Consider the following 56,185-nt stretch of genomic DNA (forward strand, 5'->3'; position numbering starts at 1 on the left):
ACGCCAATGGCCACGTTACTTGATGGAAAACGGGTCTGGGCAGAAAAGAATCTGAACCAGATTTAATCTGACAGACACCTGTATAAATAACCGGTAACTGTCAGATCAGGTCTGAGCTAGTACATTTTAGTTAAGGGAGCGACTACATGCCCTATTTTCGGAACGCCGATTTATGTCGGCCTCTCATTCGCTCTGACCTGACAGGAGGGGACTTACAGACAACACCCCACGCCGGTGCGTTACCCTTAACCTGGACGCTGGAACCCATAGTTAATCATTCTTTGCAGGCGACGTTAGCCGGGGTGAATAACGTCGCGGCAAATTTTTATAATCAACCCTTTTTTTCATCTGATGAACTGTCATGCCTGCCCGAAACTGAAAGTTCAATGACAGAAAGACAGGTATGGCGTGACAGGGATAATTATCGTCTCTTATATGCGCAACAGCAGATCCTTGCCAGGCTCTCGCTGGAAAACCAGCGGTTGGCAACGCGACTCATCGAAAATAATCATTTCCAGCCAGAACTGACATGTGGGCTGGCATTTCTCGCTGCCTGGCGACACTGCCAGCCCGAACTTCTGGAGCAATCAACGAAACAATATTTACTGGCGTACACTTCTGATAACGTAAAAAAAATGACGTTGAAAATAGGGAATGTATGGTTATGCCTTTTGTCAGAGAAAATGGCAGATAAAACGACCTCAGCATTGCTAAAGCAAGTAGTAGAAATTGGTGAGCGTATCCGGAATGTAGTGAAGTTTGCTCATTTTCAGGGTGTTAAGGAAGATCCAAAGCTTGTACTGGAATATCGCTGTTATTATTCCGAATATCAAAAAAAGCGGTTTCAGCTTGAGGCTGAAACGATACCGCCTCCGCAACATTGCCTTTCATGGGATATGAAAGGGAAAATAAAATACGATGCAAAATCCATTGAAAGAATCGGAAATTTTCTTTTAGCAGCATATTCCTGTCCATTTACCAGATTAGAATTAAAGTAGGGAGTTAATAATATGCAGGTGCGCAGTGTTTCCGTTGGTGAAATGCAACCCAGTATCGAACAACAACCGTCCGCTGATCTTATGGATAGTTTACCATTAACGGGTATGACAAACAGTTCTGAAAATTTTTGCGATCTTAGCGTATTAATATCGCGTGCGGCGAGTAAAGGGGATATGGCCTTCCGTTCTGAATTTGGAAAGCAGGCTTCTGAGAAATTACTAGGCGATCTGGTAGATGTGTATAAAGCAACATTACCCGTATACGAGCAGGCACTGGCGGGCTGTCAGTTAACCGGAGAGGCTACTGCAATTTATCTTGTCGGAACGTATCTGACTAAAAATAATATGCCCGGAAGTGTGTTGGACGAATTTACTACATTAAAAGAAGCATGGCTTAGTGTTGTTAAAAAAGGAATCGATAAAAAGGTGAATTTCACCACGAAAACATACACGCCAGGAAAACATAATAAAATTATTGATGAGTATAAAAAGACACTGAACGATATAGGGGAGTTCTTAATAAAATTAGACAAAACCCAGCATATATTGTCTGAGGTAAGCAATCAAATTAAGGATGAAGTTTATGAATTATATAGAGATAAATTTAAATCACAGGGGATTAACCAAATCCCGGATGATTTTTTGCATAATAAACCGTTAAATGCTGCTAATCAGATGCGCGATATTGTCAAGAGTGGAGCGTCTAATCGCGGCTACGAATTTATGCAAACTCTGGTACATTCGAACCAAACTAAACTCGATTACCCGGTATACACCCGAAAAGCCCAGCAGAAGACTGCTACACCTGAGCAACCAGCTACACCGATTCCCCATTCATCAGGTCCAGGCACAAAAGATAATGACAATGTAGTTGTTAAGGTTAACGGTCAGCCTGTCTCAAAACTTCCCGGTAATATTGAAATCACTGTGAGTCCGCATATAGAAAATCACGTTATAGTTCCAGAACTGCAAAAGCTGTTAAGCGATTGTCTGCGAAGTATTCAGGGACAAAACAGGCCAGTCGGGGGGGCGGGTTATTTCTCAGCGGCTAATGTCGCAACAACCACGCCGTCCGGGCAATATTTTTCAGAGAGTGCCACTAATAATCAACCTGAGCCGTTTAACGGCAAGAGCTCTACCGGGATCGAGATGAAGTCGGTGTCTACTCAAACGATAGACAGCACAATAAATGGGCCAGAAGCCAGCCAGTTTGAAACCAGTCAGTTAAACACGCTAGCTAACCAGATAAAGGATCGCGGGTTTGATCACACAAGAAGGAGCTCGGTTAGCAGTTCGCTGAGCGGGACAGGATCCAGTCATAGTGCTGCTCCTGATGTGAATGAAATGGCCGCACTGTTTGCTAAGCATTCTGTCATAATCGATTTTGAATCGATTGTCAGACAATTTAACCAGAACATGCACACTTATACCCGGGGAAATTATACACCTGAAGAATCCTCGAACGTCTTGATAAAAGGCATTATTAGCCATCTCTACCCGGTTTCGGATAGTATCCTCCCGTCTGATACCCTGTCTGATATCCATCAGTTCAGCGAAATACGGAGGCAGCTCTGTGATATGTATGAAGAACTGGAAAACGCTGGTGAGGAGCAAAGATACGTCAGAGAGGTGGTGTTAGATATACTGGATGCGTTAAAAAACCAGCCTTGCTATGAGAATGGAATTACAAGATTTGCGCAATTGTTAACTCCCAGTAAACATCTTGACGGAGATATTATACAGCGATTGCAGGCATTGATTTCAGGTAAAGAGAATATCCCACAGCAAAATAATATAATTGCACAGCAAAAGAACACCACGCCCCAGCCGGTAATAAAATCAGACAATGATGAGCTTTCAGATGAACTTATTCGCAGCATAGCTAACCGGATGATTCGGGCTGATGGTGCTTATAATTCGGATGTCGGTGATATTTTTGTATATATACTGCCCAAGTCCAGAGTATGGCCAAAAAATATAAATATCGGCATAGTGGATGAATATAATAATATGTCAATTTTCCCACCGGAAACCGCTGGGGATAAAGATAAAAAAACCATTAAGTTACAGCACAGCGGAAATGGACAGAATCCCCATTATAACCTCTATGGACCGATGGATGAAATCATTGCTATCCCTGGTGACGGAAACTGCTTTTTCCATGCTCTTGTCGAAGGGTTAGCATTATATGGTTATAAAATTGATATGCAGACGCTACGTAACAGCGCGGCAGATGAATTTATTGAGCATCCAGAGGAATATAAAAATTGGCTAGACATAAAGAAACTCACAGAAAAACTGAATACGCACGATACCGTTGAATACGGTGCCGCAGGCAAGGTTTCGCCGCAACCCATTTTTGCGAAAAAACAGCCAGCTAATGAGTTGGCAACTTTGTCTGCATTGCATGCTAAAAGGGGAGTAGAAAAGGAAGAGAAAGAAAAAGTTACTGAAAATAACATGCAGACTATCGCTCAGCCAAATATTTCGCCGTCTAACGGGCAGGCTGAAAATAGCATGAAAACAGTTGTAGACGAATTCGTCAAAAGTAATGTCAGACTCAATTTTATTCCTGCAGCAGAATCCTGGCGTCAGGCCCACGATCTTTATGGCAAAAAAAATAAAGAAACTGCCTATGCTGATCTATTAACAACCCTTGTTAAAACCTTTAACGCGCCAACTTTTTATAATCCTTCTGTACGCCAGACCCTCAAAGAATTATATATAGCTGCGGATAGTCACAGTACGGGCCAACGGAGGGCGGAAGAAAAGGTTCTAAATTTGCTAAGTGAGTTTCATGCTCATCAAAAATACAAAGAAGTAGTTGAACGTTTTGCTGTACGGGTTATTGCGGCAAATAATTTGCCGGAAGATAAAGCTCAAGCCTTTAAGAATCTACTACCCGCCTATGCCACTGAAGGCATGACAAAAACGAAAGCGGCCACCGATCACGTGATTCTGTCTCAGCAAGGGCTGAGAATATCCAGGCATGCACTGCTGGAAAAGGCATTAAGCGATGGCAAATAGCAGCAGAGGAAAATCATAAACATGACATGTAATAGTCGACACGACTTGCAAAACTGTCTTATTGCAGCGATTGGTAAAGTAAAGTCAATACCAACCGTTAAAATAAATGCAGGAAGCGACTTGGTGTATGACCTTAATATGGACTCTCTTGAGATGCAGGAGATGATTATTATACTGGAAGAAGATTATGCAATAGTCATTCAGGAAAATGATCTGTCAGGTGTACGTACAATTCACCATTTGGTCGAACGCTGGCACCAGCGTCATGGTATTTTGTCATCTTTAGCTGCCAGGTAGTTTTAACGCCCCTCTGTCAGGAAAGCAGAGGGACCTCGTTTAGACGCATATTATTAGTTCATCATATACCTGGGAAGCCAGCTTGTTCATGCTGAGCACGCCAGCTTGTTCATGCCTGAGCACTGAGCCTCATCACAGCTTGTGTTATAGGGAGCAGGCGGTATTTATGATGGTTAAATGCCGGGATCGTAGAAAGGTTATGGACAATTTTTATTAAGAAATTTATAGCAGTCCATCATCCTGCCGATGAGAAGTGATTTTTATTGACGTGTTATTCTCTCAACTTACGCCTCTTTGCACTCATCATTATTATCAGCAGACTGGCAGTAGCGTTCGAGGGTTTCTTTAAGCTGATTGAGAGAATGGATACTGTTGATATGGCAGGCCTCATAAATATCGTGCTGGTTTAAAATTTCTTCCAGTGCATTTTTGCCAAGCGTAGTGGAGAGGGCAGATATATCGCAGCTCCAGATAACGTTAAAATGCTCAAGGGTGATGAGTGATGTCTGAATAAATCTGATTTCAACGTTTAATCCCGCTTCGGCAAAAAGGCGCTGTAAACGAGCAGTAGCAGCTCGATGCTGAGCGGGCAGTGTGAGAATAAGTTTATCGCTTTCCGGTGAAATAGTATGTAATTCACCCAGCCATTTTTCCAGTAAGCAACAAATTACCTCATCCTCAGAAAAGAAGTCCTTCAGTTGTTGCTCCAGATAACGGGTTGCTTGCGAGATAATCGTTTCCGCTAACATTTCACTCGCACTGAGATAACACATAAGGTCCTGGATACTGCACATTATCCCCTGTTCGAAGCCGCTAAGGTAGGCGCGAGAATAAATGGCATCGCTTTCATGATTGGCCTTACGCACAATATCACGAGCGCAGGCTTTAGCCTGTTCGTTCAATGAATGGTAACGTTTAGCCGTTGCAACAACCTCATGTGGGATCCGTGGAGATGGTGTTTTAACGCCGGGTATTAACGTGATTTTTTTATACATACAGCATCGCCTGTTGAACTGCAGCAAAAGCCAGTGGAAATGCCCGTTCATCGGCCTGTGTTTCGCAGTTAAAATGATTAGGGAAAATGAAACGCAGCCGAAGGAGGTAATCTGCTGCGAGTATCTGGCTGGCGGCGCTAAACAGTATCTGCGCGCCATATTCAAGTATCTGCTCCTGACTTGTTGCCTCTAATGTCATGCGGGAGGGTAAACAGAGCGGACTGGAAAAAAAGGAACGTTGACGCGGACTGAGGCGCTGTATAAAAACAGGCGACTGCATAAGGCTGGCCGCAGTGCATTTTAAACCCAGCAGCCAGGCTACTTCATGTAACTGATGCCAGTTCTTAAGCAATAGCCAGCCGGCAGAAGAAATACTCTCTGTTCGCGGGGCGAATACAGTGGAGCAGTAATGATTAATCAGCAAATAATTAATTACATTGTCAGGCAATCGATCGCGACAGTTTGCTGTTGATGTTAGCCGCAGTAGCCATGATGAATCGTAATAACTGGCCGGATTATAGAGTATGTTCATCACTATTAAAGTATTATTCACATCTGTCTTCTGTTGCTTTTTTGTATGAAAAAATGCTGTCAGTTTATCCTCTGATTAGAAATAAACTGACAGGCTGTTATAGTTAACTTAAGTCCATAATAAACTAAAGCGATTATGTTATTTACTTTCTGTAGAGGTTTTTTTATTAAAGAAACGCACCGAATAATGTTTTTTCTTTATCTGAATTAGCAGCAATCCTACCAGTAGCACCAGAATACCACCAAGCAGACAGCCGATTACGCCATATACATCCGATAAGAAGCCATTGTCCGAACGCGTGATTCTGACGGGCTCACTTTGTTCAAACATGATGACAGAAATATCTTCATAACTGATGTCAGGAACACTGTTTTTAATGAGTCTTTTTATTTTTGATGTATATTCATCTTCATTTAATTTTCCGCGAAAAATAATAAAAACGGAAGCGGAGTTAATATTATTTTCCTTTTCCAAAGGATAGCTAAGATGAACCCGGGCCGAACTTACTTGCTCAAGTTGTCTGAGCGTTTGTCCTAAGCGTTGCTCTATTGCTGAAATTAATCGCGCTTTTTCCCCCAGCGGGGTGGTGATCATCGCATCTGCAGGAAACTGTTGCGCAATTTCAATATTATCGGCTGAGGGGAGATTATAGCTAATCAATAGTTCTGTTGCTTCACTAAGAAACTCCGGATTTACCTGTACAGAGAAACTCTTTTTATCTGATTTTTTTATAGCATCAATATTATGTTTTTCCAGCATGGCGATGATTTCATTCGCCTGACGCTCAGATAGCTGACTAATAAGTTCATTATTACAACCTGACAGTAAAAAAACCATCATCACCAGTAATAAGACGGAGCCAAGTTTTCTGATCATGTTTTTATTAATGTTTCAATAGCAGAGACGCCTTTGCGTACCAGGGTACTGCACAGGTTGGTCTCCAGTGTATAAACAGCCAGTTTTTTTTGCCACTCTACCAGTTGTGCAGGATCAGACGCCACGCCAGGGTCGTTGAGCGCAGCATAAATTTGATCGCGCATCTGCTGACTTTCAACGGCTTTGCTGGCAATAGCATTACCGAGACGTTCGTCCAGCGAAACCAGAGGAGATTCAGTAGAAAGCTCTCGCAAGCTGCCTGAACGGTTAACTGCATTAACCGCCTGAATAAGCGGTATTGTACCATTACTCATATTACCCCCCGATTAAACGTATTATTTGAAATTAGCAACAATTGACTGATCAATATCACGGAACGCTTTTACTACGTTGGATTGCGCATTGCGATACATCGTATAAGAAGCAAGTGCAGCCTGATAGTTGGCCAGTAATTCAGGTTTAGTGGGGTTCTCTTGTAATTCTTGAAGTGCCCTTGCCATTTTCTCATTCAATGTCTCCACTCCCTTGTTAAAAGAACCTGAGAGTTGTTCCAGATAGCGGTCATCACCTATATCCGCTGGTGATAAAATTTCATCACGACTGAGATTCATAGTGTATTCCTTTGATTAGCGTTTATGGTTATATCTGAATATAACCAGTGATTTCCGGGGGTAAGAATATATCCATTCTGCCCAGTTTTGAGCGATTGATCGCGCAGAGGATCTTCATTCAATACCATGATGAATTTAATGTATTCATCTCCATATTGTTGATAAAATTCATTTATCTGACGCCGAAATGCCAGCATATGACTGTCATCAATGTCGCCGCGAATAATGTAATTAATGTACTGGCCGCCATTGTCACGCTGGCTAATTAAGCCAGACGATGTAATGATCTCTTCAGCTTTTGTTTGTAATTCTTTATCTGATTTTCTACGGATATTTATGCTGTTAGCCCAGCCAGCTTCTTGATGCAATATTGTATTAAGAATATTATTGCTGGATTGATTATCAGGCCAGCGCTCACGGCTGATCGTAATCGTTATATTCGCATCATCAGTTAGCTGGACGTTAAAAAATGGCACGCTTTTTTGCCGTAATGCAGACTTAATATTCTCAACTATCTTATCTGTGTAAACAATCTCCACCTTTTCATCAAGCAGGTGCTGTTTACGTAGCGCATTATATACCCAGCTTTTCTTCTGAGCGTTATCAACGATAATGTAATAACGGTTATTTGACATTTTAACAATCGTAGGTGCCACTTCCTTCAGTACTTCATACAGTGATGTTGTACGATCACGGTGACTGACGGAATAACCAATAGATGCACCTATTATTGCCAGTACAACTATTGCTGCTATAGCAACTAACATCCAGCGCTTGCACCCCGAAAGCAGCGATGAACGTTTAGTTTCGTTTCCTTCCATATTCTGTTGTTCGGCAGCAATATTATTGGATGCGTAATTAAGTACCCTGTCGCTCCAGGTGGTTGAGACGTTTTTAATCGCCAGCGTCATACAACCAATAGTAACCGGCTCATTAAAGGCAACGGGAATGTCTTCACTTTCACATGCACCGCTATTTTCTGTTGTTATCGTTGCCAGCCGTTGTGCAAGGATCGAGCTGTTATTCTCACTTAATGGATTTTCTTCGATAAATTCCAGAGCGTCGCCACCAGTCCGGGTTGAGCTGTTAGAAAAACGCAAGATAAAACGTTCTTCCATATTGCGTGGTGCGGGAATAAAAATACTGTTGTCTGCATGCAAATACGCATCAGTAAAGTTATTTTTCTGTGACTGTGTAGGAAATTTATCCGTATCAGCAAAACAGATATAGAGCAACTCTGCTTCCGGTAACGTCAGATCAACTCCATACATAGGCCCGGAGAGAATCCTTAAGGTGTATCTTTCAGCAGCAATATACATATAAGGTAAAAATAAAAGTTATCTGTCTGATATGAATGAACCGCAATGGTAAATAAGGTGTATCTGAGAAAATATAAAATTTCATTTATTTAGTAACGCAAAGGAAATAAACATTTATTTATAGGTCTGTAAGTTAACCTGTCTTTATGATGGAGCATATTAGGTGAAGGATTAATGAAATGATTCCGGTTGGCAAAATGATTAGCAAGAAAGTGGGGAAGTCAATCCCTACGGCTATTTTATTGCTTATGGTTTTTATGCAATATGGATGTGTTAACCATCATAATGTTGAGAATAAGGAAGCATCCTATACGCTTGCAGAATATCAGGACATGCGTGGTTTAAAAAGAAGAATGGTACTTTGTGCTACGCAATATATGTTGATGCAGCAGCAAAGTGAAATGACATTAGGTTACAGGATTTATGATCAACGCATTCGTTATGAAACGACTGATAATGGGTTAAGTGATTATATGCTCGCTTGTTCCGGCATCATCACTTTTCTACCGCAGAATGATAGCGGAGTAATTGAAATAGCAGGCAGATAAGTTCATTCAGGAGTAGCGATATGTCTGAAGAAAACAATGAATGGACAGCGTGCGATAATGAGGTTGTGTCTTTAACACCTGACACATGTTGCTTGCTGGATTACCAGGGAAAGCGGGAATATCCGCCAGATACTCATATCATCGTAATGAACATCTGGCATTGTGCACAAACAGAACAGTCGATAGATATACTTTATACCACGCACAATAGTCATTTTTGTTTGCCATCAGCAGGCCGGTATCGCATACAAACTATTTATTCTTTAAGCGAAATGCTGGCATTTTTCGATGAAAGTCGCAGCCAGTTGCCTGATCTACCCGCAAAAGCAGGAAATTACTATAATTTACTTTTAGCAGAACAGGGCACAAGATGTTGGTTTACGTTAATGTACCTCTCTCATCGCTCTAATAGCGATTTTGTCAGATTTTGCGAATTTCTCCGAAAAAACGAGGCTTACTGGCTGGTGCGCTATTTATTACCGCATCGTTGCTCTCCTGAGAAAATCATTAAATTAAGTAAAGAATATGGTTTTTCTTATTCTTATTTTCGCCGCGTAGTACACCAGTTTTTTGGCATGACAGCCAAGCAGAAATTGCTGTCATGGCGTATATCTCAAACTGTGTTAGATATTATCGACGGAAAAGGAAAAATCACTGACATTGCGTTACAAAATGGTTTTTCATCTTCATCCCATGCTTCTACAACCATAAAAAAACAGCTGGGGTTAAAACCGCTGGCTATAAGAAACATCAGAAATTCTATTCGATGATAACATGAGATTAGATAATGAATGATAATGCTGATGATTTTTTTGATTATAACGTTTTCAGTTTTTACGATGATGTTTTTATTGAGAAATATGCGTTGCTTTCAGCTATGTGGACAAAATTAGCGCATATAGGGCAATGTAAAATCCATATTTCACAAGGTGAAGTTTTTTTTAGAGTATTTAGTGATGAAAAAGGGCGTTGCCATGCGATCCGCTCTTATATGGAATCAAACCTACATGTTTTTACATTTGAAAAATAAATCAGTTCTTTTGCTGATTATTATGTTGTTGTCTTCTGGTAAGTTGCAGGCAGAGGCAACCATCACCACATCAGGACAAACGAGTTTACCTGTTGACCGTCCCTCGTCAGCAGTAGAACCTGTCACCAATGGGTTTATCGCCAGGAATAAAAGCGTTGAATATGTATTTAAAGCGCTGTCTGCTGAGATGAAAAAACCTGTTGTTGTCAGCACAAAAGCGAAAAAATACAGCGTAACAGGCAATTTTAATCTGAATCACCCTGCTGAAGTTCTTAGCAGAATAGCTAATGACCTCGGTTTAATATGGTATTACGATGGATCGATTTATTATGTTTATGAAGCAGCTGAAGTAAAAACAGCGATCGTTCACTTTCCTCGCTATAGCTACAATGATTTGATGCTTTTTCTGAAAGAAAATCATCTTTACGATAGCCGTTATCCGGTCAAAATGAATTATCCAGCCAGTACTCTGTACGTGTCTGGACCGCCTAAATATGTTGATATTATCAGTGCTATTGCCAATTTCATGGGTGAAACGCCACATGATGAGCTGAGTAAACAGGTCATTGAAACGATTAAATTACGTCATGCGTTTGTTGATGATCGCGTTTACGACTACCGCGACCGTCAGATAACCGTTAAAGGCATTGCCTCAACCATTAGCGAACTGCTAAATGACAGCACCCTTGCCAGTCGCTCACAGTCGGTTTCAGTTATCAAAGGTGATACGGAAGATAGTAAAAAAAATATTACTGAAACGGGTAGCGTAAGCCACTCAGCATTGGTAAGTACTGGCAGCGCTGATAAAGAGAGTATCAAAATTTTACCTTTTACCACGCGTAACAGTCTGGTGATTAAAGGCACGCGTGCTCAGGTCAATATGATAAAAGATCTGATTGCCAGCCTTGATATACCACGTAAGCAAATCGAACTGTCGTTGTGGATTATTGACATCAATAAATCTGATATCGACGAACTGGGCGTTGACTGGAAAGGGCAGATAGAACTTGGCAGCAATGCGCTGGGCTTGCTGAATACCGGCAGTATTCTTAGCGGACCACAGCAAACCTGGTTTCTGGCCACCATTATGGCGCTGAGTAAGCAGCAAAAAGCAAACGTTGTCTCGCGTCCGGTTCTGTTGGTGCAAGAAAATATGCCTGCGCTGTTTGATAACGCCCGAAGTTTTTATGTCAAGCTGACCGGGGAGCGTGAAGTCGCGTTACAGACCGTAAGTTACGGTACAACTATTAATGTCACTCCGATGATTTCAGATGACAATCGAATTGTCGAAATGAGTCTGAATATTATGGATGGCAGCACATTAAATGATGGCAAAGGTAATGTCGAACAGGTTGATAATTTACCCGTAGTCGGCAATACCACCATAAGTACTGTTGCGCGCGTTAATGAAGGGCAGAGTTTGCTGATTGGGGGTTATACCCGTGATCAGCTTCAGGTCGGTAATAGCAAAATACCTTTCCTGGGAGATATACCTGTGCTTGGCTACCTGTTTAAAGGAAAAAGCAGCGGCGTTCATAAGTCAGTGCGACTTTTTTTGATTCAGCCTCGCGTATTAACTGATAATAATCAGTCAGATACGTCTACAGATGGTTATATCAATGAAGGGTGGGATGCGGTAAAGCATTACGCTGAAACAAATAGCCGCATTAATCGTGATGCGTTAATTAACCGCTAATGGGGACGATATGAAACCGGACATTACTATTCGTCAATCGTTACCGGTTAATAACGATCTTATTGAGAATCTGCAAGCCATGCAGGATAAGGCAGAGGTGAAGATCACTTATTCCACCGCCTCGTCCGTTGCTATGTCGATGGCAGATGATATGGCGGCTCTGCTTAGCGCCTTTTTGCAAAATCGTGTTCCGGGGAAAAAAGATTCCGAGCTTCCTCCATCGGTTAATAAAGCTTGTGAAGCGATCCTGGCGCCTGAGCGACAGTCTGCGATAAGTAAAATTCGTGCTTTTGCTCTTTCAGCGGGAATGAATAGCAGAACTTTCCTGGCATTCCTTAAGCAGCAGTTTCCCGATGCGATGCAGATTGCTCTGCTGCTACAGGCAATGATTCGGCAAAAGAGGCTGAAAAATCATGATGAAGATGAGATGCCTGATGTACCGCTATCATTGCTTGAAGATACGCTCAAACTTCTGCTGCAGGGGCCTGAAAAAAAAGGATTACGTGCAGGACTCAACACGGAAGTACAAACGCGTCAATATTCTTCGTTGCTGCAACAGGACGAGAAAAAGCTGCGTAAAATGTATTATGAATTTATATCCCTGAACCAGACGCCGATTATTATTTATCAGGAAATGTATAACACCTTTGGTGCGGATAAAATTAAATTGGGACTTGAGTATTTTACGTTAGCATTACATTCCGATATTAACAGCCATGATCCTTCCTGTTCGAAGGATGAGTTTGGACGCCTGCTTGAAGCTAATTATCGATTAAGTATTCTCAAATCAGCCAGTGAAACATTCATTAACCGGATGAGATATTGTGAATTTTTGAGCCACTTGGGGAATGGCTACAAGAAAATACTGAGTGAGTTATTTATTAATCTGGTTTATGAGCCAGAAAAGATTGCGCAACATACGCAGGAGTTTATAAAAAAATATCTCAGGTTTCAGATTAATGCTGACAAGGTGGCTTTTATTCAGCTCCTCAAGTCAATTATTTCTCACTTTCCTTCCCAGGTGTTTGCTGATGAATTAACAGAAGGTGAGAGATTAAAAAATGACCTTGATCGGTGTTTGCTGGACATGCTGGATCAATTGATTCGTATTAGTGAAGGCTGGAAAGATTATGATTAAGGATAATATTAAAGAATATTTTTCTGACCAGCTCGAAGCGCTCGCTGATGGCGGAGAAATTATTATTGAACAGGAGGGAATTTGTACACGTGTGGTAAAGATGGCTGATTATACCGTCTCACTGACCAGGCTAGATATTTATCCCTCGCGTCTGGCCAGCCTTTTGTACGCCTTGCAGGATAGTATTCAGGATGATGAGCATTTCATTCTTAACGCTAATGAAATTATGTATGTGCTTTATCTTGAAGAAGTATGCCTGGATAACCTAACCACCAGAATTAAAAGTATATATAAATATTGTGCAGCACACTAATTCAGGAAAAACTATTATGCTACAGCGCATCTCTCAGCGCCCTGAACTTTTTATCGTCGTACTGATGGTAACAATTCTTGCTATGTTGATTATTCCTTTACCAACATGGCTGATTGATTTTCTTCTGGCAGTCAATATTATTTTTTCAGTGCTTATATTTATCGGAACCTTTTATATCCAGAAGATTCTTGATTTTTCATCGCTCCCATCCTTATTATTGATCACTACGCTTTTCCGACTGGCTTTATCAATCAGCACCAGCAGAATGATTCTGATACAAGCGGATGCGGGACATATTATCACCACCTTTGGTAATTTTGTTATTTCTGGCGACATTATTATCGGCTTGATTATTTTTGCAATCATTACGCTTTTTCAGTTCATTGTTATCACTAAAGGTTCTGAGCGGGTAGCGGAAGTTTGCGCACGATTCTCACTGGATGCTATGCCGGGCAAACAGATGAGTATTGATGCCGACCTGAAAGCGGGCTCGCTTGATGCTGAGACAGCGAAAAAAAATCGCTTATCACTTGAAAAAGAGAGTCAGCTATACGGTGCGCTTGATGGGACAATGAAGTTTATTAAAGGAGATGCAATTGCCAGTATTGTCATTATCTTTGTTAACTTTATTGGAGGAATATCAATCGGCATGGGCCGTCATAATATGGACTTTTCCCATGCCACCGAAGTTTATACCATCCTTACTATCGGCGATGCTCTGGTGGCGCAGATACCAGCCTTGTTGATCTCTATTGGTACAGGTTTTGTTGTTACCCGAGTAAGTGAAGACGGAAAAAATTTGGGTGAAAATATTATTGAACAAATTTTTCGTCGTGATTTTGTTTTGCTGGTAACGGCACTGATCTCTTTGCTTATTGGACTATTACCGGGTTTCCCTACCGTTGTTTTTGCCGGGATCTCACTGCTGATTTTTGCGCTATGTTTTTCGCGCAGACTGAAAGCAGACAAAGCAGAAAAGGCGACTGGGGATGAAGACAGTAAGGAATATGGTGGTTTTTATCAGCAAAGTGAAACTGATGAAGCCAGCCTGCATGATGTCATTCCTGAAACCATTCCATTAATGCTGCTGGTTCCACAACAGAGCGAAGCCGGGCCAGCGCTGAAAAATTTATCTTTACGACTAAAAAAAGATTTCTTCATTAATTTTGGTATTCATCTTCCTGAAATTCGTATTCTGACCAAACCAAATATGTCTCCGGATACCGCGTTGCTTCTGATTAACGAAGTCGCTGCTGGCGAGCTTCCTGTTGTATTTGATCACTGTAAAGTCTTGTACTGGAATGAAGCATTGTCCCTCTGTGATATTAATATTAAAGTGCTTAATGAAGGGAATAAATCTTTTCAATGGATTTCTAAACGGGACAGTGAGCAAGTAAACCTGCCAAATGTCATCTTGCGTGACTGGGAGCACGAACTCAGTCTGTCATTCCAGTCAGCAGTTGCCTTTAATATCGCTGAGTTTTTTGGCATCCAGGAAATGAAGCATATCCTGGATAAAATGGAAGCTAATTACCCTGAATTATTAAAAGAAGTTTACCGTCATATGACGGTTCAAAGGATCACGGAAGTATTGCACAGGCTGATTAAAGAAAAAATTTCCGTGCGCAATATGAAGGTGGTTATGGAGGCCCTTGCTTTTTGGGGCGGTAAAGAGCGCGATACCATTATGCTGGTTGAACATGTTCGTGCTGCTATGGCGCGCTATATTTCTGATAAATTCGCGGTGAATAATAAAATATCAGCCTTTGTTTTGTCACCAGAAGTTGAGAAGCGTATTCGTAGAGGAATCCGTAACACCTCAACCGGTAGCTTCATCAACCTTGAACCGGAAGACAGTGAATTTATCCATCAGGCATTCCAGGAAAATCTGGCTTCGAGTTTGTGGTCACTGAAAGATATTGTCTTGCTGACAGCCGTAGATATTCGGCGTTATACCAAACGACTTATCGAAAATGACTTTACAGAACTTGAAGTGCTTTCCTTCGGAGAAATTTCTAATACTGTAAAAGTTAACGTTATACATACCGTATAAACAAGATGGTGAAAATCAATGAACATTGAGCTGGTGCCACTTTTAAAAGAAGCTTTAGACATTCTTGCCTGTGATTCCTCTATCATTGGAAATATAGATCACCACTCAACCATCGAGTTGGGGTTAGAAGGCTTTCCTAATCTGCTCATAACGCAGCTTGATGACGACGTCGTACTATGGAGCAAATTAGTCGATTATCATCAACAAAAGTTACTGGCTGGTGCAGAGCAGCTTATTGAGCCATTAACCAGAATTTATGAATGGACTAAATATGGTCAGATCCAGCTAATAGAGAACGACCATCTCTTTGAACTCAGGGCACCGTTACATGAGCGGGTGCTACAGGATAGCCAGGAATTCGCCGTTGCGCTGGTCGATTTTTTCCGCTTGCTGCAGCTTTTTTATCAGACTTTACAATGATGAATGTACTCAGTTTAACGGACTTTTTCCGAAACAGTGCCAAAATTACTGGCGTGAAAGGATCGATTATTACAGCACCGCTCAGACACTCTTTTATTGGCGAGCAGTGCCATCTTTACCCCTGTTTACAGGGAAGTGAGGTGATTGCCAGCGCAGAAACCATCGCCTTTGATCATCGCGGTGCAGTGCTTTGTCTGCTCGGCGAAACGAGTGGCATTTCAACTTCTGACATTGTTGTCCCACAAGGGAGCACCTTCTCTGTGGCTTTATCACCGGCGTTACTGGGTACGGTCATAAACGCACAGGGAGAGGTGCGGCAATATATTAGTAAAGACAGACCGGTGGAGAAGATGACTGGCTCGCAGTCATGGTCTATCAATCGAACGCCCCCGGATATTGATCAGCGGGCACCGGTGCGAGACATCTTTGTCACCGGTATCCGGGCTATTGATGGACTGCTGAGTTGTGGGATAGGGCAACGCACAGGAATATTCGCAGCGGCTGGCGCAGGTAAAACAACGCTGATGAGTATGATACTGAAGTATTCTCAGGCCGATGTGTATGTCATCGGCCTGGTCGGCGAAAGGGGCCGGGAAGTCACGGAATTTTTGCTAACCGGTATTCCGCAGGAGAAACGTGACAAAACGATTGTGGTGTATTCCACTTCAGACAGTCCGGCTGTTGAACGACGCAATGCTGCGTTGCTGGCGACGACCATTGCGGAATACTTTCGTGATGCTGGTCACCATGTAGTGTTAATGATCGATTCAATGACACGTTATGCCCGCGCGTTGCGTGATGTGGCACTTTCTGCCGGGGAAGTTCCGGCCAGAAGAGGCTTCCCCGCGTCGGTATTCGATGATCTACCGCGCATTCTTGAAAGAAGCGGAAATACCCAACACGGCTGCATTACGGCGTTTTATACCGTGCTGCTGGAAGAGGAAGATGATGTTGATCCAATTGGCGATGAAATACGCTCGATTATCGATGGACATATCTGCCTTTCACGAAAGTTGGCTGACAAGGGGCATTATCCGGCGATTGATGTGTTGCGAAGCGTCAGTCGTCTGGCAACAGCGGTGGCAGATAGCGAAACGCTGCGGGCGGCAGCCAGTGTCAGGGAGGCATTGGCTCGTCTGGAAGAACTACAGCTCATGATTGAACTGGGTGAGTATCAGGCTGGAGAAAACGCTGCTACTGATGTAGTGATTGGTAAAAAAGAGAAGATAATGGCTTTTTTACGCCAGTCAGAACAGTACGGTTCATCTTTGCATGAAACAAAGGATATGCTCCGTGCCATACAATAAAATTCATAATTTATATCATCTTTACCATGACCAGGTGCAGTTAAAGAAAAATGCCTGTGACCAAAAAATAAATCAGCTGAAAAGTGAGATCGCTGAATATAAAGAGCGGCAATCCACTTTGTCCCTGTCAATATCCAGTCAATGGCAAAAGGTAGCCGGTCAGTCCTTATCGCGAGAAGCTATTTTCGTGATGAAAAGAAAAGAGTCTTTATTAATGGCGCGCTATAACCGTATCGAATTGATACTTGAGGAGTTAACTGAAGCGATAAAGTCTGTTGAAGACCAGAGGCAACAACTTAATTATCAGAAAATCAGTTATGCGAAGAAAAAAGAAAAATGGGCACTGCTGAATAAGCGTGTGAGGAAAATCCGGAAGAGTAAGAATATCAACCGGGAAGAACAGCAAGCTAATGAGAACATAATATGCAAAGTGGAATTATTCTCGCAGCGTTCAAAAGCCCAGCCTTAAACGTTAATGATAATACCGGGAATGAAAAATTATCGCTTGATCAGCGAATGAAGCTGGCAGAAAAAGAGCAACACGAAAAGTGGAACCGCACTGATATCGCGATTTCACCCCACTTATTATCGTCGCAGGATGCTCCGCAGCTCCAGCTAACATTACATTCTGGACGCATAAATACAGCCTGCAGTGAGCAGCCCAAAAACAACTGCTTAGCGACTCCAGCGTCTGGTAGCGAAAAAAATATAGCAGCATCCCATCGGCAGGCCCAGAGCTTGCCTTCTCAGCAGCGGCAAATGGCCAAAGACGCAATAGCCAAAAGCGCAGTAACCGGGCAGCGCCTGGCACCAGCGGGATCCCGAGAAAATATCGACAGAATATCACTATCTAGTGTCGGCAAAAGCACAGTTTCCCGCGAAATAAAAGTAGGAGAAGGGCATCCGATGAGCTGTGGGAAACAGACTTTAACTCCTGCTGGTACCGGTAATTACGCTGATATGTCCGATAAAAAGAGAGTTGTCGAAGCGGATCTGCACGAAACTACGCGAACCAAGGCAAAGGAAAAGCAGGAAGAGAAAGCGGTTTATCACGCTATGCGCCCTGCCGCTCCGGAATGGCACAGTACCGATTCAGCGGAAGAAACCCTTTCTGAAATGCAAAAGCCATCAGAAACGGTTAAAGCAATCAGAGACGCTTACCTTCAAATCAGGTCAACTGCCGACCAGGGCACCGAGATTTTATGGCGATTTAATATAAAGAACAGCAACGCCGATCACTCTGCCCGGGTGGTGATTACGCATGGAAATTACGGTAACAATGCGGTTTATGCCATTACGCCTTCTAACAGGCAGGTTCAGCGCATGCTGGAACAGCACAAATCACAGAAAGAGGTTGTTATCACGCCTGCAGATAAGCGGCTATGTCAGGAACGAAGCCGCGATGATTATTTCGATGAAACAGAGGACAGGTAATGCAATCATTGCAGCTGCCAGTTAGAAACGCCAGAAAACAGGCGATTATTCAGTATGGTGGCCTGACTGATACGCCGGTCATTTTTAAGCAGCCAGATCCAACACAGCGTTATATTCGACTGACCGCTACGGTTGATGAACGTGTCGTGACGTTTTATTGCACTAAGATGGCGTTATTTGACGCCAGCCAGCTTTCTGCCGCTATTTTTCCGCGCGATCTTGTCGATGAAGGGCTGTTGGCAGAACTTGCTGTTGGTTATTTTACGTTGCATAACCATGCCGGACCTTTCTTTACTGCGGCACTGAAGCATATTCAGTGCACGGCAATTGTTACGGGGAAAGAAATAGAGGGCGAACTGGTGAGCTTTGCTGAAGGGCTACATCTGGCATGGTTTCATATATCAGCCCTCGCTTTACCCGCTTACCGCAAAACCGCCGCACCAGTGAACTGGCAGGCATTGAGACTAAAGCTGGATTTACAGTTGGGTTACACCATGCTGCCAGCAGATGAATTATCACAATTAAAACCTGGCGACATCGTATTGATGCAAAACAGCCGGGGAGTCGCCCGAATTGGCCAGAATGAAATTTGTACACTCAGATTAGAAGAGGAAGGTATGTATATCGAACAGTCAGAGGATAATACTAACCAAAGCGATGAGCAGAGCGAAGAGCTGTTTTTGACGGCTGGTTTTACTCTGGACGGGGTGCAGGTAAAAGTCGATTTTATGGTGGGCGAAGAGATAATGACGTTGCAGCAATTACAGCAGTTAACCGCTGGCGACGTTTTATCACTGCGAAAAGATCATCAGGGAACGAGACAGGTTTACCTGAAAGTGCAAAATCAACGCGTTGCTGAAGGCGAACTGGTGCTACTGGACGGGCAGCTGGCGGTCGAAATTACGCAAGTACAAGGCGCGCCAGCGAGCGAATAATTTCAAATGTGGCAGATGAATGATATTTCCCTGATAGGAATATTGGGGCTTGCAACGTTATTGCCATTTATTATTGCGGGTGGAACCTGCTTTATTAAATTCTCAATCGTTTTTTCGCTTATTCGGAACGCTATCGGTTTACAACAGGTGCCCTCAACGATGACGCTTAACGGAATAGCGTTATTACTGACGGCTTTTATTATGATGCCGGTTGCGAATAAGGGATATGACTATTATCGCGAGGAAGGTGTCAGGTTTGATAGCGTGGAGTCGGTTGAAAGTTTCATTAACAATGGGCTAGTGGACTATAAAAAATATCTTTATCAGTTCTCAGATAAAGAATTGCTGTCATTTTTCAATAATATTTACAATCAACGCAGTGACAGTAAAAACAATGATCTTATCGAACAGGAAATACAGTCTGTTGAAAACACATCCATTTTCTCTTTACTGGTAAGTTATGCACTCAGTGAAATAAAAAGCGCTTTCATACTGGGTTTTTATATCTATCTGCCTTTTATCGTTATCGACCTGTTGGTTTCTAATATTCTGCTGGCATTGGGAATGATGATGATGAGCCCGGTAACTATTTCCTTACCAATTAAATTGATACTGTTTGTGGCGATTGATGGCTGGACAAAAGTCGCCACTGGCATAGTGATGCAATACTCATCTTTGTGGAATACGGCAGGGTAATAACATGGAAAATATTTTTTACCTCGGGAACAAAGCATTGTATTTGATACTTCAGCTTTCAGCCGTACCGGTTATGGTTGCCACTGTTGTCGGCTTAGTTATAGCGCTTATTCAGGGCGTAACGCATATTCAGGAGCAAACATTACCATTTGGTATTAAATTACTGGCTGTTTGCAGCTGCCTGTTTTTCACTTCTTCCTGGTTTATCTCGACTTTGAAGGGCTTTTCGCTAGAGGTTCTGAATATGGCGTTCAGAACACCCTGACAGGATTTGACCGATGGGTATTTATAGCGAATTTAATCATAGCATTCTGTTGATTATTATTGGTCTGGCCAGAATATTACCTGCTTTCGTGTTTCTCCCGTGGTTTAACAGTCAGTTAATGGGAGGAATGATTGTCAAAAATGTTATCGTCTGCTTGATTGTACTGGGTCTCTACCCGTTGCTTAATCAGCAATTTGTTGATTTAACGTCACAGCCGGTCATTCCTGTCATCCTTAAAGAACTGGTTATTGGATTGCTTTGTGGCTGCTGCCTTGCCTTGCCATTCTGGACCGCTCTGGCTATTGGTGAAATTATTGATAACCAACGAGGCGCAACCATCAGTAGCACGATGAATCCAGGCGTTGGGGTCGAAACCTCAGTAATGGCTAATTTTATGAATATTTTTTACAGCGCCATTTTTATGCTCAGCGGTGGCATGATCGATTTAGTTAAATTTCTGTACCAGAGCTATATTCTGTATCCGCTTAATATTCCCTTAACCACCAATAAAGAGACGCTTATCAAACTGTCATCGCTGATCGGTGAAATGCTGTTAAAAGCGGTTATTCTCGTAGGTCCGGTATTACTGGCTTTATTTTTGGTTGAGACGGCAACCGGTATATTATCAAGGTTTGCGCCACAGCTTAATGCTTTTTCTGTTGCACTGAGTATAAAAAGTTTTATCGCTTTTACGGTATTACTTATCTATCTTACCCAGATTATGGCACCTCAGCTGGCAGGGCAAGATATTCTATTTTTGCTGCCCGATAGAGCCCGACCATAATGCAGCAAAAAACAGAGAAACCCACGACAAAGAAAAAGAAAGATTCTGCCAAAAAAGGGCAGATATTCTTCAGCCGTGAACTGGTTAACTGGATTATCCTTATCGGCGTCTCTGGCTTTGTTTTTTTGACTATAGACCGCACCGATCTGATGTTTAGCTTTGATTTTTTTAATGCAGATGGGTTTTCCATGCCACTAGGCGATTATATTCGGCTAATATGCTTGAGTTTTTTTAAGCTAATTGCTGGCATCATTGGCGTATCATTAGCACTTACGATTTTGCCGACATTGATTCAAACCCGGTTCCATCTGGCAACAGAGGCAATTCGCATCGATTTTAATAAACTTAATCCTGTTGCTGGTTTCAAGAAAATATTCAGCATGCGCACCTTAAAGGAAGCGATAAAAGTTATCTTATATCTGCTTGGATCGTTGTCTGGTGTGGTGATTTTTACTTATATACATAAGGCTGAAATTTTCAATCTTCCAAACTATGAGCTGGAAAAGTATATTGAAAAATGGCGGGAGCTTATCCCAGTCTTGTTTTTTTATATGTTATTACCCGTATTGTTTGTGGTCGCAATTGATGCCCTGGTTGAATTCTTCATGTATATCAAAGAGCTTATGATGAGCCAACATGAAGTCAAACAGGAACACAAGAATATGGAAGGTAATCCTGAAATAAAGCGCAACCGAAGAAGAGTTCATCAGGAATTGCTTTCGGAGCAGACGAAGGCCGATATAAAAAGCTCAAAATTTATTCTGGCAAACCCAACGCATATAGCTATTGGTATCTATTTTAATGATGAAATCTGCCATTTACCCTTTGTTTCTCTTGTTGAGCAAAATGCAAAAGCAGTGGTAGTGATTCGGTATGCTGAAAAGCATGGGGTACCTGTGATAAGAAACATTCCACTGGCACGCCGAATTTTTAAAACAGCAAAACAATACCAGTTTGTTGAGCAAGACAACATTCTGGAAATCATGCAAATCCTTACCTGGCTGGAGCAGGTTGAACAGCAATGGCAACAGCATGATGTTGACGTTGAAGAAACTGAGCAACCAGGAAACCCGGGCAGTGAGACACAAAAAGATAATAAGGATGAGCATGCTTAAATTAAGAATAAAGCATCCGTGGCAGTGCGGGTATGATAAATTTAAGCTGTTGATCTATGTAATGACAATTCTTACAGGAATGTCTGTTATTCCTGCGGCGCAGGCTAAAAAATGGTGTTTTACTGATACAAACGGTATTACTCAGGTTGCTGATAGTCCACGGCATCGTGGATATAAGAATTGCTCTGCGCAACCTGAATTACCGCAGGCCATCAGAATGCAATTACAACACTATCAGCAGGGGAATCGTATCGTTGTTCCCACCACGAGAAGGCCGAACAGCACGCTTTCCCGGTCAGTCAGGCAGCCTAACCACAAGGATCGCTGGGATAGCATTATCCATAGTTATGCGAAGAAATACCGGGTGGATCCCTTACTTGTGAAAGCAGTTATTGCGGTTGAATCTGATTTTAATCCACAGGCAAAATCACCCGTTGGCGCGATTGGTCTGATGCAAATCATGCCTGAAACGGGAAGGTGGCTGGTTAAGATAATGGGCTTGCCAGAAGAATTCTACGATTTGCACGACCCGGAAAAAAATATTAACCTGGGTGTCTATTTTATCGCCTGGCTGACTGAGCGCTATAATAATGACCTGGAGTTAATTCTGGCTGCTTATAACGCCGGGCCAGGAGGCGTTGCCCGTTATCATAATCATGTTCCTCCTTATAAAGAAACTCAGAAATATATCAGGAAAATAATTAAGCACTGGCAACACTATCAGTATAAAAGTTAGTGCTTCACTGAAAAGCAGAAGAGCCACGCAGAGGCAATTTTTGCAAGTTATGTAAAAAAGCTTATCGCATAATAAATTGATACAACATCATGACATTACACTTAAGCAATAACGCATAAAAAGGACGGGCCTATGGCTGTGGTCATCTCTTCTTCTGTTAATCCCTCGCCCCATACATCTTCTGTGCCGGAGGGTGAATTATTTAATCAACAGCAGTGCGAAACGGAATATACAAATAGAATAAAATTATTTAGCCATGACCTGTTCGATTATTTTTCCGATGTGGATGCTCTGCAACGTAGTGAAGCCGGATTGCAAATCGATGCCTCTCCCGCCCAGGATATGTTAGAGGACGCGCTGAATAATATTCAGGATATGAAAGAGGCGAAAGACAGCCTCAGCAGCTGGGAAATTTATGCTGATGTCGTAAAAAAACTGAATACATTGCAAAGTGACTATATGGATATTTACAGTGAAGTTACTGAGAAATACCAGCAGTTTATGAGTGAATTTAACCAACTAAAAACGAAAATGTCTGACTTAATCACGGCCGGCAAAGATGAAGTTACTATATCTAGGGGCTCAATTTCGGAGTTGCTGACTGATTTTAGAGATAAGTGGAAAACGAAGACCATCCTACTTAAGGTTGATAATGAGGAAGTCGCAAAATACTGGAAAGAACAACTTGGTTTAGATTACCAAAGGGAAGATCAGGGTGGGAGCTTTGTTTTTTTTGTTAATACCAGTCCGGTAGAGGACATGCTGGTCGCGTTATGGGAAAGGCCTAATACTACGGACGTTACTATTTCTGTTTCAATGGCCGCATTTAATGAATGGCAAAACACCATTAACAGCGCAAACAGTACGGTAGAAAGTGATACGCAAGTCGTCAGCCAAAAATATTCTCAGGCGAACACTCTCTTTAATAATCTGGCAAAAATCCTGTCGTCAACAATGGATGCGCTCTACCAGGCAGATAAAGAGTTTCTAAGGAATTGATAAGGGAAACGATAATGACCGCGGTTAAGCCAGCAGATTTAAATACACAGGTTACAGCATATCGTGACGGGGTCGGAGTAGTAACGCCGCTTGAACAGCGTTATGCGGAACGTGCAGCCAGTACAGATAGCGGGCCAGATGCTCTCGCTCCGGACACGTTAATAACAGAACTGATGATGCAAATAGTACGGGATGATTTTATGAACAGTATCTTCAACCCGGATGATGAAAATGAAATGTTAAAAGATAGTGAATGGTAAACATAAGCGCCATACCAGAGGAAACCCGGTATGGCGCTTTACTTCAGATGTCAAACCTGTGAACCCGTCTCGTATTTTGATAAAAATATTTACTCCCATCAGGCATTCTATAAACGGTAAATACCCGCCTGACGTGCGAAATCAATAAGCTGAGCATTATTGTCAAAATTCATTTTTTTCATGGCATTATATTTATGTACCGCAATGGTTCCCACTGAACGCTTCAGGCGAGAAGCGATCTCTTTCAGACGCATGCCTTCAGCATAAAGCTTGACGACTTCAAACTCACGCGGCGTCAGAATGGGCGAGAAAGCACGCTGCTCCAGATTTCCTAAAATATGCCGAATAGCAGGGGAGAAGTAACATTTCTTTTTGTCATGTACTGAAGCACATTGTTTGATAATACGTTGCAGTTCGATATTAAGATCGTCGCGTTTACTGATAATACCGGCAAGCGGTTGCTCAAGTAACTGGCTGAGCGTTAACGTATCTTTCATATCGCTAAAAATAAAAATTTTTTTTACTTTTCCTGAGTTGTGAATTTTTTTTATCAGACGAAACCCATCATCATTTCCGCCATGAGAAAAGTTTAAATCAGTTAACAGAACATCTAGCTGACTCACCTCAGCATTGATTTTACGTACGAGTTCCTCACCTGTACCGGCATAAAATACGGTAAAAAATTCATCAAACTTATCGATTTTTTCAATTAAAGCACTGGTGATTATGGGATAAGGATCAGCGACAGCTATACGTATTTTTTTATCTATTATCATTTATTTAATCCCTCAAATTTATATATTTTCATTTTAGCTTCATTGTGCTGACAGTTAAGGCTCACAGATGGTACGGAAAACAGACCTGATGCTCTATAGGTTTTTCTGGATAAATATCTTACTTTTTTGTAATTTTTGAAATTGAAGGCAGCTGTGAAAAAAAACGAGGCAGTGCGGGCTAATCAGCAAAGGAGGCGCTACAAAAATGGAACTGTTGTCTCAGACCCGGCATTACCGTCTAAAATCAGTTATTTTTCAGGAAATTATCTCATGTAACATGCTGTCTGTTTTTGCGTTTCCCTTCGGCCAGCGTAGGGCTCTCTTCTTTTGTAAATGACTGAGTTATCAATGGACCCTGTTAATTTCAGTTCGTAGACAGGTTGCTTTCAGCTTTTTCAGCAGACAGATAAACGAGAATTTTTTATTGCGGCTATGAGTCGTATCGCTTAGTCAGGCTGACGATAATAATTTTTTTGACGATGCGGCAGATCACCTATTTTGATCTTTTTTCTTTAAGGCGATCGACTGTTATGCGCAGCTATTTAGCAAGCTGACATTAATAAGCTAAAGTTTTAAAGGGGTTTAACTAACGACCGCCAAACGGTACCAATGCTTAATGTAATGAAACAAAAAATGAGGCGAGAGTGATGACGGTTAAGACATTGAACGATCTCTTTATCCATGATCTGTCGGATATTTACAGTGCTGAGAAACAAATAACCCGTGCGTTGCCAAAAATGGCGCGAGCGGCTAGCGATGAAAAACTGATCGCCGCCTTTAAGCAGCACCTTGAGGAAACACAAGGGCAAATAGAGCGGCTGGATGAAATTGTCGAAGCGACGCCAGAAGTTAAAATGAAACGCATGAAATGCCATGCGCTGGAAGGACTGGTAGAAGAAGCGCAAGAAATTATCGATTCGGTTGAAAAAGGCGAAATTCGCGATCAGGGACTCATCGGCGCTGCCCAAAAAGTTGAGCATTATGAAATAGCCACCTACGGCACGCTTTATGCGCTGGCGACAAAACTCGGCTATACCAGGGCTGCGGAGCTGCTGGCGGAGACGCTAAGCGAAGAGAAACAAACGGATGAAAAGCTGACTGATGTCGCTGAATCCATCACTGTTACTTCCTGAGAAGGAGAAACCTTATGTCCCCAGAAGAAAACTATCATGACTGGTTGCGTGATGCGCATGCCATGGAACAGCAGGCTGAAAGTATGCTGAATAAAATGGCCGACCGCCTTGAGCACTATCCGGCGCTAAAACAGCGTATTACTCAACATATTGAAGAAACTAAGCAGCAGCAGGCCATGCTGAAGCAGTTACTTGAACGCCACGACATACACAAGTCAGCGCTAAAAGATGCGATGGGAAAAATGTCTGCATTTGGACAGGCAATTGGCGGTATGACCACACCGGACGAAGTCGTCAAAGGCGGTATTAGCGGCTATGTATTCGAAAACTTCGAAATTGCCAGCTATACAAGCCTGATTGCTGCTGCGGAGCAGGTGGGTGATGCTGAAGGCGTTTCCATTCTGACCCAAATCCGCGAGCAGGAGATTGCGATGGCTGAATGGCTTTATACGCATTTGCCAGAAGTCACGCAGCAGTTCTTACAGCGTTCATCGCAGCCGGGTGTAGAAGCGAAGAAATAGGGCATAACGGCCAGGAATGCTTTTAAACCCCATTCCTGGCAAGGCAGTGCGTTTATGGCGAAGCAGGTTGCCAGGTGTTAACCGCTTGCGCGTTGATCGGTTTAGGTAATAGCTTCGCCTGATAAAAAGCATCAGCAATTTTTTGCTGTTCAGCCAGAACCGTCGGTTTAACCGGTTTGATTTGATAACTGCGTTGAGCGTTGGCTTGCTCAACCGTTGAAGTTGGCAGTTTTCCCCATAATGGCGAAAGTATTTTCGCAGCATCAGCAGGATGTGTTTTTAGCCACGCGGCTTGCGATTCCAGCGATTTATAGACAGCATTCAGTACGTCAGGATGCGCTTTAGCATAATCTGTTGAGGCCAGATAATAGCGCTGGTAACTTGCCAGGCCTTTGCCGCTCGTCAGGACGCGTGCATGCTCTTCCACTTTCGCACTGGTTACGTATGGCTCCCAGGTAACCCAGGCGGCAACGCTGCCGTTTTCCAGCGCAGCGCGACCATCAGCAGGCGTCAGCCAGGCGGGGGTAATATCGCTAAATTTCAAACCCGCCTTATTTAGCGCCGCAATCAGTAAATAATGGCTGCCCGCCGCTTTAGTCACGGCAATCTTTTTTCCTTTTAAGTCCTGCAGGCGATTAATCGGCGAATCAGCCGGGACCAGAATCGCCTGCGCATTCGGTGACGGCGTTTCGCGGGCATAATAAGTCAGATTTGCGCCCGCCGCCTGGGCAAAAATCGGCACCGTATCAGCGACATCGGCCGATAAATCAACGTTATTCAAATTAAGTGCTTCGAGTAATGGCAAGCCGCTGGAGAACTCATGCCAACTGACTTTTACGCCCTGACTGGCGAGGGTTTTATCCAGCTCGCCGCGCTGTTTAATCAGGGTCAGCAAGGTCGATGATTTTTGATAACCGATACGTAAAGTTTGTTCTGCGGCGTGAAGCGGAAGCGAAAACAAAGCGGCGGCCAACAGGGCGCCGCTAACAGTTTTAAGGCGTGTCATGATGCATCCTTATGAGTTAAACGATGAAGCCTTTGGCGATAATAGGGGAGCACCTGTCGCCGGCTAAACGCCGTTTTCTCATAAGCTTTGCCACGCAGCGCATATTCGCTGCGTGGCAGGTAGTTAATCAGCCATTAAATGGCCGTACATCGCCATCAGGCGGCGCGTGACACCATTCGTCCAGCCAAATCCATCCTGCAATGGATATTCACCGCCGCCACCAGGACGGGCTCGATCGCCGCTGATGTCATACTTCTCAACCAGCTTGTGGTGCAGTTGATAGAAGTTATTAACCGTATTCAGCCAGTTAACGGCAATTTCACTGGCCAGCGTCTCTTCGCCGTAATTATTCAGGCCGACAACGGCCATCCACTGCATAGGCGCCCAACCGTTTGGTGCATCCCATTGTTCGCCGCTATCTACCATGGAGGTAACCAGCCCGCCATTGCTCAGCAGCAGCTGACGCAGCGCGATAGCTTGCAGATGTGCCTGATGTGGCGTAGCCAGACCGACAAACAGCGGCACCACCGCCGCCGCAGTAAAGGCGCCAAAACGCTCACGACGCCAGTCGTAATCGCGGAAAACACCCGCGGTGCTGTCCCACAAATAACGCGTAATGGCACGCTTACGCGCCTCGGCCTTCTTTTGCCAGGCCAGGGCGGTTAATTCTTCGCCTTTGGCATGCGACAGCGTAGCAATCATCAACTCAAGCTTATAAAGAAACGCATTGAGATCGATGGGAATAAATTGTGTGGTACGAATGCTTGCCAGACGTTTTGGATTACGCAGCCAGCGTGATGAATAATCCCAACCAGAAGCCGCACCCGCGCGCAGGTCACGGTACACCTCGCTGGCGGGGCGTTTTGACTGACGCGCGGTTTCCACATCTTCGATCCATGACTCATCGCGCGGTGTATCGCGATCATCCCAGTAACGGTTCAACAGGGAACCATTCGGCATACGCACCACGTGGCGATAGGCTTGATTTGGCATCAGTTCACCCGCACCATCCATCCAGAACTGATATTCCTTCATCAGCTGTTCCAGATACCGTTTTGCACCCCGTACACCATCTTCTTCAAACAGCTCAACCATTAGCGCAAATACGGGCGGCTGCGAGCGGCTGAGGTAATAGGTGCGGTTGCCGTTGGGAATATGACCATAATTATCGATAAGCCAGGCAAAGTTATCTGCCATATGGCGCAGCAAATCGTCGCGGCCGGATTCCGCCAGGCCGAGCATGGTGAAATAAGAATCCCAGTAATAGGTCTCACCAAAGCGCCCACCCGGCACTACATACGGTTTTGGTAGCGGCAACAGTGATGAATGCGGCATATGTTGCTGCGGCATTTTGGTCAGTACGGGCCATAATTCATCAATGTGCTCGTTCAGCGTTTTGTCAGGATTCGAGACGTAAAAACTCTCGTTCACGCCAGGTAAATAGAAGTGATCGGCGACGAAACGCGACAGATCGAAATCTTTGCTGCGTTTTTGCCGACGATAACGCATCAGCACGTCGAGTGGATCGTATTTTGGCGAACAGTCAGGAAAGGTTTTGCTATCCTCAAAGATGTGCGACATCTGAACCTGTTCAAACAGTTCAAGGTAGCGATCTGCAGGCGTCAGCGCGTCCGGAGCCGGTAAGCCTTCAATATGCTCTGGTTCCGGTTCAGAATCTTGCATGCCATCCAGTTTTAGTTCATGGGGATCGTATAGATACTCAACTTCCGCCCCTGCACGAACCTCTTCGAATGCATTAAGTTGCTGGCGTGTAGTATTAATAGCGGCCTCCTGAACAGTCCGGGTTGCACAAAGACCAAATTATAACCCCCTCCATCTGGCAGACAACAATGCAGATTGCCTATGGACGTGATAAAAATTGCCTATTAATCGCTTATTGCGCAGAATTTATAGCCATATCAACTAAATATGCGGCTTTCCATAAAAAACGCATTTCAGATGAATCCTTTAGGTAACTAAATAAATCGTTTTAGACTGACAAAAAGTGGCTTTTATTAACATTTTGATAAGTTTTGCGGTGCAAAACCTGGTGCATATCGTGGCATACGCAACGGTGATTTCCCTCTGGTGGTTCACGCGTTAAAAATAAGTCGCTGCCCGTCGCTGTAAAGTATGGAACAAGGACAATCACTTACTCCTGACGGAAAACGCAGCCGCCCGCTTATTTGACACAAAAGATTTGTTATCCCTGCCAAAAATCAGCTTCATCTTCCGCTTACGTTAAAGCATTCTTCTTAAGATTGTGATCACATATTTAACATCCTTTCAACGTGTTACGCGTAACCCTGATTGCATCACGCTGGGGCTGTATCTAAGTTGTATACAATCCGAATGCAAACGGCATCCCACGTTTTGTGGGGAGTTTAACGGCACCACAAAGCATACAGAGACGTGTTTGCTGCCCGTTAACCCGGCGCAGCGTCTGCCCGACTGGCTTCAACCCGAGAGGTTACTTATGTCGCAGGGAAATGAAAAAACACTGGCAATTGATCACGCCACGACAGCGAAAAAAACCAACATCCGCTGGATGGTGGTGGCAGCCTTATTCTTTGTCACCCTGATTAACTACGCGGACCGCGCCTCAATCTCCCTTGCCGGGCCTGGCATGGCAAAAGATCTGGGACTGAATGCGGTGGATATGGGGATCATCTTCTCCGCATTTGGCTGGGCGTATGTGCTGTTTCAGCTGCCCGGCGGCTGGTTGCTGGATCGCTACGGCTCAAAATTGATTTACAGCCTGAGTATTTTCTTCTGGTCGCTGTTTACTCTAATGACGGGCCTGGCAGGCTTTGTTACCGGCGGCGCGGCGTTAATTGTGGTGTTCTGCCTGCGCTTTATGGTCGGCGCTTCAGAAGCGCCCTCGTTCCCCGCTAACAGCCGCATCGTTGCAGCGTGGTTCCCGGCAACGGAGCGTGGCACGGCGGCGGCCATTTTTGCGTCGGCGCAATATGGCGCAACGGTATTTTTCGCGCCGCTAATGGGCTGGCTGGCCCATACTTTTGGCTGGCACTCGGTATTTACCGTGCTTGGACTGATCGGTATCGCCTTTCTGCCCGTGTTTCGCAAACTGGTACACGATCCGCTTAAACATCCGCAGGCGAATCAGGCCGAGATCGAACATATCGAAGCGGGCGGTGCGCTGGTGAATATGGATCGCGCGGATAATCAGCGTCCACGTCTTTCATACCTTAAGCAGCTGCTTACCAGCCGTATGATGCTCGGTATCTACCTGGCACAATATTGCCTGAACGCTATCGGCTTCTTCTTTATTACCTGGTTCCCGGTGTACCTGGTGCAGGAAAAGCAGATGACCATTATGAAGGCGGGATTTGTGGCGGCGATCCCGGCGGTATGTGGCTTTCTGGGCGGGATTCTGGGCGGCTTTTGCTCCGACTTACTGATTCGGCGCGGCATGTCGCTGTCGCTGGCGCGTAAGCTACCGATCGTCTGCGGCATGCTGTTATGCAGCGTAATGGTGGCTTGTAACTACACGGATTCTGAAACCGCGGTTATCGCTATTATGGCCGCTTCATTCCTTGGCAAAGGCATCGGTGGCATGGGCTGGACGGTGAACGCCGATACCGCACCGAAAGAGATTGCCGGGCTTTCCGGTAGCGTGCTGAACACCTTTAGTAACGCCTCCAGCATTACCACGCCAATTATTATCGGTTTCATTTTGCAGATAACCGGGTCATTTAACGGTGTGCTGTGGTTCGTGATTGCTCACGCACTGGTGGTGGCGATTTGCTATCTGTTTGTTGTGGGCCGCATTCAGCGCTTCACGCTACGCCATGACGAGCAGACAGGAGGATGAGGAATGGAAACACCACACTTTAAAGCCTCACTCAGCGACATTGCCTATCACAAGATCAAACGAATGATCCTGGGAATGGAGCTCGCGCCCGGCAGTTCGCTGACTGAAATGGGGTTAATTGAAACGCTGGAAATGAGCCGTACGCCTATCCGTGAGGCACTTTACCGGCTACAGCAGGAAAAGTTTGTTGAGCTGACCCCGCGTAAAGGCTGGTTTGTCAGCGAGATCAAACTGCAGGACATTCAGCAGCTATTTGTGATTCGTGAAGCGCTGGAAGGCATTGCGACACATCAGGCGGCGTCCTGTATCCCGGACGAAAAGCTGTATCAGATGGAGCTGGCGCTGGCAGCGCTGGAAGATTCATTGGTTAATGATGAAGCCAACGCCACCGACGCGGGTGATGCCCTGCATGTTTTGATCCTTGAATATGCCGGTAATCCCTACCTCAACAGCATCATGACGCTCTATCTCGATCGGCTGGAGATGTTCCATGTTATCGCCATGAAATTGCCGGGACGCAAGCTGCAATCCTGGCATGAACATCGGGCGATTCTGGCAGCGCTGATGGCGCGCGATGCTGAACAGGCAGGGCAGCGTATGCGTGAACATATCCGCAGCAGCCTCGACAGTATTCTTCTGGGGTTAATGCATAGCCCTAATTTTCCTTCACCTGGCGTCAGGCTCTCTCCGCTGTAAGCGCGCTGAGTGTTGGCGGAAAAACACAGGAGTTGTTATGCGTAAAGTCATTGTTTTTGGCGTTGATGGTTTAACGATGCCGCTGTTAAAGCGCTACGTCGGGCAGGGCGCATTACCTAACATTGCGCGGATGTTTCAACAAGGCGCAGCGGCAGAACTGCTGCCGTTTATCTCAGCATGGGGCGACGTAAACTGGGTGACTTTTCTCGCCGGTCAAAGCCCTGGCACCTCATGGCGTGGGCAATCTCTGCCACCCGATAATCAGGCTACCCATAATCTGTTGGCTGCCATGCAGCAGGCCGGAAAAAAGGCCGCGCTGGTGCATTTTCCTGAATCGATCAAAGCCGATGGCGATCACTTTAGCTTCGCGCCCTATTGGGGACGCGGCAAACCCTGGCCGGGTGAAATCTTCAAACCAATGGGCCACACCACGCGGTTACCTGCTCAGGGTGAAGCCAGGCCGCAATCGCTGGGTTGGCCACCCAGGGGATCGCTGGCCTACCACAATAAAGGGGCCTGGCAGGCGCTGGTGAAAACCGCCGAAGGTTATCAGCTCACGCTAAATGGCGGGCACGGCGACAGCCGCACGCTGCTGCTGCGTATTGAAGCCGGTCAGGCGCAGCTGCGTTTAGGCAGCGAAACCGTGACATTACCGCGACAGGCCTGGTCGCCATGGCTATCCCTGGCCGCGCTGGATATTGCGGGCAGCGTGCGTTTTTATCTGGGCCGCTGCGACGCAGAAAACGAGGATGTTGAGTTGCTGCAAAGTCAGGTAACGCGCGCCTATGCCCTGTCGGAGCACCCGCATCTGGCACGTCAGCTGCTGGAGAAAGGGCCGTTTTTCAGCAAATGGGTAGCAAAGGCTGCGGCAAACGGGGATTACCTGTCGGCAACCTGGCAAGAGGGCGACGAGCAGTCGCAATGGCTGGTGGACAGCGCATTGACGCTGACTCAGCGTGAAAATTACGCCTTATGGGCGACGGTCCATCGGCTGGTGGATGAATCACATCATAATTGCCTCGGCCAGTGCGATCCTGATTCGCCATTTTACCAGGCGCAGGACGCAGAACAGCATGACGCGGTGATGCGCAAATGCTATCAGATCCTTGATACCAGCATTGGACGACTGATGAATGAGATGGATGATGAAACGGTGCTGATGCTGGCCTCCGATCACGGGGCTGTCCCGAACCGCTATATGTGTGACATCTATCGCTATCTGGAAAAGCAGCAGCTGGCAGTGCTGGATGAACAAGGCTTACCTGACATGGCGCGCACGCCGTTGTACTTAAAGGATGAGCGCGGCGGGCTGGAAATTTTCGTCAACCTGAAAGGACGTGAAGCCAGCGGCGTGGTTGAGGTAGCGGATATTGATGATGTTTGCGCACGCGCATTGCAGGCGCTGGCGAACTGGCAAGTAAACGATCAGGGGCAAGTGCGGAACGCGGTAAGTATCGCGCTGCGCAAAGAGGATGCAGCAGGGATCGGTTTTTGGGGCGAGTGCGCGGGCGACATCATTTTCGCCTACAACACCGGTTTTGTCTGGGGCGTCAGTCAGAGCGGGGAGGATATTTGTCCGGTGTCCGAGCCTGGCGCTAATCACGGTCCGCAAAAACCCACAGCAGAAACCGCAATGGGATCTAACTACGGCGTGCTGCTGGCTTTTGGCCGCGGTATCCGCCAGGGCTATTATCACGATCGCCAGCAACGCGGCCCCTATCGTATGGTCGATCCGGCCGCCACCATCGCACATTTACTGGGGATTTCGGGCAGCGATCTTGATGGTCGCGTTATGCGTGAAATGCTGGATGCATCCTGCTAACAGGAAAAAAGCATGAAAATTACCGAAGTTAATACCCATTTATTGTCAGCAAAGCTGAGTACACCGTTTTCTTATTCACGCGCCCGCTACGATACCCGCACGGCGATGCTGGTTGAGATCGTCACCGACGAAGGCATTATCGGCTGGGGCGAATGTTATGGTCCGGCGCGCCTGACGCGAGCGGTGGTAGAAGAGCTCGGTGCGATGCTGACTGGCAACGATCCGTTACGCAGTGAGTTTCTCTGGCAGGAATTGTACGCACGGCTGCGCGATCATGGTCAGAAAGGGTTGCTGGTTCAGGGCCTGAGTGGCATTGATATTGCATTATGGGATATTCGCGGCAAATATTTTAATGTTCCGGCTTATCAACTGCTGGGCGGAGCAATGCGTACGGAAGTACAGGCTTATGCCACGGGATTGTATCGTCGTGACAGCGGCGATCCGCTGAGTTACCTGTGCGAAGAAGCGGCGGAATATGTAGAGCAGGGCTTCAGGGCGATGAAGCTCAAAGTCGGCTTTGGCGTGGCGCAGGATGTGGCGGTGACACGCGCGATTCGCGAAACCATCGGGCCGGAAGTGGCGCTGATGATTGATGCTAACCATGCCTATGATACGGTTGCCGCGATTCAGCTGGGCCGTAAAGTTGAAGAACTGGACATTGGCTGGTTCGAAGAGCCGGTGCCACCAGAAGATTTGGCTGGTTATCGTGCGGTAAAAGCGGCGCTGAGCATTCCCGTTGCGGGCGGGGAGTGCGAGTTCACCCGCCTGGGATTTCGTGATGTGCTGGCAACGCATGCGATGGATATTATCCAGCCAGATATTTGTGCAGCCGGCGGTTTATCAGAATGCAAAAAGATCTCGGATATGGCGCTGGCATTTGGCGTACGTACCAATCCACACGTCTGGGGCAGCGGCATTGGTATCGCCGCATCGCTACAATGGATGGCGATGGTGCCAACGCATACGCCCACCTCGCTTTCGCCAACGCAGCCGTTGCTGGAGTTTGATCAGACCGAGCATCCGATTCGCCAGGCGATCCTGCAGGCTCCGATTACTCATCAGCAAGGCTGGGTACAGATCCCAGAAGGGCCGGGACTGGGGATAGAAATTAACCGCGATGCACTGAATTTTTATCGGGCTTAAAGGCGATGTGCGCTGTCTTCGCAGCGCACATCTACCCCCGTTTAATGTAAATATTTTTCAAACCACGCCAGCGTCCGGCGCCAGGCTAATTCCGCAGCCGCTTTGTCGTAGCGCGGCGTTGAATCATTATGAAAACCGTGGTTCACGCCCGGATAAATATACGCTTCATAGATCTTATTATTCTGCTTCAGTGCCGCTTCATACGTCGGCCAACCGGCATTAATATTTTTATCCAGCCCGGCATAATGCAGCAGCAGGGGCGCCTTAATCGAGGGAACGTCCCCGGCGCTGGGCTGGCGTCCGTAAAAAGGTACGGCGCAGGTTAAATCCGGGAAGGCAACCGCTGCGGCATTCGCTACCCCGCCACCGTAGCAAAATCCGGTGATGCCGACTTTTCCGCTTCCTGCTTTATGGTGCATTAAGAAATCAACTGCAGCGAAAAAGTCATTCATCAGCCTGATGGGATCAACGCGCGCCTGCATCTCCCGGCCTTCATCGTCATTGCCGGGATACCCTCCCATTGAACTCAATCCATCTGGGGCCAGCGCGATATAACCCGCTTTCGCCACCCGGCGCGCCACGTCTTCTATATATGGATTCAGACCACGGTTCTCATGCACTACGACCACCGCAGGTATGTTGCCTCTGGCAACAGTCGGTTTCACCAGATAGCCGCGCACCTCGCCATGGCCCTGCGGCGAAGGGTAGTGAATATATTCCGCTTTGATAGCGGGATCCGTGAATTCAACCTGCGTAGCCAGGGCGTAATTTGGGCTCATCATACCGAGCAGCGTAGCGCCGGTCATGCCACCTATCGCCAGCTTGCTCGCCATAGAAATGAATTCGCGTTTACTGATGTTGCCGTGGGCGTAGTAATCGTAGAGTTCAAGCAGTTCCTGCGGAAAATCTTTTGCTGTCAGACGTGCCATAAAGACTCCTTAACCCGCGTTGATGGAAATTAAGTGAACCAGTAATACGCTGTCAGATTTACTCGTTTGTATGAATTTCTGGCTCTGGCTAACAAATTTGATGCGACATGGGCAGTTCAGGCATTGACCCAGGTCCCAACCATCTTGTTAACCGATTCACGCATTGGGAGCAATTATTGTAGTTCGAGCCCCGAAAAATCAGACGGCTACTGGCTGGAGAGTACGAAGTTCGCTATAAAATTCAGCAGTCAACCATGGTAGTTTGTCAGTGAAACCAGTTGCTGTCCTGTCATGCATTCTATCAGTAGCAGGGTGTCTGACCCCGGTTATTTACTGATATTTGGACAAATTACTCCTGTCTTGACGTATAAACTCCTGGTTTCGGCCGCCCGGCAAATTTTTTCTCCCATCAGCATCCTGAAACTGATGTTATTTTTCAGCACCAGCACCAGCACCAGCACCAGCACCAGCACCAGCACCAGCACCAGCACAAGGACATAGTTGCTGACGTAGATAATCCGGATTAACAGGAGGCAGTGCTGCTTAAACAAAGCACAGCGTGCCAGGTGAGGCAGCCAGAGGCGTAGCGCGATAACGTAACGGTACGTGAAAATAACGTGATCGTCCGGATAAATTATTCACCGGCTATTTTTCTGGCGAGGAAGTCTCTGAGACCTAATAAATTTCTTTACAAACAAAACTGTTAATTGGTGCGCAAAATGGCACTCAATTTATTAACAATATTTGCCAGCGCAGGCGTTATGAACTAAGGAGGTTCGCACATATTTATAAAGCCAGTAAATTAACCTTAAGGCTGAAAAAATAGCTTAAATGTCAGGTTGAAATAAAAATGGGCCTAACGCATTAAAAAATAAGATTATTGTATGAGTGATGAGCTCTTTAAAGTGCTTATGAAGGTAAGGTTTTAATCATAAAAGCATGTAAAAACAGCGCATTGATGCGGATTTCACTGCCGGGCTTCGCTTAGCGGAGAGTGGTTTTTATTACCACAAAATATAACATGCGTGTCACATAAAGGCGTTGAAGTTAACGTTTAAATCGTCTTTTTAAATAGATTTTTCCTGTTAAAAACAATGACCGAAATCAAAAAAGACTGTTATAGTTTTTACTCACCCGATTGTTTCTGTTTCCCTGCTGCGAAATGTTTTAAATTCGCGGCGGAAATTTAATTAAGCGCAACGTAAATATTAACGTTGTACTTAATTTGTTAACTATAAGTAAATATATGGTGTTCTATGTGGCAAAGAGGTAAGCAATGTTTGGATTAGATGCCTTTCATCTGGCCAGGATACAGTTCGCATTTACTGTTTCCTTTCATATTATCTTTCCCGCCATCACCATCGGCCTGGCCAGCTTCCTGGCGGTGCTCGAAGGTATGTGGCTGAAATCCCGTAATCAGACCTATCGCGATCTCTATCATTTCTGGTCCAAAGTCTTTGCCGTGAATTTCGGCATGGGCGTGGTATCCGGTTTGGTGATGGCGTATCAGTTCGGAACTAACTGGAGTGGTTTCTCGCAGTTTGCAGGCAGTATTACCGGTCCATTATTAACCTATGAGGTATTAACGGCATTCTTCCTTGAAGCGGGCTTCCTCGGGGTGATGTTGTTTGGCTGGAACCGCGTCGGTTCGGGCCTGCACTTTTTTGCTACTTGCATGGTTGCGCTGGGAACCATTATTTCCACGTTCTGGATTCTGGCCTCAAACAGCTGGATGCACACGCCACAGGGCTACATCATTCAGAACGGTATTGTCGTGCCGCAGGACTGGCTAAAAATTATTTTTAACCCGTCTTTCCCATACCGACTGCTACATATGTCAACCGCCGCATTCCTTGCCAGCGCCTTCTTTGTCGGCTCTTCGGCAGCCTGGCATTTGCTGAAAGGCAATGACAATCCGGCGATTCGTAAAATGTTCTCAATGGCGCTGTGGATGGCGCTGATTGTCTCGCCGATTCAGGCGATGATTGGCGATGCGCACGGTTTGAACACGCTTGAGCATCAACCAGCAAAAATTGCTGCGATTGAAGGCCACTGGGAAAACCCTCCGGGCGAAGCGACACAGCTGATCCTGTTTGGTATTCCTGATATGAAAGAAGAACGCACTAAATACGCGCTGGAAGTTCCCTATCTCGGTAGCCTGATTTTGACGCACAGCCTGGATAAACAGGTTCCGGCGCTGAAGTCGTTCCCAAAAGAGGATCGTCCAAACTCCACGGTCATTTTCTGGTCGTTCCGCGTGATGGTGGCGCTGGGCATGTTGATGATTACGCTTGGCGTGGTCAGCCTGTGGCTGCGTTTTAAAGGCCGCCTGTATGAATCTCGTCCGTTCCTGTGGTTTGCGCTGTTGATGGGGCCGGCGGGCCTGTTGGCGATTCTGGCGGGTTGGTTTACCACGGAAATTGGCCGTCAACCCTGGGTAGTTTACGGCGTGCAGCGCACCATTGATGCGGTCTCCGCGCATGGCGATCTGCATATGAGCATCAGCCTGCTGGCGTTTATCGTGGTGTACTGCTCGGTGTTTGGCGTTGGTTATCACTATATGATGCGCTTGATCAAGCAGGGTCCGGTTACCGGCGAAGGTCATGTTGTTGAGCACGGTGGTCCTGGCCAGAAGAAAACGCCAGCGCGTCCATTGTCAGCGGCAACGCATAAGGAAGGAGACCGCTAAGATGATCGATTTCTCTATTATCTGGTTCACGATTATCGTCTTTGCCACCCTGATGTATATCGTAATGGATGGATTCGACCTGGGTATTGGCATTCTGTTCCCGTTCAACAAAGATCCGGTTGAGCGCGACATGATGGTTAACACCGTTGCACCCGTCTGGGATGGTAACGAAACCTGGCTGGTGCTGGGCGGTGCGGGCCTGTATGGTGCGTTTCCGTTGGCGTATTCAGTGATTGCTGATGCGCTGTCGATCCCCTTGACGGCGATGTTAATCGGTCTGATTTTCCGTGGCGTCGCGTTTGAGTTTCGCTTCAAGGCAACAGAAGAGCACCGTCCGTTCTGGGATAAATCTTTTCTCGCCGGTTCGCTGCTGGCAACGTTCAGTCAGGGTGTCGCAGTGGGTGCCATGCTGAACGGCATTCCGGTTGAAGGTCGTGCTTTTGCGGGCTCGGCGCTGGACTGGCTGGCACCGTTCCCGCTGTTCTGCGGCGTGGGTCTGGTGGTAGCCTATGCGCTGCTGGGCTGTACCTGGCTGATTATGAAAACCGAGAACGAACTGCATCGTAAGATGTCTGCGCTGGCAACGCCGTTGCTGATTGCGCTTTTAGCGATCGTGGGCATCATCAGTTTGTGGACACCATTCTCACACGCCGACATTGCTCATCGCTGGTTCAGCCGGCCAAACCTGTTCTGGTTCCTGCCGGTTCCGGTACTGGTGCTGGTATGTTCATGGGGTATTGTGCGTGCCATCAGGCGTGAAGCGCACTACTCACCGTTCCTGTTAACGCTGGCGCTGGTATTCCTCGGCTTTTCTGGCCTGGGCATCAGCATCTGGCCAAACATTATTCCGCCATCGATCTCCATTTGGGCGGCTGCCGCGCCACCGCAAAGTCAGGCATTTATGCTGGTAGGTAGCCTGCTGATCATTCCGATGATCCTCGGTTACACCTTCTGGAGTTATTACGTGTTCCGCGGAAAAATCAAAGCAGACGAAGGATACCATTGATATGCAAACCGAGGTCAGCAGCATGAAAACCCATAATGAAACGAAAGCGCCATGGTGGAAACGCATCATGTGGCTGGTGATCATCTACGGCGCAAGCGTGCTGGCACTTGGTGTGGTGGCATCACTCTTTCGTATGATGATGACGGCGGCCGGTATGCGGAGTCATTAAACAAAGTGTTCTGCTGAAAGGCTGGCTGTGCCAGCCTTTTAATTAGTACCCTAAGCAATTAATGCGGTTTTCCCCTCCATTTCCCTACAGTTTCTTTACCCTTCCTTACGTTCGTTATAAGTTTTTGTTATGCTTTTGTGACGAATTTCTCAATTCAACTCATTTCGACATAAACTACCATGCTTAGCCTGACTCTTAAGAAACAGTACATCAACGATTTGGTGGACTGGATAGAGGCGAATCTGACCGACGAGCTCAACATCGATCTGATTACCCTGAAATCCGGCTACTCCAAATGGCATATGCAGCGCATGTTCAAAGAGATGACCGGACAAACACTGGCGGCGTATACCCGCAAACGGCGTCTGACAATGTCAGCCATGGCGCTGCGTCTCACGCGCATGCCGCTGATCGATATTGCGGTGCGTTTTGGATTTGATAATCAGCAGAACTTCACCCGCGTTTTTAAAAGCCATTTCGCGGTAACGCCTGGCGTGTTTCGTCGTATTCCCGAGCTGCCGGTGAAATATTTTCACGGCCGCATCCCGGCGTGCTCACCGCTTGAACGCGCAGAGCTGATCGAACGCAAGGACGATCTGCAGATGTGTGGAGAAGTAGCGGAGTGGGAGTGTAAGTTTGGTGATTACGTTCACGACAGCGAGCATCGTGTCGCCGATCAGGCCCGGCAATTTGTTCGCTTTGCCGGGCAACATGTCGAACGCGGATGGCTGGGTTTTCACTACAGCCCCGGTAACTCTTCCGCCGAACAGCAGCATGTTAGCCTGTTCCAGGCGCTGGAAAGTCAATACGCGGAAAAGCTGAGTTCGCAGCAGTTAAACTGGACCGCAACGCGCGGCTTGTACGCCATGATTCACTGGAGCGGCACACCGGAACAGCTGACGCGTTTTATCGCGGATATTTATTATCTGCACCTGCCGGCGCTCGGCGTGGCCCGTCGTTCGGGGAAAGATCTGCTGCGTTTAGATTTCAAAGCCTCAACACCTGACTGGTTAGTCGGCGTTTTCTCCGTCCCGGTAACCAAAGACTGACCGCACTATTTGTGCGGTAAACCGTGACTAACCGCACGATTTTATAAAAAAATAGCCCTGTCCGGCGTAAAATTCTCTTCCGAAACCCTGACGTTGCGCATTCATCGGGCAATTTCCCGTCAGGGCTGGATATTTATCTGCACTTCAGGCCATTTCTGGCTAAAAATGACAAAGACGAAATGATGCGACTCTCAATGTTGTTCCTTATTACAGCGCTGTCTGCTATTCCGGCTCTTACTGCGGCACAGATGGCAGAGCCATTCAGTCCGCCAGCCGGGCTGCATCCACACTCTCAGGCAACGCAGCATGAAATTCTGGGCGATGGTCAGTTACCTCAGCACAGCCAGGACAATCCGGCTACGCCAGGTTTTCGTGGCAATAACTTCTGAATCAAAAAGTTAACGCGACGGCTCACCTTTTAAATTTTCTTTTCTCCTGTTGCTACTGGCTTAACGTTGCGCGATCGGAAACGCCAGGTCGGTTTTACCGTTGCTGGCGATCTCTCATTCCATAGCATGCCTCACTGCCTGCATCTCACTTAACCTTCGTACTCAATGCCTGTGCCTGGCAGTTTTACTGCAGCCTGCTGACGGTTAAAATATATCTTAATCCGCAACGATCGCATTTTTTGTCATTGTGGTTAAGATATATCATAGCTATCTTGAACGCCTTTAGATGAGAATGATTTTTATTTGTTAAATAGCGGGTGAAACCTCCTGGTATCACCAGTCGCAGCGGCATGCGGATGCGTGTGCCTCGCATGACAGGAGAATATTTTTGCGAAACAACAAAAGCCTAAGCCGTGCGCCGCAGCGTGTACGCAACGAATTGCGTTTTCGTCATATTACGGTGGCGAGCAAAACCAAAGTCGCCGACCATTTCTGGCGCATCGTTTTTAGCGGTAGCGATCTGGCCGGTTTCAATTCGCCGGGATTTGACGATCACATCAAAGTATTTTTTCCGGAAGCAGGCAGCGGGGCTTTAGCGCTGCCACAGATGACCGATGACGGGGTTGTATGGAAAGAGGGCGTACGTCCACCGGCGCGTGATTACACGCCGCTGCAATTTGATGGTGAGTCTTCACTCACGCTCGACTTCTATATCCACGAAAGCGGTGTCGCCAGCGACTGGGCGACCCAGGCAAAAATTGGCGATACCCTGATTATGGGCGGGCCGCGCGGCTCACTGGTTGTACCAACCGATTACGCTTTCCAGCTCTATGTTTGTGATGAAACGGGTTTACCGGCATTTAAACGCCGCAAAGAAGCTGTTCAGGTTGAAGAGTTACATCTGTTTGCCTACACCAGTGAAGAAACGGGACGCGATTATCTACCGGATCTGACGGGCGTGAACGCCAACTGGCTTGGCAATGGCACCATGCAAAGCGACAATCTGGGTTCGCTGATTGCCGCGCTCGACAAAATTTCGATTCCGCAGGATGAGTATTTTATCTGGCTGACCGGTGAAGGCGAGTTCGTAAAAACCCTGAGCGACTATTTCACTGTGCGTCGCGGTATCGACCCGGCTTATGTGCGGGCGGTCGCCTACTGGCATCAGAAGTAAGTTACCCGCGCCGCCTGTGTTGAATTTTGCCAGGCGGCAGACTACTATCAACCTCCACTTTTTCCATCCCCAGGCAGGCAATGAAACAGGATTCGGCATTTTCATGTCACAACGACCCTTCATCTCGTTCAGGTGCTTGTGGTGGACGTCGCAAACGTCGGGAAAAAATGCTGGATGCCAGTGATATTCGTTTGTTAATGCTGCACTTTCTTGCGCAGAATACTGCGCATGGCTATGAACTGATCAAATCGGTTGAAGAGCTGTCGAAAGGGGAGTATTCGCCCAGCCCTGGCATTATTTACCCCAATTTAACGCTGCTGGAAGAGATGGATGCCATTCGCGTGATCGATGCGCAGGCGTCACGTAAAGCCTATTCGCTGAACGATGCCGGGCGCGACCTGCTGGTAAAGAACCGCGAACATGTGGCTAACCTGATCGATCGATTATCGTCGCTGGCTATTTTGGTGAATAATCGCAGCATTCCAGATGTGGAACAGGCGATACATAACATGAAACTCGCGTTAAATGGTCGCCTGTCGCAGGAAGGGATCTCTGATCATACCTTGCAGGTGATTATCGCTGCACTTAATGAAGCCGCAGAGAAAATCGCCAAAAGCTGATTATTTTTCTGGAGTTTATTGCGTGTCGGATTTTTTCTTATCGACATGCCCCAGTGAACGTTCAGGGAAACAATAATCACGTACCCGCTGTTTCAACGCTGACGCATCGGGGAATCCTCCATCGCGTTTGCGTTCCCACAACAAAAAACCATCCACCTTAATTTCAAATATCCCGCCAGTGCCGGGCTTAAGCGTGACTGCGGCGAGATCCCCGGCAAAGGTATGTAACAGTTCCTGCGCCATCCATGCTGAGCGCAGCAGCCAGTTACATTGCGTGCAATAGTGAATTTCAATAGCGGGTTTAGGCGTCATGTCAGTTACCTCCTCAAATGGATGGGTTATTCGTAGATGACAAAGTTTAACAAAATGTGCTGCCTAAGATACATCTTAATGCAAATACTATTGATAATGATTACCAATTGCATTAGATTCCCGGCAAACAATTCAGACCTAAAATAAGTTCAATATTTTTATGGCGTTATTGTACAAAGCCATAGTTTCATACTGTCAGCAAGGAAGTGAGCGGATACTAACTATTAATCAGGTAATTCGCACTCATGTCATCACTCTTTCAGGGATCAACACAACAGCGTCTGTACAAAATAGCGCTGATCGCTTCTGCTATACATACCGCCTGTGGATATGCCGCCAGCACTGATAATACGGTATTGGCGCTCTCCAGCAGCAAAAGCGCTACCAGCGAACCGGTGATGACCGTCACCGCGCCGGCAACCGAAAAACAGGCGGGCAGTAAAACCACGATTAGCGCGGCAGAACTGCAACGGCGCGGTGCTAACGACTTTGGTTCAATTATGCGTTATGAGCCGCTAATCAGCGCTACCGGTGCCAGCGGGGGATCGTCGGCTGGCAAAAGTGGCTTTGACCGCGCCGGTTATACCGGATACAACATTCGTGGTCTGGAAAGCAACCGTGTTGGGTTGGATGTAGATGGCATTCCGCTGCCAGAAGCTACCGGACGAAGTTATGTTAGCCGTGCGGGTTTAAATACCTTTGGTATCGGACGTGATTATATTGATCCTTACCTGTTTGGGCGCGTTGATATTGAGAAGGGCGCAACGTCTGTTGAGCAGCCAAACACTTCCATTGGCGGTAATGTCTCTTTCCGCAATAAAACGCCTGATGACTATCTCAATCCGGGCAAAGAAACCTACTTTGGTTACCAGAGCGATTACGACTCCTCCAGTCGCAGCTGGCACAACGGCATTACCGCCGCAGCGGGCGATGAAGAACTGCGAGGTATTTTTGTTTACAGCCGTCGCGATGGCCAGGAAACCAGGAACAACAGCGGCGTGCTGGATGCTTATCCGGCTAACTGGCATTCCGATGCCTTTATGACTTCTGGCATCTGGCAACCTAATGATGAGCACAAGCTCAGCGCAACCTTCGATTACTACCACAAAACTAATCACACCCATTACGACAGTTGGGACAGCACCGGTAATACGCTTTACGGCACCGCACAGCAGCAGAGCGATACCCGTCGCTGGGGTATCAGTCTGGCCGATGAATACACGCCGTATAATGATTTTATCGACAGTTTGCAGACCCGCGTTTACTGGCAACAAACCCAGGCGCATGACAACACTTACATGCCATCAAGCGCTAGCGCATATAAAACGGTCTACTCTGATTACAACGTTGATACTTACGGCTTCGATACCCGAGCGGCAAAAAGCCTGGGACGCCATGAAGTTAGCGCTGGCCTGAATGCACGCCTGGAAGAGACTGAACGTCCGTTCCGTGAAACGCCGACCCAAAGCGTTTACAGCGCCACCATGAAGCCGGAAGCTGACAGCCGTAGCTATGTCGTGGCGGGTTATCTGCAAGATAAGATCAATTTCGACCTGGATAGCCACAATTTCGCGGTAATTCCTGGCGTGCGCGTGATGTATCAAAATACCAGGCCACGCAATCTCTCCAGCCTGACCACCGGTAGCAGCGTGATAACCGAATCTGAAATGGACACGTTGTACGGCTCCGGCAATGCCGATACGCAGGTCCTGCCGTCCCTGACCTTTCAGTACGACCTGACGCCAGCATTAATGACCTATTTGCAGTACAAGCGCGGCGCGCAGTTTGCTAACGCCAGCCAGCTATACGGTTCATGGAATTTGGGGTCCAGCTACGCAGGCACGCAGCAATATGCGTTGATCGGCAATGCGGATTTGGATACTGAGACCAGTAATAACGTTGAATGGGGCCTGAAGGGTCAGGTCACTGAAGGTGTCACCGTCAACACCTCGGTATTCTATAACGATTACAAAAATTTCATTGCCTACACGCGCTATACCCGTTCCGGCAGTCCGGCGAAATTCGCCAACGTGCCGAGCAACATCTACACCATTTATGAAGCTGAAAACCGCGACAGAGCTTACATTTACGGCGCTGAACTCAGCACGAAGGTAAACTTTGGCACCTGGTTCGAAGAGGTTAATGGATTGAGCGCCACGCTGGCGTTCGGTTATAGCGAAGGGAAATCGAAGTCGAGCTACCTCGGCGACAAGTACATTGATATTGACAGCGTTGCGCCAATGAAAGCCGTGGTTGGCTTAGCCTGGGATGATGTGGAGCGCGGATACGGCGCAGCCGTTATCGCCACCTTCGTCAAAGGCAAAAAAGCCGAGGCCACTAACCGGGAAAGCTATACCAATAGTGGCAGCGCGATTACCGATTCCAGCACTGATTATATGCGCGTACCGGGATATGGCATGGTGGATATGACCGCGTACTGGAAAGTGACGAAAAATGTCAAGCTGAGCGGCGGCATTTATAACCTCACCGATCGTAAATACCGGGATTACCTCAGCAGCCGTGAGCTGAGTGGCAGCTCACAACAGGATGTTAACGATCAGGCGCTGGCGGTAATGCCGGGCCGTACTTTCCAGCTGGGTGTAAACGTTGATTTCTGATAATAGCAAGCCCTGCGGCAGTGCAGGGCATCTTCATGGGAGCAAAGCGTAATGAATGCGATCTACCAACATTATTTGGCATTGAAGGGCGAACAACCGAAAAAGTATGCGCGCGATCTGGCGGCGCTGATGGGTATGAGCGAAGCACAGCTGTGCGAAGCGCGTATCGGGCAGGATGCGCAGGCCCTGAAAACCGATTTTCCAGCGCTACTGGCGGCGCTGGAAGCGGTCGGCGAAACCATGAGCATCACCCGCAACGCCTATGCGATACATGAACAGCATGGCGAATATAAAAACCTGCGTTTAGGCGGTCATGGTGGGCTGGTGCTGAATCCACGCGCGCTCGATTTGCGTCTGTTTCTATCGCAATGGCACAGCGCCTTTGCTCTGCATGAACAAACCACGCGCGGCGAGCGCCAGAGTATACAAATCTTTGATCGCCATGGTGATGCGGTGCTGAAAATCTATCTCACCGAAAACACCGATAAAGCGTCCTGGCAGGCACTGATTGCCGAATTTACTCAGGCTAATGCCGCGCCGATCAGCGTACAGCCTGTTACTGCGGCTGAGTTGAGCAACAATATCGACACAGCCGCGGTTGTCAGCGAATGGCGAGCAATGACCGATGTACATCAGTTTTTTGGCTTATTAAAGCGCCACAACATTTCTCGCCAGCAGGCTTTTCGCGTGGCGGATGCCGATCTGGCCTGGCAGGTCAGTAATGATGCGCTGACAAAAGTGCTGAACCTGGCACTGCAAGATGGCAACGAAATCATGATTTTTGTCGGCAACCGCGGCTGTACCCAAATTTTTACTGGCACGGTGCAGAAACTTATGCCGATGGAAAACTGGATCAACATCTTCAATCCGCAATTCACCCTGCATTTAATGGAAAATCACATCAGCGAAAGCTGGGTAACGCGTAAACCCAGCGGCGATGGCTTCGTTACCAGCCTGGAACTGTTTGCTGCCGATGGCACGCAAATCGCGCAGCTTTATGGTCAACGCAGCGAAGGAACGCCAGAGCAAGCACGCTGGCGCGAGCAGCTAATGACGCTCAACACGGCAGGAGCAGCGGCATGAAATCGCTGTTATTGATGATGCTGATGACGCTGCCAGCCTTTGCGACTGAACGTGTGGTATCGATTGGTGGCGATGTTACGCAAATCATTTATGCGCTGGATGCCCAGCAAAATCTGGTGGCGCGCGACAGCACCAGCCAACATCCGGCGCAAGCCAACGCCTTGCCGGATATTGGCTATATGCGTCAGCTTAACGCTGAAGGCATTCTGGCGCTCAAGCCGACGCTGGTGATAAGCAGCGAGCTGGCGAAACCTTCGCTGGTGTTGCAGCAGATCGAGCAGGCGGGGGTAAAAGTAGTGGAGGTGACGGGCGAAAATAGTCTGCAGGCTATCCCGAAAAAGATCGCTACCATCGGCAAGGCGCTGAACCGTGAAGCGCAGGCGAAAACGTTAGACGCGCAGATTGAAAAGCAGCTGGCGCAACTGCCACAGCAAAAATTGCCGGTTAACGTGCTGTTTATTATGGCGAATAGCGGCATGAAGTCACTGGCGGCGGGCAGGCAAACAGCCGCTGACGGCGCAATTCGCAGCGCTGGACTGGTGAATGCCATGGCATCCATACCGCATTATCAGGCGCTGTCCCAGGAAGGAGTGGTTGCTGCGGCGCCTGATTTAGTGGTGATCGGTGATGACGGCCTGAAGGCGCTCGGCAGTAAAGACAAGCTGTGGCAGTTGCCAGGGCTGGCATTGACACCCGCGGGTCAGCATCACAATCTGCTGGTGATCGATACTATGGCGCTGCTGGGTTTTGGCCTGGATACGCCGCAGGCTATCGTTAAACTTCGACAGGCGGCGGAATCCCTCCAGCATGATTAATCTTCGTTGGCTGCTGGTCATGCTGATCGGCATGTTCGTGGCGATGGGGCTGGCGGCGAATCTCGGCGCCATGTCACTGTCGCTGCGTGCCCTGTGGCAGATGCCGCTAAGCGATATGAGTTGGCAAATCTGGCTGAATATCCGCCTGCCTCGCGTGCTGCTGGCAGTGCTGCTGGGTATGGCGCTGGCGGTATCGGGCGCGGTGATGCAGGGGCTGTTTCGTAATCCGTTGGCCGACCCTGGGCTGCTTGGCATTAGTAGCGGTGCAGGTTTAGCGGTAGCCATTGCCATCGTGATGCCGCTGGCGCTGCCAGCGGTACTGGCGCTGTGGTTGCCGATGATCGCGGCTTTTACTGGCAGCCTGATAGTGACGCTGTTGATCTTCAGCTTTAGCCGCCTGGCACGCGGTAACTTGCCGCGACTACTGCTGGTTGGTATTGCGATAAATGCCTTATGTGGCGCGGCGGTTGGTGTGCTGTCGTGGCTGAGTAACGATCAGCAGCTGCGCCAGCTGTCACTGTGGGGCATGGGCAGTTTAAGTCAGGCGCAATGGCCATCGTTACTGGCTTGTGCATTGCTGATCGTGCCGACGTTGCTGCTGTTGCAGACCCGCGTGCGTCATCTCAATCTGCTGCAGCTGGGTGAGGAGGATGCGCATTATATGGGGATTGACGTTAAACGCACGCAACGTCAGCTGCTGGTGCTCAGCGCCTTGCTGGTGGGTGCCGCCGTATCGGTGAGCGGCATTATTGGTTTCGTTGGCTTAGTGGTGCCCCATGTGATGCGTTTCTGCCTTGGCAGCGATCATCGCTGGTTGCTGCCGGGTTCGGCGCTGGCGGGAGCCATTTTATTGCTGCTGGCGGACACGCTGGCGCGAACGGTAGTGATTCCGGCAGAAATGCCGGTGGGATTGCTGACCAGCCTGATTGGCGGTCCGTGGTTTCTCTGGCTGATCCTGCGTCAGCAGCGAGGAATGGAATAATGGAACAGTTACAGGCGCACGGACTGCATTTTGCACGTGGCACGCGAACGCTGATTGATCACCTTGATCTGTCACTCGAAGCGGGCGAGATGGTGGCGTTGATTGGGCCTAACGGCGCGGGAAAATCCACCTTGCTACGCATGTTGACCGGTTTTCTGACGCCGGATCGCGGTGAGTGCCGGCTTGGTGATCGTCCTCTCCATAACTGGCCGCGTGAGCAGCTGGCACGGCGGCGTGCGGTAATGCGCCAGCAAAATACCATAACTTTTCCACAGTCTGCACAATCTGTCGTGGCGATGGGCCGCGCGCCCTGGCCGTCCATGCAATCGGCTGCGATTGTTGATGAGGTAATGACGTTAACCGGTTGTGCCGCGCTGGCTCAGCGCGACTATCGGCAACTTTCTGGCGGAGAGCAGCAGCGGGTACAGTTGGCGCGCGTACTCGCCCAGCTATGGCAGGATGGCGCACCGCATGGCTGGCTGTTTCTGGATGAACCAACCTCGGCGTTAGATCTGTTCTGGCAACAGCAAACGCTACGATTACTGCACAAGCTAACGCGCAAAGGAGATTTCAGCGTCTGTACCGTGCTGCACGATCTTAATCTGGCCTCGCTGTGGGCTGATCGCATTCTGTTGTTGCATCAGGGTAAACTGGTTGCCAAGGGTACGCCGCAGCAGGTCATGACCGAAGCGACGCTCACGCGCTGGTATCAGGCCGAGCTACAGGTAACGCCGCATATTGAAAGTGGGCGTCCCTCTATCCAGCTACGGGTATAATTTTTAAAACATCGCTTCAGCGTATGCCTTAACCGATTATTTTCAACTATACTTCATTCTCTGGGTGTACAAACAGGGAGAAAAAGATGGCGAATACGCTACATCAAGCGGCAGAAGCGCTGGGCAAACGTCTGTTATCTTTGGGACTCCGACTCTCTACCGCTGAATCCTGTACTGCTGGTTTAATCAGCATGACGCTGGCGGCGGTTGAAAGTAGCGGTGATTTCTATACCAGCGGTTTTGTAACCTACAGTGACAGGGCAAAAATACATCTGTTGGGCGTGAATGCTGAGACGATTGAACAGCATACCGCCGTCAGCGAACAAACGGTTCGCGAGATGGCGCAGGGTGCCTGTCAGCGCTCTGCGGAGCCGGTTAGTCTGGCAATTAGCGGCTATGCAGGCCCGGATGGCGGTGCAGATGGCACGCCAGCCGGGACGATTTGGGTTGGCTGGACGCTGGCGAATGGTGAAACCCATGCCAAATGCCGCCAGTTCAATGGCGAACCAAAACAGGTCATGGAGCAAGGCGCACTGTTTGCGTTAACAGAATTAACCAGACTTCTTCAAACAGCATGATGATAAAAATGCGCTGTATTTTAAGGCGCATTCTATTCCAGATAAATAAAAATCATGGCTCAATAAATATTAATGATTATCTTTATTTTTTAATTTATTTAGATATGAAGATGCCATGTTTGTCATACTATTTCAGCGCGACAGCGATCACAAAAGACCATGATATTTCTGTCATCCAACCTGTTTTTACTTTAATTATTTAAAGCGTTTCCCATAAATAATTGACGTTACCTGAAAAGGGTGGCGCGTTTTTTCTTTTTTTAGCTAACGGCAGGTGAAAAATGAAAACAGGATGGTACGGTGAGCTTAACGGGGATGAAAAAAAAACCTGGTGGGCTTGTCTGGGAGGATATACCCTCGATTCGATGGATAGCACCATCTATTCATTAGTGATGCCAATATTATTAAGCCTGGCGATTCTCACTAAATCAGAAGCGGGTATCCTGGGGTCGGCATCCTTAATTGGCAGCGCTTTAGGTGGCTGGAGTGCAGGTATGCTGGCCGATCGCCTGGGCCGCATTCGCGTGATGCAGCTAACGGTGCTGTGGGTAGCATGTTTTACCGCGCTCACTGCGGTATGCGGCGAATTCTGGCAGTTCCTGATTGTTCGTTTTCTACAAGGGCTGGGCTACGGCGGAGAAGTGGTCGTCGGTGGCGTATTAATCAGTGAAGTGATCCGCGCCAGTTATCGGGGCCGCGTTGGCGCATCAATTCAAAGTGGTTATGCGCTGGGTTACGCAATTTCATTAGCCGTTCTGCCGGTACTGCTTAATTTTTTTCCCGCAGCAAATCGCCTGGAAGCTTTTTTTCCTCATCGGCATTATTCCGGCTATTCTGGTGTGGTTCATCCGTCGTTTAGTTCCTGAGTCCGCCGTTTTTTCTCAGCTAAAGCAAAATAAACAGCCTAAGAAAGTGACGGAGATATTTCAGGCCAAGCACAGGCGGATTACCGTGACGGCGACTTTATTAGCCAGCGGCATATTTGGTGGCGCGTATATTATGATTACCTGGCTGCCCACTTATCTGCGTATGGAATTAGGTTTGCCAGTAGTGTCGATGTCTGGATATTTAGCCATCAATATTTTAGGTTCGCTGGTGGGGCCGTTTCTTTATGGCAGATTGAGCGATAAGTTTGGCCGCTGGAAAACAATTATTTTGTTCCTGCTGTGTCAAATGGCGGTTGTTAGTGTCTATATGTTTGCTAACGTCAGCCTGAACATGACGCTGGGGTTAGGCTTTTTCCTCGGCGCATTACAAGGTGGCCTGGCTTCGGGTTTGACACCGGCTTTTTCTGAACTTTATCCAACGCGTATTCGCGGCAACGGGGCAGGATTTTGTGCCAGCTTCGGGCGTGGCTTTGGCTCGCTCATGCCTGCGCTGGTGGGGATAATTTCAAGTCAGGTTCATCTGGGCTATGCGATGGGAAGTCTGGCGATTGCCTCTTACTGCGTGGGGATTATTGCCGCGCTGTGTCTGCCAAATGCGACTGGCGTTAACCTCGAAGAGGTGAACTAACCGCTGCCTGGTCAGGGCAGCAGAAAAGTATTAACGGCAATCGACGATTAACCGGCCGCGAACATGGCCATCCAGTAGATCCTGAGCGCCTTGTCTGGCCTCACTCAGCGGGATGATCTGAGTGAGTTTGCTAAGCAGCGTGGTGTCCAGTAATTCGCCAAGACGTTGCCATGCCTGCTGGCGCAGCGGTTTTGGACACATTGCGCTATCGACGCCGGTTAACGTCACGCCCCGCAAAATAAACGGCGCCACGCTGGTCGGCAGATCCAGCCCTTGTGCCATGCCGCAGGCGGCGACCACACCGTCGTGCTGAGTCGCGGCCAGCACGTTGCTTAACGTGTGGCTGCCAACGCTATCAATCGCCGCCGCCCAACGCTCTTTAGCCAGCGGTTTGCCCGGTTCCGCTAACCCGGCGCGGTCGATAACCGACGATGCGCCGAGTGTAGTGATCAAATAGTCTTTATCACTGGCGCGACTGCTGGAAGCGATAACATCAAAGCCAAGGCGAGCCAGTAAGCTCACACTAAAACTGCCGACGCCGCCGCTGGCCCCGGTGACCAGTACCGGGCCGCGCTCTGGCGTTACCCCCCGTTTTTCCAGCGCCAGCACGCACAACATGGCAGTAAAACCAGCGGTGCCGATCGCCATCGTTTGCAGCGGACTCAGCGTGGCAGGGACTTTAATCAGCCAGTCGCCGGATACGCTGGCTTTTTGCGCCAGACCGCCCCAGTGTTTTTCACCCACCCCCCAGCCGGTAAGCAGCGCCACATCACCTTGCTGCCAGTCAGGATGGCGGCTTGATGCCACGCGGCCGACAAAGTCAATGCCAGGCACCATCGGGAATTGACGTACGATAGGCCCTTTGTTGCAGATCGCCAGGGCGTCTTTGTAATTGAGGGTGGAATAGCTGACGTCGAGCGTGACGTTCTGATCGGGCAGTTGTGATTCGGGGAGATCTTTCAGCAGCGAGCGGTAACCCTGTTCGTCATTTTCAATGACCAGCGCCTTAAACATGCAACCTCCGGCAGGTTGGGAAAGAAAGAATTAAGTCTACGCTTCTGTTGGGCGATGCGGTAGATGTCGTATCCGTCGGTGGCCTTTTCGCTTTTCCTGACGTGCTCTGACGAACGGAGCCGGGAGTAATACCGGTTGTAAGGCATCTCTGTCAGTTGCATAAAATCGCACAAGACGCGGATAGTTAAGCAATGTTGAGGTTGTAATTATGATTAATTATTTATTTATCAGTAAGTTATGATTATTGTGGTTTGCCTGATTAATTACCGGTGCTGGGTTGTCGCTAGCGAAAAAAGATGCCATCATAACCGCCAGTTTTTTGACGCCCGTCACCCTATGACAAAGGACACCGCCATGGCTGGTACAATGCTGATTTGCACTTGTTCCCGTTCGCTACGGCGCAAGTTTTCCTCGATTATTCCAGTGACATACTCCTCGCTCACCATGCGGTGAGGCCAGCCTGACGCTCGCTGTTGGACATGCGTAAAGACAGATGTCATCTGACTTTACTGATGTCTATCAGTCTGTAACCGCATACGTTGCGTTGCAGGTGCGTTGGCTACGCTGCTTATCCTGGTCACTGACTCAGGTAAGTTTTCAGGCATTTATCCGCCTGCCATCCCTTGCAATTTGATTACAGCATATCGAGATGACGTTATTCGCCGGGGTATTTTCCCCATTGCTGTGCCTCTGGCACCCACTCCCTGACTGCTAGGGATTTGTGTTATGACACCACTAAAAATTGCTGCCAGCGCCGCTGTGGCGCCGAACCTGACCCTGAACACCGCGCGCGACGTGGTGACGCTGGATAATACTGATTTTACCGACGTGGCGGCTGTGGTCGTCTCGTTGGCCGATACGCGTAGTGGCGTGCTGGCGTTGTTGCGACACACTGGCTTCGGTTTGCCGGTCTTTGTCGCCAATGCTTTCGAAGAAGAGGTGCTGCATCTGCCAGGCGTAACCGGCGAGTTAAACGGCGAGCCAGAAGGCTGGGCCGCGCTGGAGACTGCTGCGCAGGCGTATGAGTCGGCGCTGTTGCCGCCATTTTTCGAGACCCTGACTAAATATGTCGATATGCAGAACAGCACTTTTGCTTGTCCGGGACATCAGGGCGGTGCGTTCTTCAAAAAACATCCGGCAGGACGGCAGTTTTATGATTTTTATGGCGAAAACGTTTTTCGTTCGGACATGTGTAACGCCGATGTAAAGCTTGGCGATTTGCTGATTCACGAAGGTTCGGCGAAGGATGCACAAAAATATGCAGCCAAAGTATTCAACGCCGACAAAACCTACTTTGTGCTGAATGGCACGTCCAGCGCCAATAAAGTGGTAACCAACGCGCTGTTGACGCGCGGCGATTTAGTACTGTTTGATCGCAATAATCACAAATCCAACCATCATGGTGCGCTGATTCAGGCTGGTGCGACCCCGGTTTATCTGGAAGCAGCACGCAATCCGTTTGGCTTTATTGGCGGCATTGATGCGCACTGTTTTGATGAGAGTTACTTACGCGAACAAATTCAAAAAGTGGCACCCCAGCGTGCCACCGACGCGCGCCCGTTTCGACTGGCGATTATCCAGCTCGGCACCTATGACGGCACGGTATATAACGCGCGTCAGGTGGTGGATCGTATCGGCCAACTTTGCGACTACATCCTGTTTGACTCGGCATGGCTGGGCTACGAGCAGTTTATTCCGCTAATGGAAGGCTGCTCGCCATTGACGCTGGATCTGAATGAAAGCGATCCCGGCATTTTTGTTACTCAGTCAGTGCATAAGCAACTGGCGGGTTTTTCTCAGACCTCACAAATTCACAAAAAAGATAATCATATTCGCGGCCAGAAGCGTTTTTGTCCTCATAAGCGCCTGAATAACGCTTTTATGTTGCATGCTTCGACCAGCCCGTTTTATCCGCTGTTTGCCGCGCTGGATATTAACGCCAGGATGCATCAGGGCGAAGCGGGGCGTCGTATGTGGGAAGCATGCGTGACCACAGGAATTGAGGCACGTAAAGCGATTTTTGAACGCTGCGAAATGATCCTGCCTTTCGTGCCAGCAACAGTAGCAGGTAAGGCGTGGCAGGACGTGCCGACCGAAGAAATTGCCCGCGATCTGCGCTATTTCAGCTTCGAACCAGGCGCAAAGTGGCATGGTTTTGCCGGTTACGATCGCGATCAATATCGGGTCGATCCCTGTAAGCTGCTACTGACTACGCCGGGTATTAATGCAGCGAGCGGGGAATATGCTGATTTCGGTATTCCTGCGACTATTCTGGCTAACTACCTGCGAGAAAACGGCATTGTGCCGGAAAAATGCGATCACAATTCCATCCTGTTTCTGCTGACGCCAGCGGAAAGCCCAGAGAAGATGGCTCATCTGGTGACGATGCTTGCGCAGTTTGAGCAACACGTTAAAGAGGATGCACCGCTGGCTGAAGTACTGCCGACTATATATCGCAAGAACAGTAAACGCTATGCCGGATATACACTGCGCCGTCTGTGTCAGGAGATGCATGATCTGTATGTGAGTCATGACGTAAAAGGCTTGCAGCGCATGATGTTCCGCGAGGAAGGCTTGCCGCAGGTGAACGTTAATCCGCAGGATGCGCATCAGGCTTATATTCGTGGCGACGTCGAGCTGGTGCCAATTGCCAACGCTGAAGGACGCATTGCTGCCGAAGGCGCGCTGCCTTATCCACCAGGCGTGCTGTGTGTTGTGCCCGGCGAAGTATGGGGCGGGGCGGTGCAACGGTATTTCCTTGCGCTGGAAGAGGGTGTCAATTTGTTGCCAGGTTTCTCACCGGAATTGCAGGGTGTTTATACCGAAGAGGGTGAGGACGGGAAGAAGTATCTGGTGGCGAATATGCTTTTAGGGGCGTCAGGCTGATCGAGCGGAGGTGGGGGGCGGGCACGAACGGGCGCTGAAAGTGTTTGTTCGGGGCGCGAACTGGCGCGGTGAGGGGGTTGTCTGATGCCGCAGACCAGCGGTGAGGTTTCGTTCGCCCGGGCAGACGGGCAGTTTCATTTGTACTAGCTCAGACCTGATCTGACAGTTACCGGTTATTTATACAGGTGTCTGTCAGATTAAATCTGGTTCAGATTCTTTTCTGCCCAGACCCGTTTTCCATCAAGTAACGTGGCCATTGGCGTAC

At 47.6% G+C, this 56,185-nt stretch carries 57 protein-coding genes; 44 read left to right on the top strand and 13 right to left on the bottom strand.

Annotation, left to right across the window (positions count from 1 at the left end; genetic code table 11):
* The first annotated feature begins 146 nt into the window (after positions 1 to 146).
* Genes QRY16_RS14425 through QRY16_RS14435 form a run of 3 tightly spaced genes read left to right on the top strand, consistent with a single transcriptional unit; the run spans position 147 to position 4,322 of the window.
* Entirely contained in the window at positions 147 to 998 is an 852-nt protein-coding gene (locus tag QRY16_RS14425) for a hypothetical protein (RefSeq protein WP_289777081.1), read from the top strand.
* 12 nt (positions 999 to 1,010) lie between these two features.
* Positions 1,011 to 4,025: an OTU domain-containing protein gene (locus QRY16_RS14430; protein WP_289777082.1), complete on the top strand. Its 3,015-nt coding sequence runs from the start codon at positions 1,011 to 1,013 to the stop codon at positions 4,023 to 4,025.
* Positions 4,026 to 4,046: 21 nt separating this feature from the next.
* Positions 4,047 to 4,322: an acyl carrier protein gene (locus tag QRY16_RS14435; RefSeq protein ID WP_289777083.1), complete on the top strand. Its 276-nt coding sequence runs from the start codon at positions 4,047 to 4,049 to the stop codon at positions 4,320 to 4,322.
* A gap of 284 nt (positions 4,323 to 4,606) precedes the next feature.
* On the opposite strand, the gene QRY16_RS14440 is transcribed toward QRY16_RS14435, so the two are convergent.
* The 6 genes from QRY16_RS14440 to QRY16_RS14465 form a co-directional block, all read right to left on the bottom strand.
* Complete coding sequence (locus tag QRY16_RS14440) at positions 4,607 to 5,317, bottom strand: hypothetical protein (RefSeq protein WP_289777084.1); 711 nt, start codon at positions 5,315 to 5,317, stop codon at positions 4,607 to 4,609.
* A complete protein-coding gene (locus tag QRY16_RS14445; RefSeq protein ID WP_289777085.1) occupies positions 5,310 to 5,870 on the bottom strand; it encodes an OrgA/MxiK family T3SS sorting platform protein in 561 nt (186 codons plus the stop codon). Before QRY16_RS14445 ends, QRY16_RS14440 begins: the two co-directional genes overlap by 8 nt.
* A 117-nt stretch (positions 5,871 to 5,987) precedes the next feature.
* Entirely contained in the window at positions 5,988 to 6,725 is a 738-nt protein-coding gene (gene sctJ / locus QRY16_RS14450; RefSeq protein WP_289777086.1) for a type III secretion system inner membrane ring lipoprotein SctJ, read from the bottom strand.
* The gene (gene sctI / locus QRY16_RS14455; RefSeq protein WP_289777087.1) at positions 6,722 to 7,039 is read right to left on the bottom strand and encodes a type III secretion system inner rod subunit SctI; all 318 of its coding nucleotides are present in this window, start codon (positions 7,037 to 7,039) and stop codon (positions 6,722 to 6,724) included. Before sctI ends, sctJ begins: the two co-directional genes overlap by 4 nt.
* A 21-nt stretch (positions 7,040 to 7,060) precedes the next feature.
* A complete protein-coding gene (sctF, locus tag QRY16_RS14460) occupies positions 7,061 to 7,336 on the bottom strand; it encodes a type III secretion system needle filament subunit SctF (RefSeq protein WP_289777088.1) in 276 nt (91 codons plus the stop codon).
* Positions 7,333 to 8,655: a PrgH/EprH family type III secretion apparatus protein gene (locus QRY16_RS14465; protein ID WP_289777089.1), complete on the bottom strand. Its 1,323-nt coding sequence runs from the start codon at positions 8,653 to 8,655 to the stop codon at positions 7,333 to 7,335. Before QRY16_RS14465 ends, sctF begins: the two co-directional genes overlap by 4 nt.
* A 179-nt stretch (positions 8,656 to 8,834) precedes the next feature.
* Between QRY16_RS14465 and QRY16_RS14470 the strand changes: the two genes are divergently transcribed.
* From QRY16_RS14470 to QRY16_RS14560, 19 genes are all read left to right on the top strand, one after another.
* Positions 8,835 to 9,203: a hypothetical protein gene (locus tag QRY16_RS14470; protein WP_289777090.1), complete on the top strand. Its 369-nt coding sequence runs from the start codon at positions 8,835 to 8,837 to the stop codon at positions 9,201 to 9,203.
* Between the two features lie 20 nt (positions 9,204 to 9,223).
* Positions 9,224 to 9,973, top strand: coding sequence for a helix-turn-helix domain-containing protein (locus QRY16_RS14475; protein ID WP_193404457.1), 750 nt, complete (start codon positions 9,224 to 9,226; stop codon positions 9,971 to 9,973).
* A gap of 17 nt (positions 9,974 to 9,990) precedes the next feature.
* Positions 9,991 to 10,233, top strand: coding sequence for a hypothetical protein (locus QRY16_RS14480; RefSeq protein WP_289777091.1), 243 nt, complete (start codon positions 9,991 to 9,993; stop codon positions 10,231 to 10,233).
* A gap of 22 nt (positions 10,234 to 10,255) precedes the next feature.
* Positions 10,256 to 11,929, top strand: a complete 1,674-nt coding sequence (sctC, locus tag QRY16_RS14485; protein WP_289777092.1) for a type III secretion system outer membrane ring subunit SctC — start codon at positions 10,256 to 10,258, stop codon at positions 11,927 to 11,929.
* A gap of 10 nt (positions 11,930 to 11,939) precedes the next feature.
* On the top strand, positions 11,940 to 13,067 hold the full coding sequence (locus QRY16_RS14490; protein ID WP_289777093.1) for an HrpJ domain-containing protein: 1,128 nt from the start codon (positions 11,940 to 11,942) through the stop codon (positions 13,065 to 13,067).
* A complete protein-coding gene (locus QRY16_RS14495) occupies positions 13,060 to 13,380 on the top strand; it encodes a hypothetical protein (RefSeq protein WP_289777094.1) in 321 nt (106 codons plus the stop codon). The genes QRY16_RS14490 and QRY16_RS14495 overlap by 8 nt, the downstream gene beginning before the upstream one ends.
* A gap of 16 nt (positions 13,381 to 13,396) precedes the next feature.
* Positions 13,397 to 15,433, top strand: coding sequence for an EscV/YscV/HrcV family type III secretion system export apparatus protein (locus tag QRY16_RS14500; protein WP_289777095.1), 2,037 nt, complete (start codon positions 13,397 to 13,399; stop codon positions 15,431 to 15,433).
* 18 nt (positions 15,434 to 15,451) lie between these two features.
* Positions 15,452 to 15,853 (top strand): InvB/SpaK family type III secretion system chaperone, encoded by a 402-nt coding sequence (locus QRY16_RS14505; RefSeq protein WP_193404451.1) that lies wholly within the window; start codon positions 15,452 to 15,454, stop codon positions 15,851 to 15,853.
* On the top strand, positions 15,853 to 17,160 hold the full coding sequence (locus QRY16_RS14510) for a FliI/YscN family ATPase (RefSeq protein ID WP_289777124.1): 1,308 nt from the start codon (positions 15,853 to 15,855) through the stop codon (positions 17,158 to 17,160). The genes QRY16_RS14505 and QRY16_RS14510 overlap by 1 nt, the downstream gene beginning before the upstream one ends.
* Entirely contained in the window at positions 17,147 to 17,629 is a 483-nt protein-coding gene (locus QRY16_RS14515) for a SpaM family type III secretion system protein (protein WP_193404450.1), read from the top strand. The genes QRY16_RS14510 and QRY16_RS14515 overlap by 14 nt, the downstream gene beginning before the upstream one ends.
* Positions 17,584 to 18,594 (top strand): hypothetical protein, encoded by a 1,011-nt coding sequence (locus QRY16_RS14520; RefSeq protein ID WP_289777096.1) that lies wholly within the window; start codon positions 17,584 to 17,586, stop codon positions 18,592 to 18,594. Before QRY16_RS14515 ends, QRY16_RS14520 begins: the two co-directional genes overlap by 46 nt.
* The gene (locus QRY16_RS14525; protein ID WP_193404448.1) at positions 18,594 to 19,529 is read left to right on the top strand and encodes a FliM/FliN family flagellar motor switch protein; all 936 of its coding nucleotides are present in this window, start codon (positions 18,594 to 18,596) and stop codon (positions 19,527 to 19,529) included. The genes QRY16_RS14520 and QRY16_RS14525 overlap by 1 nt, the downstream gene beginning before the upstream one ends.
* A gap of 6 nt (positions 19,530 to 19,535) precedes the next feature.
* Positions 19,536 to 20,225, top strand: a complete 690-nt coding sequence (locus QRY16_RS14530; protein ID WP_419776135.1) for an EscR/YscR/HrcR family type III secretion system export apparatus protein — start codon at positions 19,536 to 19,538, stop codon at positions 20,223 to 20,225.
* Positions 20,226 to 20,229: 4 nt separating this feature from the next.
* The gene (gene sctS, locus QRY16_RS14535; protein ID WP_193404446.1) at positions 20,230 to 20,490 is read left to right on the top strand and encodes a type III secretion system export apparatus subunit SctS; all 261 of its coding nucleotides are present in this window, start codon (positions 20,230 to 20,232) and stop codon (positions 20,488 to 20,490) included.
* A 13-nt stretch (positions 20,491 to 20,503) separates the two neighbouring features.
* Positions 20,504 to 21,274: a type III secretion system export apparatus subunit SctT gene (gene sctT / locus QRY16_RS14540; protein WP_289777097.1), complete on the top strand. Its 771-nt coding sequence runs from the start codon at positions 20,504 to 20,506 to the stop codon at positions 21,272 to 21,274.
* Entirely contained in the window at positions 21,274 to 22,389 is a 1,116-nt protein-coding gene (locus QRY16_RS14545; RefSeq protein ID WP_289777098.1) for an EscU/YscU/HrcU family type III secretion system export apparatus switch protein, read from the top strand. The genes sctT and QRY16_RS14545 overlap by 1 nt, the downstream gene beginning before the upstream one ends.
* Positions 22,382 to 23,125, top strand: a complete 744-nt coding sequence (locus QRY16_RS14550) for a lytic transglycosylase domain-containing protein (RefSeq protein ID WP_289777099.1) — start codon at positions 22,382 to 22,384, stop codon at positions 23,123 to 23,125. Before QRY16_RS14545 ends, QRY16_RS14550 begins: the two co-directional genes overlap by 8 nt.
* Before the next feature lie 132 nt (positions 23,126 to 23,257).
* Positions 23,258 to 24,124 carry an IpaD/SipD/SspD family type III secretion system needle tip protein gene (locus tag QRY16_RS14555; RefSeq protein WP_289777100.1) on the top strand — a complete coding sequence of 289 codons (867 nt, stop codon included), beginning with the start codon at positions 23,258 to 23,260 and terminating at the stop codon, positions 24,122 to 24,124.
* Positions 24,125 to 24,138: 14 nt separating this feature from the next.
* A complete protein-coding gene (locus tag QRY16_RS14560; RefSeq protein ID WP_289777101.1) occupies positions 24,139 to 24,384 on the top strand; it encodes a hypothetical protein in 246 nt (81 codons plus the stop codon).
* A gap of 107 nt (positions 24,385 to 24,491) precedes the next feature.
* On the opposite strand, the gene QRY16_RS14565 is transcribed toward QRY16_RS14560, so the two are convergent.
* Positions 24,492 to 25,160: a response regulator transcription factor gene (locus tag QRY16_RS14565; RefSeq protein WP_289777102.1), complete on the bottom strand. Its 669-nt coding sequence runs from the start codon at positions 25,158 to 25,160 to the stop codon at positions 24,492 to 24,494.
* A gap of 647 nt (positions 25,161 to 25,807) precedes the next feature.
* On the opposite strand from QRY16_RS14565, the gene QRY16_RS14570 reads away from it, so the two are divergent.
* Together QRY16_RS14570 and QRY16_RS14575 are read left to right on the top strand one after the other, a co-directional pair.
* Complete coding sequence (locus QRY16_RS14570; protein WP_289777103.1) at positions 25,808 to 26,293, top strand: YciE/YciF ferroxidase family protein; 486 nt, start codon at positions 25,808 to 25,810, stop codon at positions 26,291 to 26,293.
* Between the two features lie 14 nt (positions 26,294 to 26,307).
* Positions 26,308 to 26,814 carry a ferritin-like domain-containing protein gene (locus tag QRY16_RS14575; RefSeq protein WP_193404438.1) on the top strand — a complete coding sequence of 169 codons (507 nt, stop codon included), beginning with the start codon at positions 26,308 to 26,310 and terminating at the stop codon, positions 26,812 to 26,814.
* 52 nt (positions 26,815 to 26,866) lie between these two features.
* On the opposite strand, the gene QRY16_RS14580 is transcribed toward QRY16_RS14575, so the two are convergent.
* Both QRY16_RS14580 and QRY16_RS14585 read right to left on the bottom strand, forming a co-directional pair.
* Positions 26,867 to 27,820, bottom strand: a complete 954-nt coding sequence (locus tag QRY16_RS14580; protein ID WP_289777104.1) for an aliphatic sulfonate ABC transporter substrate-binding protein — start codon at positions 27,818 to 27,820, stop codon at positions 26,867 to 26,869.
* Between the two features lie 123 nt (positions 27,821 to 27,943).
* Positions 27,944 to 29,602 (bottom strand): alpha,alpha-trehalase, encoded by a 1,659-nt coding sequence (locus QRY16_RS14585; RefSeq protein WP_289777125.1) that lies wholly within the window; start codon positions 29,600 to 29,602, stop codon positions 27,944 to 27,946.
* A 694-nt stretch (positions 29,603 to 30,296) separates the two neighbouring features.
* Between QRY16_RS14585 and QRY16_RS14590 the strand changes: the two genes are divergently transcribed.
* From QRY16_RS14590 to QRY16_RS14605, 4 genes are read left to right on the top strand one after another with little or no spacing between them, the layout of a single operon-like run.
* Positions 30,297 to 31,655 (top strand): MFS transporter, encoded by a 1,359-nt coding sequence (locus QRY16_RS14590; protein WP_289777105.1) that lies wholly within the window; start codon positions 30,297 to 30,299, stop codon positions 31,653 to 31,655.
* 3 nt (positions 31,656 to 31,658) lie between these two features.
* Positions 31,659 to 32,351 carry a GntR family transcriptional regulator gene (locus tag QRY16_RS14595; RefSeq protein WP_289777106.1) on the top strand — a complete coding sequence of 231 codons (693 nt, stop codon included), beginning with the start codon at positions 31,659 to 31,661 and terminating at the stop codon, positions 32,349 to 32,351.
* Between the two features lie 37 nt (positions 32,352 to 32,388).
* The gene (locus tag QRY16_RS14600) at positions 32,389 to 34,173 is read left to right on the top strand and encodes an alkaline phosphatase family protein (protein ID WP_289777107.1); all 1,785 of its coding nucleotides are present in this window, start codon (positions 32,389 to 32,391) and stop codon (positions 34,171 to 34,173) included.
* Between the two features lie 12 nt (positions 34,174 to 34,185).
* Positions 34,186 to 35,316, top strand: a complete 1,131-nt coding sequence (locus QRY16_RS14605) for a mandelate racemase/muconate lactonizing enzyme family protein (protein ID WP_289777108.1) — start codon at positions 34,186 to 34,188, stop codon at positions 35,314 to 35,316.
* A gap of 41 nt (positions 35,317 to 35,357) precedes the next feature.
* Here QRY16_RS14605 and yghX read toward each other — a convergent pair whose 3' ends face one another.
* Positions 35,358 to 36,245, bottom strand: coding sequence for a YghX family hydrolase (gene yghX, locus QRY16_RS14610; RefSeq protein WP_289777109.1), 888 nt, complete (start codon positions 36,243 to 36,245; stop codon positions 35,358 to 35,360).
* A 326-nt stretch (positions 36,246 to 36,571) separates the two neighbouring features.
* A complete protein-coding gene (locus QRY16_RS14620) occupies positions 36,572 to 36,736 on the bottom strand; it encodes a hypothetical protein (protein WP_289777110.1) in 165 nt (54 codons plus the stop codon).
* A gap of 785 nt (positions 36,737 to 37,521) precedes the next feature.
* Between QRY16_RS14620 and QRY16_RS14625 the strand changes: the two genes are divergently transcribed.
* The 7 genes from QRY16_RS14625 to QRY16_RS14655 all read left to right on the top strand — a co-directional run bounded on the left by QRY16_RS14625 (position 37,522) and on the right by QRY16_RS14655 (position 43,341).
* Positions 37,522 to 38,934 (top strand): cytochrome ubiquinol oxidase subunit I, encoded by a 1,413-nt coding sequence (locus tag QRY16_RS14625; protein ID WP_289777111.1) that lies wholly within the window; start codon positions 37,522 to 37,524, stop codon positions 38,932 to 38,934.
* Between the two features lies 1 nt (position 38,935).
* Positions 38,936 to 39,940, top strand: coding sequence for a cytochrome d ubiquinol oxidase subunit II (gene cydB, locus QRY16_RS14630; protein WP_289777112.1), 1,005 nt, complete (start codon positions 38,936 to 38,938; stop codon positions 39,938 to 39,940).
* 1 nt (position 39,941) lies between these two features.
* A complete protein-coding gene (locus QRY16_RS14635) occupies positions 39,942 to 40,109 on the top strand; it encodes a DUF2474 domain-containing protein (RefSeq protein WP_193404429.1) in 168 nt (55 codons plus the stop codon).
* Between the two features lie 179 nt (positions 40,110 to 40,288).
* Positions 40,289 to 41,158: a helix-turn-helix domain-containing protein gene (locus QRY16_RS14640; RefSeq protein ID WP_289777113.1), complete on the top strand. Its 870-nt coding sequence runs from the start codon at positions 40,289 to 40,291 to the stop codon at positions 41,156 to 41,158.
* A gap of 179 nt (positions 41,159 to 41,337) precedes the next feature.
* On the top strand, positions 41,338 to 41,547 hold the full coding sequence (locus QRY16_RS14645; protein ID WP_289777114.1) for a hypothetical protein: 210 nt from the start codon (positions 41,338 to 41,340) through the stop codon (positions 41,545 to 41,547).
* 388 nt (positions 41,548 to 41,935) lie between these two features.
* Positions 41,936 to 42,721: a siderophore-interacting protein gene (locus QRY16_RS14650; protein WP_290428323.1), complete on the top strand. Its 786-nt coding sequence runs from the start codon at positions 41,936 to 41,938 to the stop codon at positions 42,719 to 42,721.
* Between the two features lie 80 nt (positions 42,722 to 42,801).
* A complete protein-coding gene (locus QRY16_RS14655; RefSeq protein ID WP_289777115.1) occupies positions 42,802 to 43,341 on the top strand; it encodes a PadR family transcriptional regulator in 540 nt (179 codons plus the stop codon).
* A gap of 15 nt (positions 43,342 to 43,356) precedes the next feature.
* Here QRY16_RS14655 and QRY16_RS14660 read toward each other — a convergent pair whose 3' ends face one another.
* Complete coding sequence (locus QRY16_RS14660; protein ID WP_193404426.1) at positions 43,357 to 43,653, bottom strand: Rdx family protein; 297 nt, start codon at positions 43,651 to 43,653, stop codon at positions 43,357 to 43,359.
* A gap of 245 nt (positions 43,654 to 43,898) precedes the next feature.
* On the opposite strand from QRY16_RS14660, the gene QRY16_RS14665 reads away from it, so the two are divergent.
* From QRY16_RS14665 to QRY16_RS14700, 8 genes are all read left to right on the top strand, one after another.
* Positions 43,899 to 46,271, top strand: a complete 2,373-nt coding sequence (locus tag QRY16_RS14665) for a TonB-dependent receptor domain-containing protein (RefSeq protein ID WP_289777116.1) — start codon at positions 43,899 to 43,901, stop codon at positions 46,269 to 46,271.
* A gap of 51 nt (positions 46,272 to 46,322) precedes the next feature.
* Positions 46,323 to 47,354 carry a hemin-degrading factor gene (locus QRY16_RS14670; RefSeq protein ID WP_289777117.1) on the top strand — a complete coding sequence of 344 codons (1,032 nt, stop codon included), beginning with the start codon at positions 46,323 to 46,325 and terminating at the stop codon, positions 47,352 to 47,354.
* On the top strand, positions 47,351 to 48,169 hold the full coding sequence (locus QRY16_RS14675) for a heme/hemin ABC transporter substrate-binding protein (protein WP_289777118.1): 819 nt from the start codon (positions 47,351 to 47,353) through the stop codon (positions 48,167 to 48,169). The genes QRY16_RS14670 and QRY16_RS14675 overlap by 4 nt, the downstream gene beginning before the upstream one ends.
* Positions 48,162 to 49,151 carry a FecCD family ABC transporter permease gene (locus QRY16_RS14680; protein WP_289777119.1) on the top strand — a complete coding sequence of 330 codons (990 nt, stop codon included), beginning with the start codon at positions 48,162 to 48,164 and terminating at the stop codon, positions 49,149 to 49,151. The genes QRY16_RS14675 and QRY16_RS14680 overlap by 8 nt, the downstream gene beginning before the upstream one ends.
* Positions 49,151 to 49,927, top strand: a complete 777-nt coding sequence (locus QRY16_RS14685) for a heme ABC transporter ATP-binding protein (RefSeq protein ID WP_193404421.1) — start codon at positions 49,151 to 49,153, stop codon at positions 49,925 to 49,927. Before QRY16_RS14680 ends, QRY16_RS14685 begins: the two co-directional genes overlap by 1 nt.
* Before the next feature lie 86 nt (positions 49,928 to 50,013).
* Entirely contained in the window at positions 50,014 to 50,505 is a 492-nt protein-coding gene (locus QRY16_RS14690; RefSeq protein ID WP_193404420.1) for a CinA family protein, read from the top strand.
* Between the two features lie 281 nt (positions 50,506 to 50,786).
* A complete protein-coding gene (locus QRY16_RS14695) occupies positions 50,787 to 51,371 on the top strand; it encodes an MFS transporter (RefSeq protein WP_289777120.1) in 585 nt (194 codons plus the stop codon).
* On the top strand, positions 51,343 to 52,020 hold the full coding sequence (locus tag QRY16_RS14700; protein ID WP_289777121.1) for an MFS transporter: 678 nt from the start codon (positions 51,343 to 51,345) through the stop codon (positions 52,018 to 52,020). The genes QRY16_RS14695 and QRY16_RS14700 overlap by 29 nt, the downstream gene beginning before the upstream one ends.
* 30 nt (positions 52,021 to 52,050) lie before the next feature.
* Here QRY16_RS14700 and acuI read toward each other — a convergent pair whose 3' ends face one another.
* Positions 52,051 to 53,034 carry an acrylyl-CoA reductase (NADPH) gene (acuI, locus tag QRY16_RS14705; RefSeq protein ID WP_289777122.1) on the bottom strand — a complete coding sequence of 328 codons (984 nt, stop codon included), beginning with the start codon at positions 53,032 to 53,034 and terminating at the stop codon, positions 52,051 to 52,053.
* A 726-nt stretch (positions 53,035 to 53,760) separates the two neighbouring features.
* Here acuI and QRY16_RS14710 point away from each other — a divergent pair.
* Entirely contained in the window at positions 53,761 to 55,920 is a 2,160-nt protein-coding gene (locus QRY16_RS14710) for an ornithine decarboxylase (RefSeq protein WP_289777123.1), read from the top strand.
* The last annotated feature ends 265 nt before the right edge of the window (positions 55,921 to 56,185 follow it).

This window comes from Mixta mediterraneensis (assembly GCF_030283135.1).
GTDB lineage: Bacteria > Pseudomonadota > Gammaproteobacteria > Enterobacterales > Enterobacteriaceae > Pantoea > Pantoea mediterraneensis.

Coding starts and splice junctions, on each gene's coding strand:
- QRY16_RS14425 (WP_289777081.1), top strand. CDS start 147: ATGCCCTATTTTCGGAACGCCGATTTATGTCGGCCTCTCATTCGCTCT.
- QRY16_RS14430 (WP_289777082.1), top strand. CDS start 1,011: ATGCAGGTGCGCAGTGTTTCCGTTGGTGAAATGCAACCCAGTATCGAA.
- QRY16_RS14435 (WP_289777083.1), top strand. CDS start 4,047: ATGACATGTAATAGTCGACACGACTTGCAAAACTGTCTTATTGCAGCG.
- QRY16_RS14440 (WP_289777084.1), bottom strand. CDS start 5,317: ATGTATAAAAAAATCACGTTAATACCCGGCGTTAAAACACCATCTCCA.
- sctJ (WP_289777086.1), bottom strand. CDS start 6,725: ATGATCAGAAAACTTGGCTCCGTCTTATTACTGGTGATGATGGTTTTT.
- sctI (WP_289777087.1), bottom strand. CDS start 7,039: ATGAGTAATGGTACAATACCGCTTATTCAGGCGGTTAATGCAGTTAAC.
- sctF (WP_289777088.1), bottom strand. CDS start 7,336: ATGAATCTCAGTCGTGATGAAATTTTATCACCAGCGGATATAGGTGAT.
- QRY16_RS14465 (WP_289777089.1), bottom strand. CDS start 8,655: ATGTATATTGCTGCTGAAAGATACACCTTAAGGATTCTCTCCGGGCCT.
- QRY16_RS14470 (WP_289777090.1), top strand. CDS start 8,835: ATGATTCCGGTTGGCAAAATGATTAGCAAGAAAGTGGGGAAGTCAATC.
- QRY16_RS14475 (WP_193404457.1), top strand. CDS start 9,224: ATGTCTGAAGAAAACAATGAATGGACAGCGTGCGATAATGAGGTTGTG.
- QRY16_RS14480 (WP_289777091.1), top strand. CDS start 9,991: ATGAATGATAATGCTGATGATTTTTTTGATTATAACGTTTTCAGTTTT.
- sctC (WP_289777092.1), top strand. CDS start 10,256: ATGTTGTTGTCTTCTGGTAAGTTGCAGGCAGAGGCAACCATCACCACA.
- QRY16_RS14490 (WP_289777093.1), top strand. CDS start 11,940: ATGAAACCGGACATTACTATTCGTCAATCGTTACCGGTTAATAACGAT.
- QRY16_RS14495 (WP_289777094.1), top strand. CDS start 13,060: ATGATTAAGGATAATATTAAAGAATATTTTTCTGACCAGCTCGAAGCG.
- QRY16_RS14500 (WP_289777095.1), top strand. CDS start 13,397: ATGCTACAGCGCATCTCTCAGCGCCCTGAACTTTTTATCGTCGTACTG.
- QRY16_RS14505 (WP_193404451.1), top strand. CDS start 15,452: ATGAACATTGAGCTGGTGCCACTTTTAAAAGAAGCTTTAGACATTCTT.
- QRY16_RS14510 (WP_289777124.1), top strand. CDS start 15,853: ATGAATGTACTCAGTTTAACGGACTTTTTCCGAAACAGTGCCAAAATT.
- QRY16_RS14520 (WP_289777096.1), top strand. CDS start 17,584: ATGCAAAGTGGAATTATTCTCGCAGCGTTCAAAAGCCCAGCCTTAAAC.
- QRY16_RS14525 (WP_193404448.1), top strand. CDS start 18,594: ATGCAATCATTGCAGCTGCCAGTTAGAAACGCCAGAAAACAGGCGATT.
- QRY16_RS14530 (WP_419776135.1), top strand. CDS start 19,536: ATGTGGCAGATGAATGATATTTCCCTGATAGGAATATTGGGGCTTGCA.
- sctS (WP_193404446.1), top strand. CDS start 20,230: ATGGAAAATATTTTTTACCTCGGGAACAAAGCATTGTATTTGATACTT.
- sctT (WP_289777097.1), top strand. CDS start 20,504: ATGGGTATTTATAGCGAATTTAATCATAGCATTCTGTTGATTATTATT.
- QRY16_RS14545 (WP_289777098.1), top strand. CDS start 21,274: ATGCAGCAAAAAACAGAGAAACCCACGACAAAGAAAAAGAAAGATTCT.
- QRY16_RS14550 (WP_289777099.1), top strand. CDS start 22,382: ATGCTTAAATTAAGAATAAAGCATCCGTGGCAGTGCGGGTATGATAAA.
- QRY16_RS14555 (WP_289777100.1), top strand. CDS start 23,258: ATGGCTGTGGTCATCTCTTCTTCTGTTAATCCCTCGCCCCATACATCT.
- QRY16_RS14560 (WP_289777101.1), top strand. CDS start 24,139: ATGACCGCGGTTAAGCCAGCAGATTTAAATACACAGGTTACAGCATAT.
- QRY16_RS14565 (WP_289777102.1), bottom strand. CDS start 25,160: ATGATAATAGATAAAAAAATACGTATAGCTGTCGCTGATCCTTATCCC.
- QRY16_RS14570 (WP_289777103.1), top strand. CDS start 25,808: ATGACGGTTAAGACATTGAACGATCTCTTTATCCATGATCTGTCGGAT.
- QRY16_RS14575 (WP_193404438.1), top strand. CDS start 26,308: ATGTCCCCAGAAGAAAACTATCATGACTGGTTGCGTGATGCGCATGCC.
- QRY16_RS14580 (WP_289777104.1), bottom strand. CDS start 27,820: ATGACACGCCTTAAAACTGTTAGCGGCGCCCTGTTGGCCGCCGCTTTG.
- QRY16_RS14590 (WP_289777105.1), top strand. CDS start 30,297: ATGTCGCAGGGAAATGAAAAAACACTGGCAATTGATCACGCCACGACA.
- QRY16_RS14595 (WP_289777106.1), top strand. CDS start 31,659: ATGGAAACACCACACTTTAAAGCCTCACTCAGCGACATTGCCTATCAC.
- QRY16_RS14600 (WP_289777107.1), top strand. CDS start 32,389: ATGCGTAAAGTCATTGTTTTTGGCGTTGATGGTTTAACGATGCCGCTG.
- QRY16_RS14605 (WP_289777108.1), top strand. CDS start 34,186: ATGAAAATTACCGAAGTTAATACCCATTTATTGTCAGCAAAGCTGAGT.
- yghX (WP_289777109.1), bottom strand. CDS start 36,245: ATGGCACGTCTGACAGCAAAAGATTTTCCGCAGGAACTGCTTGAACTC.
- QRY16_RS14625 (WP_289777111.1), top strand. CDS start 37,522: ATGTTTGGATTAGATGCCTTTCATCTGGCCAGGATACAGTTCGCATTT.
- cydB (WP_289777112.1), top strand. CDS start 38,936: ATGATCGATTTCTCTATTATCTGGTTCACGATTATCGTCTTTGCCACC.
- QRY16_RS14635 (WP_193404429.1), top strand. CDS start 39,942: ATGCAAACCGAGGTCAGCAGCATGAAAACCCATAATGAAACGAAAGCG.
- QRY16_RS14640 (WP_289777113.1), top strand. CDS start 40,289: ATGCTTAGCCTGACTCTTAAGAAACAGTACATCAACGATTTGGTGGAC.
- QRY16_RS14645 (WP_289777114.1), top strand. CDS start 41,338: ATGATGCGACTCTCAATGTTGTTCCTTATTACAGCGCTGTCTGCTATT.
- QRY16_RS14655 (WP_289777115.1), top strand. CDS start 42,802: ATGAAACAGGATTCGGCATTTTCATGTCACAACGACCCTTCATCTCGT.
- QRY16_RS14660 (WP_193404426.1), bottom strand. CDS start 43,653: ATGACGCCTAAACCCGCTATTGAAATTCACTATTGCACGCAATGTAAC.
- QRY16_RS14665 (WP_289777116.1), top strand. CDS start 43,899: ATGTCATCACTCTTTCAGGGATCAACACAACAGCGTCTGTACAAAATA.
- QRY16_RS14670 (WP_289777117.1), top strand. CDS start 46,323: ATGAATGCGATCTACCAACATTATTTGGCATTGAAGGGCGAACAACCG.
- QRY16_RS14675 (WP_289777118.1), top strand. CDS start 47,351: ATGAAATCGCTGTTATTGATGATGCTGATGACGCTGCCAGCCTTTGCG.
- QRY16_RS14680 (WP_289777119.1), top strand. CDS start 48,162: ATGATTAATCTTCGTTGGCTGCTGGTCATGCTGATCGGCATGTTCGTG.
- QRY16_RS14685 (WP_193404421.1), top strand. CDS start 49,151: ATGGAACAGTTACAGGCGCACGGACTGCATTTTGCACGTGGCACGCGA.
- QRY16_RS14690 (WP_193404420.1), top strand. CDS start 50,014: ATGGCGAATACGCTACATCAAGCGGCAGAAGCGCTGGGCAAACGTCTG.
- QRY16_RS14695 (WP_289777120.1), top strand. CDS start 50,787: ATGAAAACAGGATGGTACGGTGAGCTTAACGGGGATGAAAAAAAAACC.
- acuI (WP_289777122.1), bottom strand. CDS start 53,034: ATGTTTAAGGCGCTGGTCATTGAAAATGACGAACAGGGTTACCGCTCG.
- QRY16_RS14710 (WP_289777123.1), top strand. CDS start 53,761: ATGACACCACTAAAAATTGCTGCCAGCGCCGCTGTGGCGCCGAACCTG.